This is a genomic window from Streptomyces sp. NPDC020379, assembly GCF_044387105.1.
Taxonomy (GTDB): Bacteria; Actinomycetota; Actinomycetes; order Streptomycetales; family Streptomycetaceae; genus Streptomyces.
In genome coordinates this window covers 114,327-171,997 of record NZ_JBIRVR010000014.1, presented here as the reverse complement: position 1 = coordinate 171,997, position 57,671 = coordinate 114,327, and the positions used below count along the sequence as shown (strand labels likewise).

The window sequence follows — 57,671 nt, the reverse complement described above, 5'->3', positions numbered from 1 at the left end:
GCACGGCGGCGAACTGCCGCTCCGGGTCCTGCTGGTAGCAGCAGAAGAGCAGCCCCATGTCGAGGTTGCCGTTGCGGTCCGTCCCCCGGTCGTAGTTGTAGGAGCGGCGCAGGATGCGCCGGGACTCCGCCTCGGGGGTGCGCGGGCCGGCCAGCCGGATGTGGCTGTCCAGCGGGATCACCTCGCCCTTGGGGTCGAGGGCGTAGCGCGGCGCGTCCGACTCCCTGTCGCCGTCCAGCGGAGCGCCGGTGTCGCGGTCGCGGCCGAGGATCCGCTGCTGCTCGGTGAGGGAGACGCGGTCCCAGAACTCGACCAGCATCCGGATCAGGCGCACCACCTGATAGCTGCCGCCGGTCGCCCAGCGGGGCTCGCCGCTGTGCGCACCGGTCCACACGAGCCGGTCCATCAGGCGGGTGTCGCGTGGGTCGGGGTTGGCGGTGCCGTCCTTGAAGCCGAAGAGGTTGCGGGGGGTGCCGGAGGGGCGGGGCGGGGCGGTGAAGCCGTCGGTCCGCCAGCGGATCTGGAGGGCGCCGCGCGTGTGCCGGGTCAGGTCGCGCAGGGCGTGCAGCACGGTGTCGGTGCTGTCGGCGCAGAGCTGGACGCTGAGGTCGCCGTGGCACCAGGCCGGGTCGAGGTCGTCGTCCGGGAACGCCGGCATGGTCCGCAGCCGGCGCGGTGCGCTGCCGGACAGCCCGAAGCGGTCGTCGAAGAGCGAGGAGCCGACGGCCACGGTCACCCGGAGCCCGCCGTCGGCGGGCACGCTCGGGCCGAGGAGCCCGGAGTCGGAGGGCGGGCCGGTGATGCCGACCGGGGGCGGGGTGCCGCCGGCCGTCAGGAAGCGGGCGCGCGCGGTGAGCGTGCGCAGCAGGTCGGTGAGCTCGCCCCGGCCGTCGGCGGTGACGTCGAAGGCGACGAAGGCGGTGCTCCGGGCGGGCGGGGTGAGCACGGCCACCTGGTGGGTGCCGTGGAAGCCGGCGTACGGCTCGGGGGGCGCGGCACCGGTGGTGGCACCGGCCGGGAACCGCCTCGGGCCGCCGCCCCGTTCGAGCACGCTCCCGGCCATCGCCCCGCCGAGCCCCAGGGCGGCTCCCCGCAGGAGGCCGCGCCGCGGTGGCCACGTCATGGTGCCCTCCGGGGTTCGCAGAGGGTCGCGACGGGGGCCAGGCGTTCCACGAGGTCGGCGACGGCGGCGTCGACGCGTTCGCGGTCGGCGCGGGAGAGCCGGGCGAGCGGGGTCCAGCGGGGGTGGCCGGGACGGGGGCCCTGGCGGTCCAGCAGGGCGGCGGTGCGGGCCAGGTGCCGGTCCAGACCGGCGAGGCCGGGGTGGCGGCCGCGCAGGAGCGGCCGGAGGCGGTCGAGGACGGCGCGGGTGCCGTCGAGGCCGGCGCGCGCGGTGGCGAGGTTCGTGCCGCTGCCGTGGTCGGTGCGGCCGGTCAGCTCGTGCTCCAGGGTGTCCTCCAGGATCTCGTGGGCGCGCAGGCCGAGTTCGGCGGGGTCCAGGCGCGTCCGGTCCCAGGTGTCGCGCAGCGCGCGGACGTCGGTGGCGAGGCGGCGCGCGGCGCGGCGCAGGGCGGGTCCGCGCTCGCCGTGCCACAGGCCGTGCTCGACGCGGTGAAAGCCGGTGAACTCCGGGTCGCGCACGCCGCCCGGGAGTCCGGCGGCGGTGCGGTCGACCGCGCGGCCCGCGTCACCGAAGGCGCCGTACGCGCCGCCCAGCCGCGCGTAGTCGAGGTGGGCCGGCAGCCAGGCCGCGCGGGCGGCGGCCCGGTCGCCGCGCTCGACGGCCGCCCGCAGGGTGTCCGTCGCGGTCACGAGCCCGGCCATCCGCTCGCTCACCCACCGCTGGTAGTCCTGGGCGGCCGGGATCAGGTCCTCGCTCGTGACGGGGACGGCCGCGGGCCCGCCGCCGCTCCCCCGGGCGGGCCCGGCGATCCGCACGGTGGGGCCGGTGACGGCGTCCGCGTCGTCGGGCAGGCAGACGAAGGCGTACGCACCGGGGCCGAGCCGGGCGCGCAACGCCCTGTGCGTACCGGGCGCGAGGTCCTCGGCCTCGGCGTGGACGGCGCCGGTACGGTCCACGAGGCGGGCCTCGGTCGCGGTGCCGGAGATGTTGTGCAGGACGAAGGTCTGGGCGCCGGGGCGGGGCCGGGGCCAGGCGGTGCCGCAGGCGCCGGGCGAGATCTCGATGAGGACGGGGGGCCGCGGCGGACGGGCGACCGACGGCGCGGCGACGGCGAGCACGGCGACGGCGGCGAAGGCCAGGCCGGTCAGGCGCCGCTTCCTGGACTTCCGCGGCGGGGCACCGGGGGCGGGGGTGACGGCTGGGCAACTCCCGGGGAAGGGTGCGGACTTGAGAGCCGGGCTCCCGGCGGCGGGAGGCGGCAGGCCCGCGTCGCGCCCGGCGGCGCTCACCTCTGGCGGCGCCACCCCGACACCAGCGGCGGGCCTGACGGCCAGGCACCCGGTCGCGAGAGACGGCGGGCCCACGGCGCAGCCGGCGGATCTCGTCGCCGGCTGCCCGGAGGGCGGCATCGCTCCCGCGTCAGCGCCGCGCCCAGCCACTGGACGCGGCAGGCCCGCGTCACCCCGTCTCACCCCCCGCAGCGCCACCCCCGCCTCACCGCCACCGCGTCCGTCGGGCGTTCGAGGATGGTCCGGGCCCGGTTCTGGCACTGCGACGGCTCCCTACGGCAGGCGGACGGTTCGAGCGCGCACGTCCTGGCCATGCTGGCACCGGGGCGCCCGCCGACGGCGGGTCACCGCACCGCGCGCCCCGAAAGAGGCCGAGGATTCACCCGGGCGGTGACTCTCACGCCCACAGCCAGACGCGGCGGTTGCGGGCCACCGTGTGGACGCGGTCGGCGCGGCGGGGGTGCAGCACCCCGCCGCCGGCGCCGAGCGTGGCCGCCGCCGGGTCCTCCAGCACCAGCACGTCCTCCAGCGACGGGTCCACCTCCACGCGCTCGGCTCCCACGAACACCAGGACCGGCCGCACCTGGACGAGGAAGCCGCAGCCCTTCGTCAGGACGAGCGAGGCCCGTGCGCAGTCGTGCCGGATCTCGCGGACGTACGGGAGCGGGCGGCGTTCGCGGGACATGCGGACCGAGGTCTCGCCGACTTGGACGCGGGCCCTGGGCGCGGCCTTGGAGGCGACGCCGAAGACCCCGCCGGGGCCGATGAGGAGGTGCGCTATGACGGCGTCGCCGGGCAGGACGATCGAGTGGACCACGTCCCAGCCGCCCGCCGTCAGCTCGTCCAGGGCCGTGCCCACGGTCTGTTCGGCCGCGAGCGCGCGCCGCCAGCCGTCCTCGGCCGGGCGCCGGCCGAGGCAGCGGGCGAGCGCCAGGGCCACGCGGCCGGTGCCGGAGGCGTCGAGCCGGGCGCGGAGCGTCTCGCCGGGCCGGTTGGGGGCGAGGTCGTCGTCCGGGGGCAGGAACAGCCGCTCCGGGTCGTATGCCTTCCCGTTGGCGCTCGCCTTCCTGCCAGAGTTCCCGCCCGGCCGCTCACGCACGACCACCACCCCCCACCCGCCATATTGCCGCAGATGCGGGGGAACCAACCCGATCGGCCGTCCGTTTGAAGCGGTGAGGCCCCGCGACATCCCCCCGATCGCGGGGCCTCACCAGTGCCCGGGGCCGCGTGCGAGCAGGGCGCGGAACAGGTCAACGTACCAACGGCCCCACCCGCCACGGGCAGCCTCGCCCCCGCAGTGACGCAGACCACATATGCGGCCCGGATCCGGGGAAGCGGGTGAAGGCGCAGGCCAGACCCCGGTTCGGGGGCGGCTCCCGGCGGCCGGGCTCGCGGAAGTCCCTTGCCGATCAGCGCGCAGGGCCTACGGTGCGGTGCCGCACGAGGAGGCATCATGCGATCGTTCACCGGCACCGGCCTGGTCGTCACCGCGCTCACCGCGACCCTCGCCGCGCTGCTCTTCCCGCTCTGGTCCTACCGCGACCGCACCGGCACCGGGGCCGTCGACCTCACCGCGGGGTCCGTGGCCACGCCGTACGGGCCGCTGTCCGCGCTCGACCGCGACTTCGTCGACCGCGTCCGGCAGGCCGGTCTCTGGGAGCTGCCCGCCGGGCAGCAGGCCGAGGAGCGCGGCACCACGGACGCCGTGCGGCGGGCGGGCGAGCACCTCGTCGAGGGCCACACCGCGCTCGACCGGCACGTCCGCGACGTCGCGGCCCGGCTGGGCCTGGACCTGCCGAGCCAGCCCAGCGCCCAGCAGCGGCAGTGGCTGACCCGGCTCGGCGCGGCGCGGGGCGGCCGTTACGACCGGGAGTTCACCAACATCCTGCGGCTCGCGCACGGCACGGTCTTCACGGTCGTCGCCCAGGTGCGGGCCACCACCCGCAACGCGGCGGTGCGGGAGCTCGCCGACGACGCGAACACCACGGTCCTCGACCACATGAAGGTGCTGGAGGACACGGGCCTGGTCGACTTCGACGGCATCGCGGCCGGCACAAAGCTCCGGCAGCCGCCCCCGCCGACCGCCGTCCCGTCGGGCATCCGCGCGCCGAGCGCCTTCCCGCTCCCTCCGGCCGCCACCCGGTCCGAGCCGTCCCCGGGCGCCACCACGCCCTCCGCGACCCCCTCATCCCCCCAGCCCCCGGAGAAATGAGTTCCCATGCCCGTACGTCACCGGCGCCGGCTCGGCGCCAAGCACCTCGTCCTCATCGCGTTACTCGCGCTGCTCGGCTCGGCCGGCACCTTCGTCGCCGTCACGGGCAGCGCCTCCGCCCACCCCGACCCCTCGTCCGGCGCGGCGTCGCCCGACGGCGGTCACGCCCACGCGGGCCCGTCCGCCGCGGACTTCGCCGACATCCGCGCCGCGCGGCCCGGCCCCCGCGACCCGCGGAGCGGGCCGGACGCCTCCACCGGCTCCTTCACCACCCGCTGCGGGCGCAACGAGAACGGCCACCGCAACCCCGACAACTTCATCGTCACCCCGGGCGTCACCAACGGCGCCCACCACCTGCACGACTACGTCGGCAACCGCTCGACCGACGCCTTCTCCACCGACGACTCGCTGCGCGCGGCGGGCACCACGTGCTCGCAGGGCGACAAGTCGGCGTACTTCTGGCCAGTCCTGCGCGTCCTTTCCCGGCGCGCCGAGGGGCACGGGGCGGCCGACCGGGCCAACCCCGGCCGCGTCCTCACCGCCGACAGCGTCGCGCTCACCTTCCGTGGCAATCCGGCCGCCCGCGTCACCGCGATGCCCGACGCGCTGCGGGTGATCACCGGCGACGCGAAGGCCCTCACGAACGGGACGGCGAACGCCCGTGCGCGGTGGACGTGCACGGGCTTCACCGACCGCGCCTTCACGGACCGGTATCCGCTGTGCCCGTCCGGCAGCCGGGTCATGCGGCTGCTGGACTTCCCCAGCTGCTGGGACGGCCAGAACACCGACAGCGCCGACCACCGCTCGCACATCGGCTTCCCGGACGCCGCGACGGGCCGCTGCCCGCGCGGCCGCACGCCCGTGCCGCAGCTGCGGATGACGCTGACCTACAGCGTGCCGCCGGGCCCGGTCTTCGCGGTCGACAGCTTCCCCGAGGAGCTGCGCGAACCGGTCACGGACCACGCCGACTTCGAGAACGTGATGCCGCGCGCCCTCATGGCGGCCGCCGTGCGGTGCATCAACACCGGCCGCCGCTGCGGCTGAGCGGCTCGGCGGCGGTGCCGGCCGTATCCGGACGGAACAGCTGTCCGGATGCCGGTCCGACCGATGGCGGGATCACGGGACGGTCGAGTACACATCCTGTATGTGGGTCCTCCTCCTGCTCGTCGCCTGGGCCGCGGCCCTGCTCACCTGCGGCCGTCTCTGTCTGGCCGCGGCCGCCGCCGGGCAGGCCCCGGAGCCCGCCCCGGGCGGCGTCCGGCTCCGGACGCTGACGCTCTACGAGGCGGCGTTCCTTGCCGGCGGCCCGGGCCGGGTCACCGACCTCGCGCTGGTCACGATGGGCCGGCAGCGCCGGCTGCTGCTGGCCCGCACCGGCTGGGCGACGGTCGTCGACCCGGTGGGCCGTGACGAGCTGGAGCGCTCGGTGATCACCGCCATAGGGCCGGAGGGCCAGTCGCCGGTGCCCGAGGTGCGCGTCGCGCACGCCGCCGCCGACGCCGTGCGGGCGCTGGCCGACCGGCTGACCGCCGCCGGGCTCGCGGTGCCCGCCCCGGCCCGTACGCACATGTCCGCGGCGGTGCGGCAGGTCCGCGGGGCCTGCCTGCTGATCCTGGTGACCGGCGCGACGGCGGTGCTGCTGGCCGCGCCGGGGGCGGACCAGGGGCAGGTGGCGGCCTGGTTCTCGCTCCCGCTGCTGCTCACGGGCACCTGCCTCGCGATCGCCCGGATCGAGATCCACCCCTGTACGAGCTGGGCCTCGCCCGCGGGGCAGGAGCTGCTGGGCCACCTCTCCGGCGGGCTGCCCCGCCGGAGGCTGCTCCCCTCCCGCGCGGCGGCCGGTGCCGCGGGCGACGACACGGGCCTGCTCACCGCGCTCGCCATCAAGGGCCGCAAGACGCTCACCGACCCCGAGCTGCGCGCCGCCCTCGCCGAAACCCTGCGCGACCACCGTTACTGACGGACCGTCGGACCGACGGCCGCCGCTGAGCCCATCGTGCCCAATGCGCCCGACACCGGGCGTGGGTGCTGTACTTCACCCACCACCGAATCAATTATCCCTTTTGTCGGATTAGCACCGCGAAGGGATGGCCAGTGAGATCAGCAGCCTTGTACGGAGCCCTCGGATCCCTGGTCCTCACCGCGCTCACCGCGGCCCCCGCACCGGCCCACGGCCCCGGCGAGGCGTGGCCGCCGGGCGGCCGCGCCGAGGCCCGCGGGGTGGAGCTCGCCGCCCGGCAGGCCGCCGCGCGGGGCATCCGCTTCGGCGCCTGCCCCGCCTCCGAGCAGCTGCCCGCGCCCGTGCAGTGCGGCATCGTCTCCGTCCCCCTGGACTACGCCCGCCCCGGCGGCAAGCACATCGGCATCACCGTCAGCCGCGCCCGCTCGCTGGGCACCCGCTCCCAGCACCAGGGCGCGCTCCTCTACAACCCCGGCGGACCGGGCGGGTCCGGCATGTTCTTCCCACTGCTCACCGCCGTCAAGCAGTGGCAGAGCACGGCCAGGGCCTACGACTTCGTGGGCTACGCGCCCCGCGGCGTCGCCCGCTCGGCACCGCTGTCCTGTGCCGACCCGGCGAGCTTCACCAAGGCCCCCAGCCCGGCCGAGGAGCATCCCACGGCCGCGTTCAAACGACAGCGGATCGCCGAGGCCAGGGCGTACGCGCAGGGCTGCGCGCGCAGGGCCGGGCAGGACCTGCCGTACTACAACAGCCTCAACAACGCCCGCGACCTGGACGTCCTGCGCGCGGCACTCGGCGAGAAGAAGCTCAACTACATGGGGGCGTCGTACGGCACGTATTTCGGCGCGCTCTACGCCACGCTCTTCCCCGGTCACGCGCGCCGGATGGTCTTCGACAGCGTGGTCGACCCCACCCGGAGCAAGATCTGGTACGACAGCAACCTCACCCAGTCCGCCGCCTTCGAGCGGCGCTGGGGCGACTGGCGCCGCTGGGTGGCCAAGCACGACGCGGTCTATCACCTGGGGCGCACGCCGCAGCAGGTGGCCGCGGCCTACGAGCGGGCCCGGCAGCGGCTCACCCGGCGGGCCGCCGGCGGCAAGGTCGGCCCCGGCGAGCTGCACGCGGCCTTCCTCCAGGTCGGCTACAGCGACAGTCACTGGGCCCGGAGCGCGGACGCGCTGTCGGCGTATCTGCGCGGTGACGACCGGGCGTTGCGCACCCTCGCGACGCCCGACCCGGCGGCCGCGCGGGCGAGCGAGAACTCCAACGCCGTCTACACCGCCGTCGAGTGCAACGACGCGGCCTGGCCGCGCTCCTGGTCGGTGTGGGACCGGGACAACACCCGGCTCGCCCGCCGGGCGCCGTTCGAGACCTGGCAGAACGCCTGGATGAACCTGCCGTGCGCCTTCTGGACCGCGCACCAGCAGCGCGCCCTCGACGTCGGGGCGGCACCGCGCGCGCTGCCGCCGACGCTGCTGCTGGCCGCCGAGCGGGACGCCGCGACGCCGTACGAGGGCGCGGTGGAGCTGCACCGGAGGCTGCCGGGCTCGTCCCTGGTGACCGAGCGGGGCGCGGGCACGCACGGGATCGCGTACGGGCCGAACGCGTGCGTCAACCGGCACGTGGAGCGCTACCTGCTCACCGGCCAGGTGCCGGGCCGGCACGCCTACTGCGGACCCCGCCAGGAGCCGGCGGCGACGACGGGCGCGAAGACGGCGCCCGGCCTGGCCGGCTAGCTCCGGGAACCGGGCGGGCCGCGAGGCCCGCCCGGCCCGCGCTACGCCAGGTCGGCGACGAGCTCCGCGACCGCCTTGCGGCGGCCCGTGTAGAACGGGACCTCTTCGCGGACGTGCATGCGGGCCTCGGAGGCGCGCAGGTGGCGCATGAGGTCGACGATGCGGTAGAGGTCGTTCGCCTCGAAGGCGAGGATCCACTCGTAGTCGCCCAGCGAGAAGGACGCCACCGTGTTGGCCCGGACGTCGGGGTAGCCGCGCGCCATCTTGCCGTGGTCCGCGAGCATGCGGCGGCGGTCCTCGTCGGGCAGCAGGTACCAGTCGTAGCTGCGGACGAAGGGGTAGACGCTGACGTAGTCGCGCGGCGTCTCGTCGGCGAGGAACGCCGGGATGTGCGACTTGTTGAACTCCGCCGGGCGGTGCAGCGCCATGTTCGACCACACCGGCTCCAGGGTGCGGCCGAACTTCGTGCGACGGAAGCGGTTGTACGCGTCCTGGAGGGCGTCCGAGGTCTCGGAGTGCCACCAGATCATCACGTCGGCGTCGGCCCGCAGGCCCGAGAGGTCGTACGTGCCACGGACGGTGACGTCCTTCTCGGCGAGCTGCGCGAACAGCTCCTCCACCTCGTCGGCGTAGCCGGAGCGGTCCTGGGGCAGGACGTCGCGGAGCTTGAACACGGACCAGAGGGTGTAGCGGATGACCTCGTTGAGGTCCTTCGCCTTCTTGCCGGCGTTCTGGATCTTCTCGGGGGCGTCAGTCATGTCCCTATTGTCACTCGCCGCTTCCGGCGCCCGGGACCAGGGGGGTCAGGGCCGCCAGGATCTCGTCGGCGGCCCGGTGCGCGCTGGACACGCAGGCCGGGATGCCGACCCCGTCGTAGGCGGCGCCGCACACCCGCAGGCCCGGCACGGCACCCACGTGATCACGGATCCGGGCGACGCGGCCGAGGTGCCCGACGGGGTACTGCGGCAGGCCACCGGTCCACCGGTCGACGCGGGTCTCCAGCGGGGCCGCCGCCAGGCCGACCGCGTCCTTGAGGTCCTTCAGCGACATCGCGACCAGCTCGGAGTCCTCGCGCTCCAGGTCCGCCTCGTCCCCGAACCGCCCGATCGAGGTGCGCAGCACGAACGTGTCCGGGCCGGCGTCCGCGATCCAGCCCCACTTGTTGCTCGCGAAGGTGGACGCCTTGATCTTCCGGCCGTCGACCGGCGGCACGAGGAAGCCGCTGCCCTGGGGCAGCCCGGCGGTGTCGGAGCGGCGGAAGGCCATGGTGACCAGGGCCATCGAGGCGTACTCCACGGTCGCGAGCTCCGCCGCCGCGGCCCCCGCCGTGCCGTCCAGGAGGCGGGCCGCGGCGCCCGCCGGGGTGGCGACGACGACCGCGTCGGCCGTCAGCCGCCCGGCGCCCAAGGCGACCCACCAGCCGTCGGCGTCGCGGCCGATCGCGGTCACGGGGGCGTCCGTGCGGATCTCGCCGCCCGCCGCGCGCACCGCGTCGGCGACCGCGAGCGGCAGCCGCCCGATGCCGCCGTCGATGCCCATGAAGACCGGCCCGGTCCGCTGCCGCGCGGCGCCCCGCTGCTGGGCGTCGCGCACGCCGTCGGTCAACGACCGGTGGGTACGGGCGAGTTCGAAGAGCTGCGGCACGGCGGCGCGCATCGAGATGCGGTACGGGTCGCCCGCGTAGACGCCGCCGAGCAGCGGCTCCACCAGCCGGTCGACGACCTCGCGGCCCATGCGGTCCGCGACGTACGCGCCGATGGCGACGTCCTCGCCGACCTCGGTGGGCGGCAGTTCGGCGTCGCGGGCCACCCGGGCGAGGCCCTCCTCGGAGAGGACCCCGGAGGCGGCGAGCGGGGCGAGGTCGCCGGGCACGCCCATCATGTGGCCCTTGGGCATCGGCCGCAGGCTGCCGCGCGTCCAGATGCCCGCGGTGGCGGTGGCCGGTGGCTGGAGGCGCTCCGCGAGACCGACCGCGCGGGCCAGTCCGACCGCCTCCGGCCGCCGGGCCAGCATCGACTCGGCACCCAGGTCCACCGGCACCCCGGCGATCTCACCGGCGTGGAGCTTGCCGCCGAGCCGCCCGGACGCCTCCAGCAGCGTGACCCGCGCGCCGCCGGTCACCAGCCGGTGGGCCGCCGCCAGCCCGGAGATCCCGCCGCCGATGACCACCACGTGACGACCGGGGCGCTGCCTGGGAATGTCGCTCATGCCCCCACTCTCTCAAACGCTCCCCGGGCGCCGGGGGGCCGGTCGGCGGAGCCGGTGCGCCGGCCTGCGGCACAGCGGTCCCGTGCGGCGTCCGCCGGGGCACCGGGTTCGCCGGAGGAGCGCCCGCCGCGGGCGCGAGGGCGACGCCTCACCCGGCGCTGACAGCCGTTGACAGCACAACTGCCGCCCCCGAGACTCGTCGCGGGTTCGATGATGAACGGGAGTTCGCCGGGCGAACGCCCCTGGGAGCGACGCCGAGGAGCAGCCATGAACGACCGGGTCCGGGATGTGTTCGTCGTGGACGCCGTGCGCACCCCGGTGGGCAAGTACGGCGGCGCGCTGTCCGCCGTGCGCCCCGACGATCTCGCGGCGCACGTCGTCGGGGCCGTGGTCGGCCGGTCGCCCGGCCTGGACCCGGCCCGGATCGACGACGTGGTGCTCGGCAACGCCAACGGCGCCGGTGAGGAGAACCGCGACGTGGCCCGCATGGCGGTGCTGCTGGCCAGGCTGCCGGTCTCGGTGCCCGGCGTGACGGTCAACCGGCTGTGCGCCTCCGGCCTCGAGGCGGTGGTGCAGGCGTACCGCGCGATCGCGCTCGGGGACGCTTCGGTGGTGGTCGCGGGCGGCGTCGAGTCGATGAGCCGGGCCCCCTACGTCCTGCCGAAGCCCGAACGGGCCTTTCCCGCGGCCCACCAGGAGATGTTCTCCACGACGCTGGGCTGGCGGATGACCAATCCGGCCATGCCGCGGCGGTGGACGACGCCGCTGGGCGAGGGCGCCGAGCTGATCGCCGACAAGCACGGCATCAGCCGGGAGCGGCAGGACGCCTTCGCGCTCGCCAGCCACCGGAAGGCGGCGCGGGCGTGGAAGGAGGGCGCGTACGACGCCGAGGTCGTGCCGCTGCCGGAGGTCGTGCTGCCGCGTGACGAGACCATCCGGGACAACACCTCCGCCGAGGCCCTCGCCCGGCTCAAGCCGGCCTTCCGCAAGGAGAACGGCACGGTCACCGCGGGCAACTCCTCGCCGCTGAACGACGGCGCGGCCGCGCTGCTGCTGTGCGACGAGGAGGGGCTGCGGGCGACGGGCCGGGAGCCGCTGGCGCGGGTGCGGGCCTCGGCCGTCACCGGCATCGAGCCGGATCTGTACGGCCTCGGTCCGGTCGAGGCGGTGCGGCGCGTCCTGGCCAAGGCCGGCCGCACGTTCGCCGACGTCACGCACTTCGAGCTGAACGAGGCGTACGCGGCACAGGTGCTGGGCTGCTTCGCCGAGTGGCCGGAGCTCGATCCGGGGGTGGTCAACCCGCGCGGCGGGGCGATCGCGATCGGCCATCCTCTGGGGTGCTCGGGGGCCCGGCTGGTGGGGTCGGTCGCGCATCAGCTGGCTGCGGCGGGTACGGGCGTGGGGCTGGCGGCGCTGTGCATCGGGGTGGGGCAGGGGCAGGCGCTGGTCCTCGAACGCTGAGCCGGGCCCTGGCCGGGAATCACGCACCGACGGCCCGCGCCGGGCGGCCGGGGATCACCCGTGGGGGCACCGGGGTAGGGGTCGCCCATGGCATCGGAACCCCTCCAGGAACAGCTGAGCCGTCGCATCTCCGCCCTCCCCGCCGTGGACCGCGCGACCGGCGCGCCCGCGGGCGGCTTCGTCCCCTACCGGGGCATGCCGGCACGGCAGCCCGCCCGGCCTCCCGTGCCCGTCGTCGCGCCCGGCGCCGTCGAGCTGACCGGCCCCGTCTTCGGGCGGGCCGACGTCGGCCCGCTGGATCGCGACCTGACCCGGCAGCATCGCGGCGAGCCGCTCGGCGAGCGCATCACCCTCTCCGGCCGGGTCCTGGACCGCGACGGCCGTCCGGTGCGCGGCCAGTTGGTGGAGGTGTGGCAGGCCAACTCGGCGGGCCGCTACGCCCACCGGACCGATCAGCACGCCGCGCCCCTCGACCCGAACTTCACCGGCGCGGGCCGCTGCCTCACCGACGACGACGGCCGCTACCACTTCACCACCGTGCGCCCCGGCGCCTATCCCTGGAACCTCCACACCAACGCCTGGCGCCCGCCGCACGTGCACTTCTCCCTCTTCGGCACGGCGTTCACCCAGCGCCTCGTGACGCAGATGTACTTCCCCGGCGACCCGCTGACGCCGCACGACGCGATCTGGCGCGCCGTCGGCGACCCCGCGGCGAGGGCCCGTCTGGTCGCCGCCTACGACCCCGCCCTCAACGTGCCCGAGTGGTCGCTCGGCTACCACTGGGACATCGTCCTGGACGGCCCCGCCGCCACCCCGGCCGAAGGGAGCCGGTGAATGTCCCTCCCCGTCACGCCCTCACAGACCATCGGCCCGTTCTTCGGCGACGCGCTGCCGGTGCCGGGCGGCGGTGAACTCGCGCCCGCCGGGCACCCGGACACCGTCACCGTGCACGGGTACGTCCACGACGGCGAGGGCGCGCCCGTGCCGAACGCGCTGCTGGAGTTCTGGCAGGCGGCCCCGGACGGCTCGCTCACGGGCGCGCCCGGCAGCCTGCACCGCGACGGCGTCACCTTCACCGGCTTCGCCCGGGTGCCCACCCGCGCGGACGGCCGTTACGTCCTGCGGACGCTGCCGCCCGGCGGCGCGCCCTTCCTCTCCCTGTGCGTCTTCGCGCCCGGTGTGAGCCGCGCTCTGTTCACCCGGGTCTACCTCGCCTTCCCGCCGGACGACGAGCTGCTCCTGGGCCTGCCCGCCGAGCGCCGGGCGACGCTCCTCGCGGCGAGGGATCCGGCGACGCACCGGGGGTACCGCTTCGACGTGCGCCTGAGCGGCGAGCGGGAGACGGTCTTCCTGACGTTCGCGGGCGCCGGCCCCGCGGAAGAAGCGGGCCCGTCCGGCGGTTGAGGGCACATCGGCGCAGCCGCGTCCAGGCACGGCGAGAGGGGACAATCGTGGTCGCATCAGAGCGCATGGTGGTCATCGGGGGCGACGCAGCGGGGATGTCCGCCGCCTCGCGGGCCCGGCGGCACCGGGAGGCCGGCTCGCTGGAGATCACCGCCTTCGAGCGCGGTCACTTCACCTCCTACTCCGCCTGCGGCATCCCCTACTGGGCGGGCGGTGAGGTCGACGGGCCGGACGCGCTGATCGCGCGTACGGCCGAGGAGCACCGCGAGCGCGGTATCGACCTGCGGATGCGCACCGAGGTGACCGAGATCGACGTGGCGCGGCAGCGCGTGCGGGCCCGCGACCTGGAGGGCGGCACGGACCGCTGGCACCACTTCGACCACCTCGTCGTGGCGACGGGCGCCCGGCCAGTGCGGCCGCGCCTGGAGGGGATCGACGCCCCCGGGGTGTACGGGGTGCAGACCTTGGACGACGGCCGGGCCCTGATCGACGGGCTCACCCGGACGGAGGGCCGCCGGGCCGTGGTCGTGGGCGCGGGGTACATCGGCGTGGAGATGGCGGAGGCGCTCGTGCGCCGCGGCTTCGAGGTGACCGTCGTCGACCGGTCCGCGCAGCCGATGGCCACGCTCGATCCGGACATGGGCGCGCTGGTGCACGAGGCGATGTGCGGGATGGGCATCGAGGTGGTGACGGAGGCCGAGGTCACCGGGATCGTCACCGGCCCGGACGGCCGGGTGGCCGCGGTCGCGACGGCGGCGAAGGAGTATCCGGCGGACGTGGTCGTGCTCGGCCTGGGCGTACGCCCCGAGACGGCGCTGGCCGAGGCGGCCGGGCTGCCGCTCGGGGAGTCCGGCGGGCTGCTGACGGACCTGGCGATGCGGGTGCGGGGCCACGGGAACGTCTGGGCGGGCGGCGACTGCGTGGAGGTGCTCGACCTGGTCTCCGGCCGCACCCGGCACATCGCCCTGGGCACCCACGCGAACAAGCACGGACAGGTCATCGGCACCAACATCGGCGGCGGCTACGCCACGTTCCCCGGGGTGGTGGGCACGGCCGTCAGCAAGGTGTGCGACCTGGAGATCGCCCGCACGGGCCTGCTGGAGGCCGGGGCGCGGGCGGTGGGCCTGCGCTTCGTGACGGCGACGATCGAGTCGACGAGCCGCGCCGGCTACTACCCGGGGGCCCGGCCCATGCGCGTGAAGATGCTGGCCGAGCGCGGCACGGGGCGGCTGCTCGGCACGCAGATCGTGGGCCGGGAGGGCGCCGCGAAGCGGGTGGACGTGGCGGCGGTGGCCCTGACCGCCCGGATGACGGTGGATCAGATGACGGCGCTGGACCTGGGCTACGCGCCGCCGTTCTCGCCGGTGTGGGACCCGGTGCTGGTCGCGGCGCGCAAGGCGGCCGCCGCGGTCCGGGAAGCGGGAGCGTAGCCCGCCGGGCCGGGGCGGCACGGCCCCGGCCCGTACAGTGCCGCTGAGCGGGCCGGGTGGAGTCCACTGCGGCCCGGCGGCGCCGGGAGGCGCCGATGTGCGGCTCCGCCGTGTGGGCGCGACCGGCCACGACGGCGCCGCGGACGGCCGGCGGCACCTCGCGGCATGTCCGGCGGAGCGCTCAGCGCGCCGTCCGCTCGTGGACGAACTCCACGAGGCGGGTCAGCGCGTCCGGGTCCGTCGTCGGGAGGACGCCGTGGCCCAGGTTGAAGACATGGCCTTCCAGGCCGCGCGCGGCCTGGAGGACCTCGCGGGTCTTCGTCTCGACCGCCTCGCGGCCGGCGAAGAGGACGGCCGGGTCCAGGTTGCCCTGGAGCGCCTTGCCGGGGCCGACACGGCGGACGGCCTCGTCCAGCGGGATCCGCCAGTCGACGCCGACGACGTCCGCGCCCGCCTCGCCCATGAGGCCGAGCAGCTCGCCCGTGCCGACACCGAAGTGGATGCGCGGCACGCCGAGGCCGGCGACGGCGTCGAAGACCTTGGTGGAAGCGGGCATGACGGAGCGGCGGTAGTCCGCGGGGGCGAGCGCGCCGACCCAGGAGTCGAAGAGCTGCACGGCCGAGGCCCCGGCCGCGATCTGCACCTTCAGGAAGGAGGCGGTGATGTCCGCGAGCCGGTCCAGGAGGTCGGCCCACAGCTCGGGGTCGCCGTACATGAGCGCCTTGGTGTGCTCGTGGTTGCGCGAGGGGCCGCCCTCGACCAGATAGCTGGCCAGGGTGAAGGGCGCCCCGGCGAAGCCGATGAGCGGCGTGGCGCCGAGCTCGGCGGTGAGCATGCCGATGGCCTCGGTGACGTACGGCACGTCAGAGGCGTCGAGCGGGCGGAGCCGGTCCAGGTCGGCGCGGGTGCGGATCGGCTCGGCGACGACCGGGCCGACGCCGGGCTTGATGTCCAGGTCGATCCCGATGGCCTTCAGCGGGACGACGATGTCGCTGAAGAAGATCGCGGCGTCGACGCCGTGCCGCCGGACCGGCTGGAGGGTGATCTCGGTGACGAGGTCGGGCCGCATGCAGGAGTCCAGCATGGGGATGCCCTCGCGGAGCTTGCGGTACTCCGGCAGCGAGCGGCCCGCCTGACGCATGAACCACACCGGTGTGTGCGGCACCGGCTCGCGTCGGCACGCCCTCAGGAACGCCGAGTCGTACGCCGCGGTGCGGCCGGTCTGTCGCTGGCTGGCGGGCTGGCTGGGCTCCCTGCGCTCACTCATGCCCCAAATCTTCGCACGGGCCGAACGAGTGACCCGCCCATGTGGGTGTCCTACCCGGAACGGGGCCACCTTCCGCCTAGTCTTCCGGGCATGGCTGCGGCGCAGGGACACCTCTCGGACGGTCCGGACGACGCGGATGGGGAGGACTCCCCGTCCGTCTTCCGGCAAGCGGTCGCGGGACTGCAAGGAGTGCGCCTGCGGCCCGAGATCGAGCTGGACGCGACACCGCCGCCCCAGCGGCTCGCCCCCTTCTCGTACGCACTGGAGGCCGCGGTCGTCGTCGACGACGAGGAGCTGGCGGACGGCCGGCTGATCCTGCTGCACGACCCGGCGGGCCACGAGGCGTGGGGCGGTACGTTCCGGCTGGTCACGCTGGTGCACGCCGACCTGGAGCCGGAGATGGCGGCGGATCCGCTGCTGCCGGAGGTGTGCTGGTCCTGGCTGACGGGCGCGCTGGAGGCACGGCGGGTGCCCTACGGGGCGCCGAGCGGGACGGTGACCCGGGCGAGCTCGCACTACTTCGGGGGGCTGCGGGAGCGGGAGCCGTCGACACGCATCGAGATCCGGGCCTCGTGGTCGCCCGCGGAGCCGCCCGCGGGCCCGGCGGGGCAGGCCGCGGCGGGGGCGGGCGGCGGCGTGCCGGACACGGCGGCGCACCTCGCCGCCTGGTGCGACCTGCTGTGTCAGATCGCGGGGCTGCCGCCGGGCGGGGGCCCGGAGGCCGGGGTGGTGACGCTCCCCCAGCGCCGCGATCCGCAGAGTCGTTGACCGGCGTCGTCGACCAGCGCCGTTGATCGACCAACCGTCCGAATTGCCCGAATTGTTACTCATCAATTCGTGATCATTCCCTAAAGCCGGGACGCTTCGCTGCCGAAGAGGCTTGTGACCCTTCCCATACGGATCGCCCCGGCACACCCCCCACGCCGGCACCGTCCCCCCGCCACTCCCCCCTGGAGGCTTGGTGTCCGTTCTCCTCGAGCAACCTGCGAGCCTCGCCTACCGCCCGAACAAACCGACGGCCATGGTCGTCGTCGCCGACCCCCGCGTCCGCTCCACCGTCACCCGCCACCTCTGGGCGCTCGGCGTGCGAGATGTGATCGAGGCGTCGTCCATCGCGGAGGCGCGCCCCCGCGTCGGCAACCCGCGCGACATCTGCGTGGCCGACGTCCACCTTCCCGACGGCTCGGGGCTCACCCTGCTGTCCGAGACCCGCGCCGCGGGCTGGCCCAATGGCCTGGCCCTGTCCGCCGCCGACGACATCGGCGCCGTGCGCAACGCCCTCGCTGGAGGCGTCAAGGGCTATGTCGTCACCGGCACCCGCACCAACCTGGGCCTGCCCGGCCGCCCCGGCGCCGCGCCCATCGGCTCCGCCGCCGCGGCCCGCATGCACCGCCGCCCGCCCGGCGCCCCCGGCCACCCCGGCGGCTACCGCGAGCTCTCCGGCCGGGAGGTCGAGGTGCTGCGGCTGGTCGCGGAGGGCCAGTCCAACAAGGCCATCGGCGTCTCGATGGGCCTGTCCGCGCTCACCGTCAAGAGCCACCTCGCCCGCATCGCACGCAAGCTCGGCACCGGCGACCGCGCCGGAATGGTCGCCGTCGCGCTGCGCACCGGCATCATCCACTGACCGCTCCCGGCGGGCGCCGCACGCCCCTGGAATCGGCACCGCGCCCGCCGAGGGGACGTACCGTCGGCGGGCGCTTGCCATACACAGATACCCTTGACCGGTGACCGACGCCCAAGAGACCGCAGAAGACACGACACTGCGAACCACCGGGGGCGCTCCCCCGGACGACGTCGATTCGGCGCCGATCCCCCTGCTGGAACCACGCGAAGGCATCCCGCCGGTCGTCGCTGACAACGATGCCCTGGCCGCCGTCGTCGCGGCGTTCGCAGCGGGCACCGGCCCCGTCGCCGTCGACGCGGAGCGCGCCTCCGGCTACCGCTACGGCCAGCGCGCCTACCTCGTGCAGCTCCGCCGCGAAGGCGCGGGCTCCACCCTGATCGACCCCGTCGGCTGCCCCGACCTGTCCACGCTCGGCGCGGCCATCGGCGACGCCGAGTGGGTGCTGCACGCCGCCACGCAGGACCTGCCGTGCCTGCGCGAGATAGGGATGACACCGTCGCGGCTCTTCGACACGGAGCTGGCGGGACGGCTCGCCGGATTCGCCCGCGTCGGCCTCGGCGCCATGGTCGAGAACGTCCTCGGCTACGCCCTGGAGAAGGGCCACTCCGCCGTCGACTGGTCCACCCGCCCGCTGCCCGACCCCTGGCTGCGCTACGCCGCGCTCGACGTGGAACTGCTCGTCGACCTGCGCGACGCCCTGGAGGCCGAGCTGAACCGGCAGGGCAAGCTGGAGTGGGCCCGCGAGGAGTTCGCGGCCATCGCCGCCGCCCCGCCCGCGCCGCCGCGCAAGGACCCGTGGCGCCGCACGTCCGGCATGCACAAGGTCCGGCGGCGCCGGCAGATGGCCGTGGTCCGCGAGCTGTGGACGGCGCGCGACCTGATCGCGCAGCGGCGCGACGTCTCGCCGGGCAAGGTGCTCGGCGACGCCGCGATCATCGAGGCCGCCCTGAACCTGCCCCCGAACGCGCACGCGCTGGCGGCGCTCCCCGGCTTCGGGCACCGCATGAGCCGCAAGCAGCTCGAAGGCTGGCAGGCCGCGGTCGACCGTGCCCGCGCGATCCCCGACGCCGAGCTGCCGCAGCCCGGTCAGCCGCTGACCGGCCCGCCGCCGCCCCGCGCCTGGGCGGACAAGGACCCCGCGGCCGCGGCCCGCCTCTCGGCCGCCCGCACGGCGGTCACCGCGCTGGCGGAGGAGCTGAACATGCCGCAGGAGAACCTGATCGCCCCGGACACGGTGCGCCGCCTGTGCTGGGAGCCGCCGTCGGAGCCGACCCCGGAGAAGGTCACGGAGATCCTCTCGGCGCACGGCGCGCGCAACTGGCAGATCGAGCAGGTGACGCCGCCGCTGGTGGCGGCGCTGAGGAGCGCGACGGGCTGAGGTCTCCTTCCTTCGCGTTCCTTCGGATTCCTCCACATCGCCGGGACGGGCCGGATTCACGGACCGAGGTCCGCGCGATCCGGCCCGTCCGGCGTTTGCGGACGCGCCCGCGGGGCGCTCCCGCCGCGGGCCACCACGGCGGGAGCGCCGGGATCCGGCACCCGCCCGAATGTGACGTTCACCGCGCGGTGAAGGGACTGGGCAGGCATGGTTACCCGCAAGTAGCATGACGGCATGAGTCCGCGTCGCGGCGGAGCCGTACCGGCATGCCCGCGCGCAGCGATCCGCACCTGGAGGAGAGCCAACGTGCCTCGTACCGCTAGGGACGTCGTTTTCGTCGACGGCGTCCGCACCCCGTTCGGCAAAGCGGGCCCGAAGGGCATCTACCACGAGACCCGCGCGGACGACCTCGTCGTCAAGTGCATCCGTGAGCTGCTGCGCCGCAACCCGGCCCTGGATCCCGCCAAGATCGACGAGGTCGCGGTCGCCGCGACGACGCAGATCGGCGACCAGGGCCTGACCCTGGGCCGCACGGCCGGCATCCTCGCGGGGCTGCCGCAGTCCGTGCCGGGCCTGTCCATCGACCGCATGTGCGCCGGTGCGATGACGGCCGTGACGACCGTCGCCGGTGGCGTCGCGTTCGGCGCGTACGACATCGCGGTCGCGGGCGGCGTCGAGCACATGGGCCGCCACCCGATGGGCGAGGGCGTGGACCCCAACCCGCGCTTCGTGTCGGAGAAGCTGGTCGACGAGTCGGCCCTCTTCATGGGCATGACCGCGGAGAACCTGCACGACCGGTTCCCGCAGCTCACCAAGGAGCGCTCGGACGCCTACGCGGTCCGCAGCCAGGAGAAGGCCGCCAAGGCGTACGCCGACGGCAAGATCCAGCCCGACCTGGTGCCCATCTCGGTCCGCCGCACCTCCCCCGAGGGCGGCGAGCTCGGCTGGGGCCTGGCCACGGCCGACGAGCCGATGCGCCCGGGCACCACGATGGAGGGCATCGCCAACCTCAAGACGCCCTTCCGCCCGCACGGCCGGGTGACCGCTGCCAACTCCTCCGGCCTCAACGACGGCGCGACCGCCTCGCTGATCGCCGCCGAGGACGTGGCGCGCGAGCTGGGCCTGCCGGTCCGGATGCGCCTGGTGTCGTACGCCTTCGTCGGCGTCGAGCCCGAGGTGATGGGCTACGGCCCGATCCCGGCGACCGAGAAGGCGCTGGCCAAGGCGGGCCTGTCGATCGACGACATCGGCCTGTTCGAGATGAACGAGGCGTACGCGGTGCAGGTGCTCGCGTTCCTCGACCACTACGGCATCGCGGACGACGACCCGCGGGTCAACCAGTACGGCGGCGCGATCGCCTTCGGCCACCCCCTCGCCTCCTCCGGCGTGCGTCTGATGACGCAGCTGGCCCGGCAGTTCGAGGAGCAGCCGCACGTCCGCTACGGCATCACCTCGATGTGTGTCGGCTTCGGCATGGGCGGAACGGTCATCTGGGAGAACCCGCACTTCGAGGGGGACAAGTGAGCAACACCGCTGAGCTGTTGAAGGGTGCGGCAGAGCTGTTCCCCGACGAGGTCGTGACCCAGGCGCACGTGCGCCACCTCGACCTCCCCCTGGGCGCGGGCAGCTTCGCGCTCATCACGCTGGACAACGGCCTGGACCACACCAAGCCGACCACCTTCGGCCCGCAGTCGCTGGCCAACCTGGACGCCGCCCTCGACCAGGTCGAGGCGGAGGCCAGGGACGGGAAGATCGTCGGCGTCGGTGTCACCGGCAAGCCGTTCATCTTCGCCGTGGGCGCGGACCTCAAGGGCGTGGAGCTGCTCAAGCGCCACGAGGACGCGGTGGCCATCGGCAAGGGCGGCCACGACGTCTTCAAGCGCCTGTCGGCGCTGGCGGTCCCGACGTTCGCGTACTACAACGGCGCGGCGATGGGCGGTGGCGTCGAGGTCGGTCTGCACTGCTCCTACCGCACGGTGTCCAAGGCGATCCCCGCCTTCTCGCTGCCCGAGGTCTTCCTCGGTCTGGTCCCGGGCTGGGGCGGCTGCGCGCTGCTGCCGAACCTCATCGGCGCGGACCGCGCGATCTCGGTCGTCATCGAGAACTCGCTCAGCCAGAACCGGCAGCTGAAGGGCAAGCAGGTCTTCGAGCTCGGCATCGCCGACGCGATCTTCGAGGGCGCCGACTTCCTGGAGCAGTCGCTGCTGTGGACCGCGTCCGTCCTCAAGGGCGAGACCGAGGTCGTGCGGCAGGAGATCGACCGCGGCGAGGCATGGGACCAGGCCGTCGAGCGCGGGCGGGCGATCGCCGACTCCAAGGTGCACGGCGCGGCCCCGGCCGCGTACCGCGCGCTGGACATCATCGCCGCGGCCAAGAACGGCGACCTGCGCCACGGCTTCGAGGCCGAGACCCAGGCCCTCGCCGACCTGATCATGGGCGGCGAGCTGCGCAGCGGCATCTACGCCTTCAACCTGGTGCAGAAGCGCGCCAAGCGCCCGGCCGGCGCGCCGGACAAGTCGCTGGCCCGCCCGGTCACCAAGGTGGGCGTCGTCGGCGCCGGCCTGATGGCCTCTCAGCTCGCGCTGCTCTTCGCGCGCCGCCTGGAGGTGCCGGTCGTGCTGACCGACATCGACCAGGAGCGGATCGACAAGGGCGTGGGCTATGTCCACGGCGAGATCGACAAGCTGCTCGCCAAGGGCCGGATCAACCGGGACAAGGCGAACCGCCTGAAGGCCGCGGTCACGGGCTCCCTCGACAAGGCCACGGCCTTCGGCGACGCGGACTTCGTCATCGAGGCCGTCTTCGAGGAGATGGGCGTCAAGCAGCAGGTGTTCGCCGAGGTCGAGGCGGTCGTCCCGGCCCACACGATCCTGGCGACCAACACCTCCTCGCTGTCGGTCAGCGAGATGGCGTCGAAGCTGAAGCACCCCGAGCGGGTCGTCGGTTTCCACTTCTTCAACCCCGTCGCGATCCTGCCGCTGCTGGAGATCGTGCGCGGCGAGCGGACCGACGACGCGGCGCTGGCCACGGCCTTCGGTGTGGCGAAGAAGCTGAAGAAGACCGCGGTGCTGGTGAAGGACGCCCCGGCGTTCGTCGTCAACCGCATCCTCACCCGCTTCATGGGCGAGATCCAGAACGTCATCGACGAGGGCACCCCGGTCGAGACCGCCGAGAAGGCCGTCGAGCCGCTGGGCCTGCCGATGTCGCCGCTGGTGCTCCTGGAGCTGGTCGGTCCGGCGATCGGTCTGCACGTCTCCGAGACGCTGGCCGGTGCCTTCCCCGACCGCTTCAAGGTGTCGTCCAACCTGGCCGCCGTGGTCAAGGCCGGCAAGCGCGGCTTCTACGTCCACGACTCCGGCAAGCCGGAGCTGGACCCCGAGGTGGCCGCCCTCCTGGTGCAGGGCGACTCCGTCCTCACCGAGGAGCAGGTGCGGGAGCGGGTCCTGGACGCCGTCGCGCAGGAGATCGGCATCATGCTGGACGAGGGCGTCGTCGCCGAGGCACAGGACATCGACCTGTGCCTGATCACGGGCGCGGGCTGGCCGTTCCACCTGGGCGGCATCACGCCGTACCTGGACCGCGCGGGCGTCTCCGAGCGTGCCGTCGGCAAGCGGTTCCTCGCCGAGGGGATCGCCAGCGTTCCGGCGTGACCCAGCGGGTGTGCGAAGGGCCGCGCGGCGGGGAAACCCGCCGCGCGGCCCTTCGGCGCCGCCTGCCGGCTACGGCACGGCCCGGCCAGCCTCCAGGCGGCGGAGCGCCGCGCGGGTGGCCGCGGTGAAGTTCCAGAACTCCTCCGTGGTGCTGGTCCTGCGGCCGGCCCGCGTGTTGACCGTGAACATCGCCGCGCGCAGTGCGGTGGTCATCTCCAGCTGCGCGCCCATGCCGAGCGCGGTGCGGTTGACGATGTTCTCCGGCTGGACGCCACCGAGGGAGGCATGGCCAGAGGCATCGACGGCCCGGATGCCCGCCGCCTGGTACTCGGCGAGCAGAAGCTGCCGCAGAGCCGCGTCCCGCCCGCCGACCAGCACCGCCGCGGCCTTGTCCTCCAGGCCCGCCTGGGAGGGCGTGCACCCGTGCAGGCTCAGGGCGTTGAGGCTGCCCGCGCACAGCGCACGGGCGACGCCGTCGTCACAGTGGGTCGAGGTGACATGGAGGTCACCGTTGTCCGCCGGGCGCAGCCCCTCGAACATCCAGTAGTCGTGGAGCGGGCCCCCGGCCGGGGCGGGAGTGAGATCGGCGGGGTGGTATCCGGCGATGGCCAGGCACAGTTCGGAGGTGCCGACCTCGATCCCGCCACCGTGCGGGGCGAGGATCGTCGTGGCGGCGTAGTCGGACCGCGCCGCGAGGTCGTCGTCGAACCTGGCGTGACGCCGGTAGCGGCGCCCGTAGTCCTTGCCCTCCGCAAGGGAGGAATCGGCGTACAGGGCGCTGTTCGAGGGGTACCTGTCGGACGCCCCGGCGGAGGTCCTCGCGCTTGCCCCGGCGGCGGTGCCGAATCCGAGCAGGACCGGGGAGGCCACGGCGGTGGAGGCCAGGAAGGCCCGCCTGCCGAAGCGGGACATGGCGACGTCCTTCACCGGCATGCCTCGGCCGACAGCTCCGTGGCGGCGAATTCGCGGAGCCACGTGCGGAACTCCGGTCCGAGGTCGTCGCGTTCGCAGGCGAGCCGGACCGTGGCGCGCAGGTACTCGCCGCGGTCCCCGGTGTCGTAGCGGCGCCCGCGGAAGACGACTCCGTGCACCGGGCCGCCCGCTCCCGTGGTGGCCAGCGTGTGCAGTGCGTCGGTGAGCTGGATCTCTCCGCCCCGGCCCGGAGCGGTGCGCCGCAGGACGTCGAAGACGGCGGGGTCGAGCACATAGCGGCCGATGACCGCGTAGTTGCTCGGGGCCGTGCCGGGCGCGGGCTTCTCCACCAGTCCCGTGATCCTCAGTGCCTCGCCGTCGCCCGCCGACGGCTCCACCACCGCGCAGCCGTAGAGGTGGATACGGTCCGCGGGCACCTCGGTGAGGGCGATCACACTGCCGCCCAGCTGCTCCCGCACGGCGATCATGCGCGACAGGAGCGGGTCGCGGGGGTCGATGAGGTCGTCACCGAGCAGGACCGCGAAGGGGCTCTGCCCGACATGGGCCTCGGCGGCCAGCACCGCGTGCCCCAGGCCCAGCGGGTCGCCCTGGCGGGCGTAGTGCAGGGTGGCCAGGGTGCTGGACTCCCGTACGAGCGAGAGGCGTTCGCGGTCGCCCTTGGCCTCCAGCACGGTCTCCAGCTCGTGGGCCCGGTCGAAGTGGTCCTCCAGAGCACGCTTGTTGCGTCCGGTGATCATGAGGACGTCCGTGAGCCCCGCCGTCGCCGCTTCCTCCACGACGTACTGGATGGCCGGCTTGTCGACGACGGGCAGCATCTCCTTGGGCGTGGCCTTGGTGGCCGGCAGGAAACGCGTGCCCATGCCCGCGGCGGGGATGACGGCCTTGACCACGGGGGTGGTGGGTGTCTGCATGACGGGGCGTGGCCGAGGCCACTCCTCTCTCGTGTGGGTTTCGCGCGGTGTCGGCGCCGCGGGTGCCGGGGTGCGTCCGGCGGACGGCCGCGGGTTCGCGGCACCGGTCACGGGGTGGCCTCGAACGCGCCGGAGGCGCGGCCCAGGGCGTGGAAGTCCCAGCCGGCGGCGGTCCAGGCGGCGGCGTCCAGGGCGCCGCGGCCGTCCACGATCCGCGGGTGGCGTGCCAGCGGCGCCAGCGCCGCGGGGTCCAGTTCCCGGAATTCCCGCCACTCGGTCAGGTGCAGGACGACATCCGCTCCGCGCACGGCGTCCTCGGCCGACAGCGCGTAGCTCAGCGGCGGGTGGGTCTTACGGGCGTTGTCCATGGCCTTCGGGTCGTACACGCTCACGTCCGCGCCGCCGAGCTGGAGGCGGGCGGCGACGTTCAGGGCCGGGGAGTCGCGGATGTCGTCGGACTCCGGCTTGAACGCGGCGCCGAGCACCGCGACGCGCCTGCCGGGGAGCGAGCCGCCGCACAGCTCGCGGGCCAGCTCGACGACGCGGTCGCGCCGGCGCAGGTTGATCGCGTCGACCTCGCGGAGGAAGGCCAGCGAACGGCCGGTGCCCAGCTCCTCGGCGCGCGCCATGAAGGCGCGGATGTCCTTGGGCAGGCAGCCGCCGCCGAAGCCGACCCCGGCGCGGAGGAAGCGGGCGCCGATGCGCTCGTCGTGGCCGATGGCCCTCGCCAGCACGGACACGTCCGCGTCCGCCGCCTCGCACAGCTCCGCCATGGCGTTGATGAAGGAGATCTTGGTGGCGAGGAACGCGTTGGCGGCGGTCTTGACCAGCTCGGCCGTGGGGAAGTCGGTGGTGACCACGGGGGTCCCGGCGGCGATGACCGGCGCGTAGACCTCGCGCAGCAGCGCCTCGGCGGTGGCGGAACGCACCCCGAGGACCAGCCGGTCGGGACGGAGCGTGTCCCGCACGGCGAATCCCTCGCGCAGGAACTCGGGATTCCACGCCAGCTCCGCGCGGGAGCCGGCCGGAGCGAGCTCCGCGAGCCGCCGGGCCAGCCGGGCCGCGGTGCCCACCGGCACGGTGGACTTCCCGGCCACCAGCGCGGGCCGGGTCAGGTGCGGACCGAGGGCCTCGACCACCGCGTCCACATAGGTGAGGTCGGCGGCGTCGGAGCCCTCGCGCTGCGGGGTGCCGACGCACAGGAAGTGCACCTGCCCGAACTCCGCCGCCTCCTCGTAGGAGGTGGTGAAGCGCAGCCGGCCCGACGCCGTGTGTTCGGCCAGCAGCTCTGCCAGCTCCGGCTCGTAGAAGGGGACCCGTCCCGCGCGCAGCGCGCCGATCTTCTCCGGATCGACGTCGACCCCGAGCACCTCGTGCCCGAGCTCCGCCATGCAGACGGCGTGGGTGGCACCGAGATAGCCGGTGCCGATGACAGTGAGCCGCAAAGACACGGCTTCTCCTTGTGACGTTTTCCTGGGAGCGGACAGCCCCGGGAGGCGGACGGTTCGCTAGCGCTTGACCCACACGCGGTAGGCCCCGGTGCCGGAGGAGTTCTCGAAGGGGACGGTGGCCAGCAGCCGGTAGCGCGGGTTCGCCTTGAGGTTGTCGGCGATGACGGCGTCGGTGCCGCCGGCGGAGAGCCCGTCGAGCACGACGAGGTCGAACCACCCGTCACCGAGCGCCTTCCTGTAGCCGTCCTCGCCGGTGTGCGTGGCGCCGCGGGAGTCCTGATAGCTGATGTTGTCGGTCGGGGTCCACTGCCGCTGGCCGGTCTGCCCACGGAGGTAGTACACGGCCACTTCGTGCGTGTCGCCGAGGTAGCGGCCCTTGCCGTTCACGTACGGGCGGAGCACGTCGACCAGTTGCGTGGAGTTCGGCCAGACACCGAAGCGCCAGGTCGACTGGGCCAGCCCCACGCAGAGCATCACGACCCAGAGGAGGATGCCCAGTTGGGGGTAGCGGAAGTGCGCGCCGACCAGGCGGCTCACGCCGATTCCCGCCATGGGGGCCGCGAAGAGCAGCCCGAACCCGATGTGCTTGAACAGCGACACCCCGGTGCCCAGATACATCTGGTAGGCGGGCGCCAGCAGGGCCGTGCCGCAGAGCACGAGGCCGATCACGAGCCGCCGGCGCCGGCCGGGCCCGCTCATGCTCAAGGACCGGGGGGACTCGTTCATGCGGCCGCGGCGCGCGTAGGAGAACGCCCCGACGCACGCTGTCGCGAACAGCAGCCCGCCCCAGCCGGCCGACCTCTTCAGGAGGTCGAAGGCGCTCTCCGTGCCGTGTTCACGGCCGGTCGTGGTCTTCTGGATGCCCGCGAGCACATCGGAGGCGAGCAGGGCGACGCCGAGCAGCGCCGCGATGCCGGCGGCCAGGGCCAGGCCCCGCCACAAGGACCGCTTGCCCCGGTGCGGCCAGGCGGTGAGCACGGCGAGCACGAGGATCGTCGGAAGGTAGAGGGCGGCGGCGTATTTCACTCCGACGGCCAGGGCGGCGACCGGGGCCGCGAGCAGCACGGCGGCGACGGGTGCCCGGTCGGTGCGCACGACGATCCAGGTGGCCAGCGTGAGCAGGAAGAGCGCCGCGGCGTCGTACGTCGCGAAGTTGCCCAGCACGATCGTGGACTGGGTGACGGCGAACAGGGCCGCCGCCGCCAGTGCCACCCGTTCGTTGAACATCCGCCGGGTGAAGGAGTAGAGCAGCGCCGTGGTGCCCAGCATGCAGGCGAGGCTGAGGGCGCGCGCCCCGGCCAGCCCGAACGCGGAGTCGGCGAGGGCGGCCAGCACGGGGTACAGCGACGACGAGCCGGAGAAGTAGGCGTTGTAGTCGACCGGCAGGTCGGCGCCGTGGAGCAGGTGGTCGAGCTCCATGTGACCGGCGTAGAGGTAGAGCGCCTCGTCCTGGAAGGCGGTGTTGCTCAGCCGCAGGGAGAGCACCGCCTGGATGGCCAGGACGCACAGCAGCACGGCGCGGCTGACCCACCCGCGGCGCCTGCTCTGGGCCATGTCCCAGCCCGCGTCGGGAGTCTCCGGAATGCGGTACGCCGGCTCGGGGTCGGCAGGGTGCTGCTCGTGCTCGGCGGGCGGGGCGTCCTGCTGCCACTGGGGCACCTGCGCCGTCTGCTGCTCCTGGTGCGGGGCGGGGTACTGCGCGTACGGCGCGGCGGCCGCCGCCTGGGCCGCGGGCAGGGGCTCGGCGTACCGCGCCGCCGGGTACGGGTCGGTGGTGTACGGGTCGTACGTCTGCTGCTCAGGCCCGGTGACCTGCCCGCCGGCCCAGCCCATGTCGTAGTACGGGTCGTTGTCGTCAGCCGTACGGCCGTCCCGCTGCCCCGGCACCCGGTACCCGCGTCCCCTGGGGTCGTCGATCGAAGGTTCCATCACGGCTTCCGCACGTCGAAGCCGAAGGAGTCATCGGCTGCCAGTCGTTTGAACTCGGCCAGCGCCAGCGGGCTGACCTCCAGCCGCCAGTCGGCGCGCTTGTTGTGGTCGAACCAGACGAAGCCGATGATGTCGTCCCGGTCGGTGACGCCCTTGAAGAGGTTCTGCACGTCGGCCCGGCGGCGGGCGCCCGGCTCGGCCGCGGTTTCGAGAATGAGCAGGGGCTTGTCGCTGAAGGTGCGGACCTTCTTGATGGTCGGGCCGAAGACGTGGTCGAAGGCGTTGTCCTCGTACTTGGTGAAGTAGCCGATCAGGCCCACCCAGTCGACGTAGGCGTCACCGGGGTAGTACTTCTCGATGTCGACGCTCTTGACCGAGTTGACGATGTTCGGCGACCAGGCCCAGATGACGTTGGTGGCGCCGGCCTCGTCGAAGACCTCGCGGAGGTGCTTCCAGGCCCGGACGTAGTCGGCGGGCTTGACGTGCTTGGTGCCCCACGTCTCCCAGTGGCCGTTCATCTCGTCCGCGAAGCTGACGGCGAGGGGCAGGCCGAGCTTCCGCACGTCCCCGGCGTACTTCTTGAGGTAGGCGTCGGTCTTGCCGTCGGCGATGTCGGCGATGGTGGTGTCGGCGGGCTCCCAGGACACCACGGTCAGGGCGCCGGCGTCCCAGGCGTTGCGCACGCCCGCGGCGTTGAAGTCGTCGCCCCAGGCCGCGTAGTACTCCAGCAGGTTCGGCTTCTTGCCCACCATCCCGGTGTACTTGTCGACCGCGGCCATGGAGGTCGGCGCCTTCTCCACCGCGGCGCCGAAGTACTTCTTGCGGGGCTGGATCAGGGGCCGGAGGTCATGGGGCTTGACGAACTCCTCGGTCGCCTTGGCCGCGGGCCGCGCCTCCGCGGTGGACTCCGCCGGGGAACAGGCGGCCAGGGGGGCGACCACGGCGGCGGCCAGGGCGACGGCCGTCGCGGTACGGGCTATGTGCGAGGTCATGCGGCACTCTCCGCTCGGGGCTGGACCAGGACCCGGCCGACGACCAGGGCGTAGAACAGGCCGGAAGAAAGGATCAGGGCGAAGTCGGGGGCGTACATGGTGAACATGCGCCAGACGGCGGCGCCCACCCAGAGCAGCGCGGTGCCGCCGCTCCACACCCACATCCCGATCCAGAAGCGCCGGGTCTTGTTCTTCTTCGCCCCGGAGGAGCCGGTCGGCTGCCACCCCATGCGGTTCTTGCGGAGGATGTCCCAGATGGCGAAGACGTGTGCCCAGCCGTACATCATGCGGGCCGACCACGCCTCCAGCCGGTAGGGCGCCTTGTGCCAGAGGGGGAAGATGATCGTGGTGTACACGATGCTGGGCAGGACGAGCAGCAGGTGCTCGACCTTCAGCTTTTCCGGCATGGTCAGCAGCAGCACGAGCGGGATGACCGGGGCCGCGAAGGTGAACAGCGCCGTGTGGATGTAGTAGAAGAATCCGGAGAGATAGCAGAGCCGGCTGGAGAGCCGGATCTTCGCCTGCCAGAACTTCCGGCTGGACATCAGGCTCATCGACCCGGAGCACCAGCGGTACTGCTGGTTGAAGAACGCTCCGGCGGTGTCCGGGCACACCCCGGTCGACACCGCGATCGGCACATAGCGAAGGTCCCAGCCCAGGCCCCGGAGATCGAAGCCGGTGTGCACGTCCTCGGAGTGCTCGATCAGCGTGGTGCCGCCGTTGGTGTCGAGCGCCGCCCGCCGGTAGACCGCGCAGCTGCCCACGCAGATGGCGCCGTCGCTGCCCTGTCGCGAGACCTGGACCGACCGGTAGAAGAGCTCCTGAACGGCTCCCGCGCCGCGCTCGATCCAGTTCTGCGAATCGAGCACCCGGAAGTACTGCGGCGACTGGACGATTCCGATCCGGTCGTCGTCCTCCATGTACGGGAGCAATTCCTCCAGGAGGTCCGAGCGCGGCGCGAAGTCGGCATCGAGGATGAGGATGTACTTTCCGTCGGACTGCCCGTAGCCGAAATGCATGTTCCCGGCCTTCTTGAACCAGCCGCGGTTCGGCCGGGTGCCGTAGCGGAAGCCGAAGTCGGCGGCCATGGCGGCCAGTTCGGGATTGGCGGCGTCATCCATGACGAACGGCACACAGGCGCCCGGATAGCGGTCGGCCAGGGCGCGCACATGCGTCCATGTGTTGTGGAGCACCTCGATGGGCTCGCCGCACACGGGGAGAAAGACGTCGACCGACGGATATTCGGCGGGCTTCCAGTTCCGGACCAGGCGCTTATGGTGCTTGATGTCGAAATCACGGGTGACAGCGTTCACCCGGAGCGAAATCAAGTAGTAGACGACGGTAAACACCAGCAGCGGCACATAGACCCACAGAAGGGGAGTCGACGCCGCCAGCTTGAACTGGCTCAGCACAAGACAGACGAAGCTGATCAGTGAGCTCAGAGTCAGCACCCACAGATGGCGCTTCACGTACGCGTACTTCTCGCGATCCGTGGGCGGCTGCGGCAACAACCCGCCGTGCGCGGCTCCTCCGTGCGCGGCGCGCCGCCGGCCCCCACCGGAACGCGCCCGATGCCCGCCCGCGCGGGCAGGCCGAACTGAACTCATCTGAACCCCTCCGGGCCGTCCGGCCCGACTCGTCCCCACCCCGACACCAAAAGGTCCACCAGCCTGAACCAATGGACGATGAAAGTATATAACCCGTAAAGGGATGTCAAAGTCGCCATAGCGGAGCAATCCATTCCACCAGGCGGGAATCCAAGATCGTCGCTCATGGCGGACATGGCAGACTTGTCGGGTTCACGAAATCGGCAAGGGGAGTTGGCCACGGTGCCGGACCAGGCAGGGCCCTCGGCGACGAGGGAGTCGACGCGAAGCACGGCCGGGCAGCGGGCCCGCCGGAGGATCGGGCGGCTGGCGGGAGGCGCCGGGGCGCGGCTGTGGTCCACACGCAGGCGCCGGCTGGCGACAGTGGGAACGTCCGGCGGTCTGCTCGTGGCCGTGACCGCCGGATGTCTTTACCTATGGTTCCAGGACCCCGGCGCCCAGCCCGGCGGCAAGGGTGCGCGCAAGCTGGTCATCGCGTACATCGACGCGCTGGCCGACGGCGACATGAAGGAGGCGTGTCACCTGATGCACCCCCGGGTCACCGCGTCCATGGACCGGGCGGACGGCGGGTGCCCGGGGGCGATGCGCGCCCAGGTCGGCGACCGGCTGAGCGGCAAGGACCGCGGCCGGGTCGGCGCCATCGACGTCGGCCCGGCCCAGGTCGACGGCAGGACCGCACGCGTCGAGGTGCGCTCCGGGGCGGACGGCACGAGGAAGAGCACGGTCGTCGTGGAGCGTGTCGACGATCACTGGCGGGTCCTGGAGGACTGAGTGGGAGGGGTGGGCGGCGGGCACGCACCGCGCCCACCCCTCCCATGCGCACCGTCGCGTCTCACTCACGGCGTCGTGCGAGCGCTACGGCATCACCATCGGTCCGCTCACCACCGGGTCCGCGCGGATGGCTACTTGGCGGCTTCCACGGAAGGCTTGCCCGCGCCCTTCTTCGCCGTGGGACCACCGGAGAACAGCGACTCGGGCTGGACGCTGCGCTTCGTCCTCCCGCCCGGGGCCGCCAGGGCCGGCGAGCCGTTGGCCGCCGAGAGCCAGTACATGCGCTCCACGCCCTCGGTGTCGAGGAAGAAGACGCCCCAGCCACCGTCGCCCATCTGCACGATCGACGGATCGGTCGCCGCCTTCCCGGACCAGACCAGGGACCAGCCGCCGAAGGACCCGTCCGGGCGCTGCGCGGAGTAGCGGACGTAGCCCTTGTCGTCGCGGACGAGAACGCCGAGCGTCTTGTCCTTGTTGACGACGACCACGGGGGACCCCTCGGTCTTCACGCCCGGGATCACCGCCCCGTCGCCGAAGAAGCCGTTGAGCGTCTTGCCGCCGGCCGGGCGCGCGGACTCGGTCGCGGCCCAGATCTCCCCGTCCTTGTTCCGGGCGAAGGCCGTCATCTTCCCGTCCGCTCCACGGGCCGCGACGGGGGTGCCGGTGAGCCCGGTGACATCGGAGACGCCCCACACCCACCAGCCGTTGCGCTGGTCGTCGGCTCGGTTCACACCGAGGCGGCCCTGCTTGTCGAGACCCAGGACGAACGGGCGGTCGCTCTCCCCGTCCACCACGGTCGCCTGGCTCGCCCCGGCGAAGGTCGCGTGCTCGTAGCCGGCGGCCACGGGGGAATAGGCGTCCTGGGTCCGCCACGGGATGAAGTCCTCGGTGTTGGCGGCGCGCTGGTTCAGGTACCAGAGCTTGCCGTCGCGGCCGAAGGCGTGCACCGACACGACGCCCTTGGAGTCACGGAGGACGGTCGGGGCGCCGACGAAGTTTCCCCCGAGGTCCGTGAGCGAGGACCAGGTCGCGCCCGGCTTGCGCTTGGTCATGTAGACGTGGCCGTCCTTGCCCAGGACGAAGGCCATCGGGGTGCCGTCGGCCTGCTCGGTGACGACGGGCTGGTCGACCATGTTCTGTGCGCCGGGCACGACGCTGTAGACCACGGTGCCGATGTCGTTGATCTCGCGCTGCGCGCCCTGGATGAGCCAGCCGCGTTCGTCGACGTAGAACTGCTGGATGAGCTGGTCCCTGCCCTGGCGCAGGGCGGCGGGGATGCGGGGGCGCGGGGTGACGGGAGCCGGCTCCGGCTGTGCGGGAGCGTGGCAGGCGTCCGTGCGCATGGCGATGCCCTGGAACACCTGGAAACCCCAGCCGGCCTTGCGGCGGGTGCCGTCCACCCAGGCGCCGGCGTTCTGGTCCCAGCGGTACCAGAAGAGCGTGCCGTCCTGGTGCAGGGCGTAGAGGGTGCCGCCACCGGCCGAGCGGATCTCCCGCAGGTTCTGCCAGCCGACCGCCCACGCCGGGACCTTCATGTCCAGCCACTGCTGCCGGTCGACGTCGAAGCGGTAGCGGTAGAGGTCACCGCCCTTGCGGGCGAAGATCAGGCCGTCGCCCGCGGCGACGATGAGGTCGTACTCGCCCCATCCGACCGGGTCGATGACGCGGCCCCGGCCGGGCAGGACCGCTCCCGTCTTCTGGTCGTACTGGTAGAAGCGCAGGGAGCCGTCGTCGAAGACGGCGAAGATGTTGCCGCGGTCGTCGACGGTGACGCGGTTGCGCCGGGCGGGGACGATGAAGGCCCCCCAGCCGTCATCGATCTTCTCGCCCCGGTCGCGCTCCCAGCTGTTGGCGTCCGGGTCGTAGCGATAGCGGAAGAGGTTGCCCTCGGAGTTGATGCTGTAGAACCAGCCACCCGCCCCGCCGAGGGTGAGGCGGGGAGCCTGCCAACCGCCGCTCCCGATCTGCTTGTTGATCACGGGCCAGTTGAACGAGCCGTTGGCCGGATCGGCGTGCGCGTAGTACTTCAGCGGGCCGTCGGTGGCCGCTCCGTACAGCTCGGTCTGGGGGCGGCAGCTCACCTGCGCGGATGGCGCCGCGGTGGCGGGTGTCGAGTCCGCCGAGGCCGTGGGCGCGCACACCAGCCCCATGGGCAGGGCCGTGACGGCGGCGAGAGTGAGGGCTGCCGCACGGGAGGCGGACGGGCGGAAACGGCTCTTCGGCATGCGGGAGCGCTTTCATGACGGGGAGACAGGGGCCGGTCAGGACCCGAGGCCCGGCCGAGAACGGGGCCGGGCGACATGCATGGTAACCACACCCTTTACCTCCAATTGGCAGGGCAATTACGCTCGATCACTGGAATCCATGACAAATACCCCATGGCACCCCATTTATGAGCGCGGAGCGTAATCGTTCACCATAGATCGACTTATTGACTCGTAACGAACACCCCATCACCTTGCAATGTCGATCTTTATTCGGATAGAACATCAACCTATGCCCGCCATCTCATGGTTGTGGCTTTCTGTGGCAACCCCTGCCGTTTGGCAGGGGTTGGTCGCATTTTGAGACGACGCTTGGGGTGGAGTACTTCGTGATTCCTGGCAGTCGGCGCACCGGACCCGGTGCGCGTCGCCGCCGCGGTGGTTTCAGACACCGCTCGTTCCTCAGTCGACGGCCCGGCCTGAGCCGGGCCGTCGCGCTGACCGCCGCGATGCTGGTCTTCGCCGGCGCCGCACCCTCCGAGGCGGTGGGCCGGGCCGAGTCCGGGCCCGGGCTTCCCGGCGTCAAGGGGCATACGAAACGCCCCGACGGCCAGCGCTGGGGAAGCGCGGCCGGGCAGGACCATCTCGACGGCACGGCGAAGCCCGTCAAGGCCACCGGGCCGCAGACGCTGCACGGCAAGTACGCCGTGGAGCACCCCGACATCCCCACCCCGTCGGCCCGCAACGAGGTCAAGGTCGAGCAGGCACCGGCCAGGGACGTCAAGGGCTACGACCCCAAGAGCAGCACCGAATCGGCCGACAAGCGGGGCGAGTTCGAGCGCACCTTCACCAACAAGGACGGCTCGCAGACCACCCAGTTCTCCAAGGAACGGCTCAACTACCGGCGGTCCGACGGCAGCTGGCAGCCCATCGACGCCCGTCTGGTACCCCAGGACAAGGGCACCGGCGGCTGGCGCAACGCCGCGGACAGCCTCGGCATCGATCTCGCGGCACGGGCCGACAGCGAGAGCCTGGCCCGGCTCGTCGTCGACGCCGATCACGAGGTCGCGTTCGGCCTGCGAGGCGCCCAGCGCTCGGCCGGCCGTGTCGACGGGAAGAACCCCTTCTCCGTCACCTACCCCGATGTCCTCAAGGACGCCGACCTGGAGCTGATATCCAAGCCCGGCGGCCTCAAGGAGGTCATGGTCCTGCGTTCGGCGAACGCGCCGCGCAGCTGGACCTTCCCGCTGCGGACCAAGGGGCTGACGGCCTCCGTCGACAACGGCGACGTGGTCCTGAAGGACGCGGACGGCAAGGAGCGCGTCCGCATCCCGCACGGGTACATGGAGGACTCCAAGGCCGGCCCGGAGTCCGGTGACGGCGCGATATCCACCAAGGTCGACTACCGGATCGTCGAGCAGGACGGCGGAGTGGCCCTGCGCGTGGAGCTCGACAGCGCCTGGCTCGCCGCCCCGGAGCGGTCGTTCCCCGTCCGCGTCGACCCGCCCATGGTGGAGCCCGTCGGCGCCTCCTCGAGCATGTACGTGGAGAAGTCCGGCGGGAACAACTGGAGTTCGGCGTCCGAGGACACCCTGAAGCTGGGCTCGGTCACCGACGGCGGTACCACCAGCCAGGCCGCCAGCTATCTGGCCTTCCCCGGCGTCGCGTCCAAGCTGCGCAACCACAAGATCTTCGGCGCCTCGCTCACCGTGCTGAACTACTGGTCGGCCTCCTGCCGCCCGCGCGAGGTGAACGTCCACCCGGTCACCGAGGCGTGGACCGCGGGCAAGGGACACTCCTACCCCGGGCCCAGGTACGGCCCGAAGATAGCCGGCTCCTCCTTCGCGCACGGCTTCATCGCCGAGGGCCAGTCCAGCTCCGACTGCCCGGCGGCCTGGGAGGCCATCGACCTCGGCACCAAGGGCCGCGACCTGATCGAGGGCTGGGCCGACGGAAGCCGTCCCAACTACGGTCTGACACTGCGCGGCGCGGACTCCGAGCCGGCGAACTGGAAGAAGTTCTCCAGCACCAGCAGCTCCAACCCGCCGTCGCTGTACGTGACGCACACGCCGTACAACGCGAAGTACTCCGTCGAGCGCTCGACGCCACAGCCGCCGGTCAGCCGCGGCACGGACGGCAAGGTCAAGATCAAGGTCACCAACCTCGGTGCCGAGACCTGGACCCCCGCCACCTATGAACTGGGCTACCGCGCCTACAAGGACGGCCGGCTGGTCAAGCAGGCGGTCGCCGCTCAGCTGCCCAAGGACGTGCCCCGGGGCGCGAGCGTCTCCCTCGACGCCGTCGTCCACAAGGCCGACGCGGGCCAGTACCTCTTCGACTTCTCCATGGTCCGCAAGGGCAAGGCCGTCTTCACCGACGAGGGCATACCTCCGGTCCGCCTCGCCCTGAACGTGGTGGCCATCCCGCCGGTGGTCGACGCCTTCCACCCGGCCAACGGCTACCAGTCCCCCACGCTCTCCCCCGAGCTGTGGGCCAACGCGCGGGACATGGACAAGACCGGCCAGAAGCTGCAGTACCGCTACGAGGTCTGCGAGGCCGGCAAGGACAACAAGCCCAAGGACTGCTTCTTCTCCGACTGGTCCCCCGACCGCAGCTGGGTCGTGCCCACCGGCAAGCTCTCCTGGTCCAAGACGTATCTGTGGCGCCCCTGGAGCAAGGACAACGCCGCCACCAGCCCCGAGCTGCCCTACACCACGTTCCTCACCTCGGTCCCCCAGCCGGTCGTCACCTCGCACCTGGCGGGTTCGCCGTACGGCTCTTCCGACAAGCCCTTCGACCCGCAGGTCGGCAACTTCGCCAGCTCGGCCGTCGACGCCTCGGTACCGACCGTCGGCCCGGACCTCACCGTCACCCGGACCTACAACAGCCTCGACCCCGGCACGGACCACATCTTCGGCGCCGGCTGGGCCTCACGCCTCGACATGCGCGTGACCCCCGACGACGACGGCACCGGCAATGTGGTCGTCACCTATCCCGACGGCCAGCAGGTCCGCTTCGGCCGCAACGCAAGCGGCTCCTTCGCCCCGCCGCAGGGCCGTGACGCCGTATTCACGTCGGCCAAGGACGGCGGCTGGCAGCTGACCGACAAGAACGGTGTGCGGTACGGCTTCCGCGGCGACGGCCGGCTCGGCACGGTCACGGACGCCAGCGGGCTCACGCAGACCCTCACGTACACGGACGGCAAGCTCGTCCAGGTCGTCAACGACACCAGCAAGCGGAGCCTGTTCTTCCAGTGGTCGGGCGGCCACGTCACCGCCGTCGGTACCGATCCTCTCGGGACCAAGCCACTGACCTGGACGTACGACTACGACGGCGACAAGCTGACCAAGGTCTGCTCGCCCGAGAAGACCTGCACCACCTATGAGTACGCGGCCGGATCGCACTACCGCAGCGTGGCCCTGGACTCGGGCCCGTACGCCTACTGGCGGTTCGGCGAGGACTCCGGCGACGACGCCGTCAGCCAGGTCACCGTCAACCAGGGCAAGGACCAGGCCCAGTACGTGAACGTCGGCCACGACGCCACCGGGCCGCTCAGCGGCACGGAGGAGAACGCGGCCACCTTCAACGGCACCTCCTCGCGCGTCGACCTGCCCGAGAACCTGCTGAACCTGCAGCGCAACCTCGCGGTCAGCATGTGGTTCCGCACCACCGGCAGCGGTGTACTGCTGAACTACCGGTCCGACAAGCACTCCGACTCGGCCGCCGGTTCGAGCGCGCCCATCCTGTACATCGGCGCCGACGGAAAGCTCCGCGGCCAGTTCCGCACCGGCGGCATCACGCCCATCACCGCCTCCGCTCCCGTCAACGACGGCAACTGGCACCAGGTCGTCCTCAGTTCGGACGGAGGCCGCCAGACGCTCTTCCTCGACGGGAAGAACAACGGCAGTCTCGTCGCGCCGGTCGACCACAGCGCGCAGTGCTTCGCCGAGATCGGCACCGGCTGGGCCTCCTCCTGGCCCTCCGCTCCCTCCAAGGGCACCGCGTACTTCAAGGGTGACATCGACGAGGTCGCCGTCCACCACAAGCCGCTCGGCACCTCCGCGGCGCGGTCGCTCCACGCCGCGCGCGACCAGGCCGACCAGCTGACCAAGGTGACGACGCCCAACGGCCGTACGGCCGTCGAGGTCACCTACGACACCAACGTGGACCGCGTCAGCAAGCTGACCGACGTCAACGGCGGACAGTGGAAGCTCGGTGTCCCGGTCACCGGCCTGTACGGCAAGGAGCTCATCCGCACGGTCCAGGTGACGGACCCCAAGGACCGCCGCCACTTCTACGACTACGACCCGCTCGCGGGCCGCATCATCCGCTACGTCTCCCCCTTGCGCGACAACCCGAAGGAGACCGCGAAGCCCGGGCCCAGCGGCTCCCCGGAACCCGGCATCGCCGAGGGCGGCCTCTTCGAGGGCGGCCAGACCGGCACCGGTCAGCCCCCTGTCGACTACCCCGACCCCCAGTTCGTCGGCGGCGCCGTCAACGCCATGGGCGTGCGCGGCTTCGGCTACGACGACAAGGGCCTGCAGAACCGCGTCGTGGACGAGCTCGGCCATGCCGTGGACATGACCTACGACGGCCAGGGCAACGTCGCCACCCGGACGACCTGCCGCGGCGTGGGCCAGTGCCAGACGACCTACTACACCTACTACCTCAACGACCAGGACCCGGTCGACCCCCGCAACGGCAAGCTCACCGAGTCCCGTGACGCCCGGTCGAAGGACGCCTCGGACAACGCCTACCGGACGACGTACTCCTACGACTCCCAGGGCCAGCTGACCGAGCAGGCCGCCCCGGACGGCCGCAAGGCGATCCGGACGTTCACCACCGGCAGCGAGTCCGCCTTCGACGGCCAGGGCACCATGCCCGCCGGGCTGCTCGCGTCGATGACCGACGCGAAGGGCAAGACGGCCCGCTACCGCTACTTCGCGAACGGTGATCTCGCCGAGACCACCGACCCGGCGGGGCTGATCACGCGCTACACGTACGACCGGCTCGGCCGCAAGCTCACCGAGACCGACATCAGCGACTCCCAGCCCAAGGGGGTGACCGTCGGCTTCACCTACGACGGCGTCAACCGGGTGGTCACCACCACCAAGCCCGGGGTCAGGAACGAGGTCACCGGCGTCACGCACACCCAGCGCACGACCGTCGAGTACGACAAGGACGGTCTGCAGGTCCGCTCCGAGGTCACCGACCTCACCGGTGGCGACCCCGCGCGCGAGACCCGTACCGAGTACGACGACTCGGCGCGCCCGGTGCGGGTGACGGACGCAGAGGGCTCCGAGAGCAGCTACGGCTACGACGTGCTGGGCAACCGCGTCTGGGAGGTCGACCCGAACGGCACCCGCTCCGAGACCGTCTACACCCCGCGCAACAGCGTGGCCGAGGTGCGGGTACGCGACTGGCGCGGCGATCCGCAGGAGGCGCCCAAGGACTCCTCGGGTGACGAAAAGGTCCTGGTGACGGACTCCTACGCGTACGACATGGCCGGCCGGCTCACCCGCCACACCGATGCCATGGGCCGCACGCGCGAGTTCAGTTACTACGACGACGGTCTGCAGAAGGCCGTCCGCGCCCTCGACGTGCCGCAGCCGGACGGCTCCACCCGCGACATCGAACTGGAGCGGAACACCTACGACGCGCTCGGCAACGTGACGCGCAAGGTCACCGGCAACGGCACGGTCACCACCGACTACGCATACGACGTGTCGGGCCGTGCGCAGAGCATCACCACGGACCCGGGCAAGCTGGACCGCAAGGTCGCCTACACCTACGACGACGCGGACAACGTGACCCGTGTCGTCCACACCGGCCGGTCCTCCAACATCCCGTTCAGCAGCAGCAACTCCGAGGTCGTCGACTACACCTACGACGCCGTCGGCCGCGAGCTGAGCGAGACCACCCAGAACGGCAAGCAGCGCCTGACCACCACCTTCACGTGGGACCAGCGCGGTCTGCTGCTCGCCGAGACCGAGCCGCGCGGCAACGCCGAGGGCGCGAACGCCGAGGAGTTCACCACCACCCACGCCTACGACGCGCTCGGCCGCAAGATCTCGGTCACCGAGCCCGCCGCCGACGTGGAGACCGGCCAGGAGGGCGACACGGGCAAGCCCGCCAGGCTCCGCCCGACCACGCTCACCGGCTACAACACCTTCGACGAAGCGACCCAGACCAAGGATCCACAGGGCAGGCTGACCTCGGTCACCTTCGACAAGTCCGGCCGGCCCACGTCGAGCACCTCTCCCTCCTACACCCCGCCCGGCGCGACCGAGCCCATCACCCCTGTCAGCCGCAACGAGTACGACGCGGCGGGCCGGGTCACCGCGACCACGGACGCGCTCGGCAACACCAAGCGCTTCAGCTACGACCAGCTGGGCCGCATGGTCCAGCGGGAGGAGCCGCGCGCCTCGAAGCTGCTCGGACTCGTCACCGAGCCCGGCAAGAGCGTGCCCTCCGGCGCGGGCGCCGTGTGGTCGTACACCTACAGCCGCACCGGCGAGCAGCTCTCGGAGACCGACCCGACCGGGGCGCGCACCGAGAGCACGTACGACGGTCTCGGCCGGATCGCCACGGCGACCCAGGTGGAGCGGAAGTCCGGGCAGACCCGGTACTTCACGTCCACCTTCGCCTACGACGACGCCGACCGCATGGTCGCCCGGACCACGCCCGGCGGTGACACCACCCGCTACACCTACGACGCCCTCGGCCAGCTCACCGGCACCGAGGACCCGGCCGGGGTGAAGACCAGCACCGGCTACGACATGGCCGGGCGGATCATCAACAGCACCGACGCCCTGGGCCGTTCGGTGCGGCAGACCTACGACCAGGCCGGCCGGATGACCGGCCAGCTCTGGCTGGACAAGGACGACAACCCGCTGCGCGACCGCAGCTTCCGCTACGACTTCGCGGGCAACGTCGTCGCCTCCGACGACGCGAAGGGCAAGACCACCCGCTACTCCTTCGACGCGCAGAACCAGCTCGTCCAGCAGGTGGAGCCGGTCGGCTCCGGCAAGTCCATCACCACGACCTTCGGCTACGACGCGAACGGCAACCGCACGCGCTACACCGACGGCCGGGGCAACACCACCCGCTACACCTTCAACACCCTCGGTCTGCCCGAGTCGGTGATCGAGCCGGAGACCAAGGAGTTCCCGGCCGCCGCCGACCGCACATGGACCACGGGCTACGACGCCGTCGGCAACCCGGTCAGGCTGACCGAGCCCGGCAAGGTCGAGCGCCTGCGCACGTACGACCCGAGCGGTCTGCTGCTGCGCGAGACCGGCACCGGTGCGGAGGTCTCGACCCCGGACCGCGCCTACGAGTACGACGCCAACGGCCGGGTCGTCTCGGCCAGCGCGCCGAAGGGTGCCAACACCTACGAGTACAACGACCGCGGCCTGCTCACCGCCGCCCACGGCCGCTCCGGCGAGGCCAGCTTCGGCTACGACGAGGACGGGCGGCTGCTCACCCGCGTCGACGGCGCCGGCACGGCGGTGTTCGGCTACGAGAAGGGCCGGCTGAAGTCGGTCAAGGACGCCCAGTCGCAGCAGCTGTTCAGCTACCGCTACGACAGGACGGGCGCCCTGGAGGGCATCGACTCGCCCGGCGTCAGCCGCAGCTTCGGCTATGACTCGCTGGGCCGGCAGACCTCCGACGTCACCAAGTCGTCCGCCTCGGGGACAGTGCTGGCCACCGCCGAGTACCGCTTCGACGACAACGACCGCCTGATATCGAAGAAGACGACCGGCACGGCGGACTCGGGCGAGCAGAAGTACGCCTACGACGACGCCGGGCGTCTGACCTCATGGACCGACAAGGGAGGCAAGACCACCGGCTACACCTGGGACGACGCCGGCAACCGCGTCCAGTCCGGCGAGCGCAAGGCGTCGTACGACGCGCGCAACCGACTGCAGTCGGACGGCGATTCGACCTACACCTACAGCGCGCGGGGCACCCGGAAGACCTCGTCGAGCTCCGGCCTCGCCGAGGAGAGCCGCTTCGACGCCTTCGGCCAGCTGGCCAAGCAGGGCGACATCTCCTACGCGTACGACGCGTTCGGCCGCCTGGTCGACCGTGACGGCACGGAGCACACGTACTCGGGCCTGGGCGACGACGTCGTCGCGGACGGGCGCGGTGTCTACAGCCGCGGCCTGACGGGCGAACTGATCTCCGTCACCCAGGGCGGCACGACGCGCATCGCCATGGACGACCGCCACGGCGACGTCGTCGGCACGGTGGACGCGAAGGACGCCGACCCGAAGCAGCTCGCTTCGTCGGCGGGCTTCGACCCGTTCGGCAAGGCGACGGACACGGCCGGCGAGCAGATCGCCATCGGTTACCAGGGCGACTGGACGGACCCGTCGTCCAAGCAGGTCAACATGGCCGCGCGGTGGTACGACGCGGGGACCGGGGCGTTCACGTCACGCGACTCCATGACGCTGGACGCGAACCCGTCCGTGCAGGCGAACCGCTACACGTACGCGAACGCGGATCCGATGGACAACACGGATCCGACGGGGCACTGGCCCAAGTGGCTCAAGAAGGCCGCGAACAAGGTCAAGCACGTGGCCACCTCGACCTACCACTACGTGGAGAAGAAGGTCGTCTCGGCCTACCACTATGTGGAGAGGAAGGTCACCTCTGCCTACCACTACGTGGAGAACAAGGTCCGCTCAGCCGTCAACTGGGTGTCCGAGAAGGTGTCGTCCGGAGCCAGATGGCTGGGCAACAAGGTCTCGTCGGCCGGCCGGTACCTGAGGAACCAGTCCACCAGGATCTACAAATCCGCGGCGCAGATCTACCGCGAGAGCAAGAGGTACATCAGCGACAAGGCCCGCTCCGCGAAGAAGTACATCGCGACGCACAACCCGCTGCCGGTCCTGGCCAAGGCGCTTCGTCCGGTGTACGCGGGGATGAAGACGGTGGTCTCCGCGGCGGTCAATCTGCCGGCGATGATCGTCCAGGAAACCAAGCAGGTCGTCCAGGACGTGGCCAAGGTGGCCACCGAGGTCACGAAGATCGTCGTCGACGTCAGCGCCAAGATGGTCTCCGCGGTCGACACCGCGATCACGGCGGTGTCCGAGTTCGCCCAGACCGCGGCGCCGTATCTGAAGGCGGCGTGGGACTTCACCGCTGAGGTCACCGGCATCAACGACGCCGTCGCGTGTGCGACCAAGGGCGACGTCGAGGCGTGTCTGTGGACGGCGGTGACGGTCGCGAGCGTCTTCGTCCCGGGTTCCACCGGAGCGGTGCGCGGGGCGAAGGCCGTGCGGATGGCCGGCAAGGTCGAGCATGCCGCCGCCGGAGGCTCGAAGACGGTCAAGAAGGCCGAGAAGGTCGTCGAGGAGGTTTCCGGCGGGACGTGCCCCGTCCCGAACAGCTTCACCCCGGAAACCCTGGTGGTGATGGCCGACGGGTCCACCAAGCCGATCAGGGACATCCAGGCCGGTGAAAAGGTCCTCGCGACCGACCCGACGACGGGCAGGACCGAAGCCCGCCCGGTCGACGACGTCATCGTCGGCAACGGCGAGAAGCACCTGGTGAAGCTCACCGTCGACACGGACGGCGACAAGGGCGACGCCACCGACACCATCACGGCCACCGAAGGCCACCCCTTCTGGCTGGAGGACCAGCACACCTGGGCCAAGGCCGCCGACATCAAGCCGGGCTCCCTGCTCCGCACCTCGACGGGCACCTGGGTCAAGGTCACGGCCACGCGCGCGTGGACCGCGGTCCAGAAGGTGTTCAACCTGTCGGTGAGCGGGATCCATACGTACTATGTCCAGGCGGGCGCGGCGCCGGTGCTGGTGCACAACGCTCGACCGCCACGCCAGCGGCCTCACCCGGACGCGGAAGGCCCGCATACGACCTTCATGCGGGACAACGCCACCGGCGAGATCAAGAAATACGCGGAATGGACACCCAACACCAATCCCCGGGACCCGAGGTCGTTCGACCTCGCCAAGCGGTTCGACCGCTTCGGTCCTACTCACACCAATGCGGACGGATCAAAGATACCGACCCCGCACATCAACGAAGCGGACGGGAGCGCCAGGACCTTGCAGGACTGGGAGAAGCCGATGGGATGTCCGTGATCGCATGAACGACGCACTGCACTTCCTCCAGTCCTGGTACGAAGCTCAATGCGACGAGGACTGGGAGCATGAGTTCGGCGTCCGGATCGAGACTCTGGACAATCCGGGATGGACCATCGAGATCGACCTGATCGGCACCACGATCGAAGGACGCGAGCTTCGGAAGTCGAAGCACGAGTCGCAGGACGGCCGATGGATCTGGTCATGGTCCGACGGCGAGAAATACCATTCGTCCTGTGACCCGTTCTCCCTGGAGAGTGCCATTCTCCGGTTCAAGGAGTTCACCGAAAGAGGGACACAGGACGCATAGCGAGAAGGCAGGCAGCCCGCGACGGGCTGCCTGCCTTCTTCTTATGGAGCTGCCGCTCGGCGGGGGGGCGCGGCCGAGCGGGTAACTTCCGGGCCGGGCCCGGGATCGGGCTCCGCCGCGGACCGGTGGAGCCGCGGGTGACTACACCCGCACCCAGTCCCCCAGCGCAAGCCCAGGCTCGGACATCCGCTGGCGGGCGACGCGCAAGTGGCCGTCCGCGCCGAGCACCGCCAGGGTCACCCGGCCGAGGGCGTCCAGGGCCAGTGCGGGCGCGCCCGCGAAGTCCTCGCCCGTTTCCGACCATTGGCTCCCGGCCGGCTCGTCACCGGTGGGGAAGACGGCGACGGCGGGGACGCCGGAGGCGGCCCGCTGGGCGAGCACCGTGCAGTCGAGGCCGTCGAGAGGCGTGCGGAGCGCGGCGGCGGGCCCGGTGCCGACGGCGCCCAGGGAGGCGCTGACCGGCTCGTCGTCGGCCCCGCCGACCGCGGGGAGGACGGTGTGGAGCGCGGAGTCCGCGGCCTCGCGCCAGAAGTGGGTGATCCGGTCGTCGCCGGTCGCGACGGCCGTGGCGGTCGCGGGCGCCGGCTTCGCGGGGGTGTTGCGGACGCGCTCCAGCTGGCCTCCGGGCTCTCTCTGCCGCCAGCGCAGCACGAACTCGGCCGCCGGGGCGAGGAGTTCCACGCGGCCGGTGGAGGTCGCGGCCGCGGTCATCCCGTCGAGGACGTGACTGCCCTTCAGGTCGGTCCAGGGGCCCCAGATGCCGCGCGCGTCCATCTGGCGGCCGCACACGCCGCCGCCCGCGTTGCGCACGAAGACGTGCAGGCCGGCGGAGTCCACGACGGCCGTCGGGGCGCCGATCCGCGCCGCGCGGTCCCAGTCCTGGCCGTGGGGCGTACCGATCGACCGCCAGTTGGTGACGGGACGGCCCGACTGGAGCTGTGTGGCATAGACCACCTCGGTCGCGGTCCAGTCGCCGGCGTCGCCCGGGACGTTACGGCGGCGGACGCCGACCAGATACACATAGCCCTGCCCGGTGCGCGCTATGGACAGGTGCGGGTCCAGGCCGGGCGCGGGCAGGAGCTCCGGGCCGGTCCACTCGGGCCCGCCGGGCCGGGTCTCGGTCCAGCGTGCGACACCGCCCTCGGCCGGCGCGTAGGCGGTGAGACGGCCGTCACTGCCTCGCAGCAGCCAGCCGGTTACCGGGGTGGCGGTACGCACTGCCATGTCTCGCTGCCAGCCTTTCTCGCACTCGGGTCATTTCCGCACCCGGGCGCAATTGCGCGCCGCGCGGACCCCTTTTGTCGACCCTCGACAATAACATCGCGGGCGCCGCCGAATTCCGCCCGGAATTGGCGTGGGAGGCTGGTCGCATGACTGCTCTCCTCGTCGTGGACGGCGCGAATGTCGTCGGTTCGGTGCCCGACGGCTGGTGGCGCGACCGCCTCGGTGCGGCCCGGCGGCTGCGGGACAGGCTCGTCGCGTACTCGGCGGAGGGCGGCGGCGCGGCCCTGCCGCCGGGAGCCGTCGAGCCGGCGCTCACGCCCCCGCCGGAGATCGTACTGGTGGTGGAGGGCGCGGCACGCGGCGTCGAGCCGGTGCCCGGGGTGCGGGTGGAGCAGGCGGACGGCAGCGGTGACGACCGGATCGTGCGCGTGGTGGCGGAGCGGGCCCCGGGCCGGCGCTGCGTGGTCGTCACCGCGGACCGCGGGCTGCGCGAGCGCGTCAGGGCCCTCGGCGCCGAGGTCACCGGGCCCCGCGCGGTGTTCCCCCGGCGGCCAGGACGTCCGTGACGGCGCCCGCCGGGGCGTAGAGCACCGCGCCGTCGGCCGTGCCCACCCGCTCGTACCCCCGGTCCAGGACGGCCCGCAGCGACGGCAGCCGGGCCGGGCCGTACGGCTTGCCGCGTGAGTCGTCGACGATGAGCGCGGGCGGACGGCGGGTCAGCTCGCGGCGGAAGACGGGCCAGGAGCCCGGCACGCCGTACGCCTCGCCGACGTGCGAAGGGCCGCGTCCGCCGCTGTAGTTGGTGAGCAGCCCGGCGGTCAGGAAGCGGCCCGCGGGCGGGCGGTCCGCGAGCCAGTACGTCTCGGGGTGCATGCCCCAGCACAGCACCCGGGCGGTGGGCGCGGTGCGCTCGCGGACGGCGCGGGCCACCTTGAGCGTGTGCGGCAGGTCGGGCGGCTGGTCGGCGAGCCCCCAGGCCAGGAAGAACGCGCAGGAGAGGGCGGAGAGCGCGAGCGAGGTGCCCAGCAGCCGTCCGTCGAGCGCGGCCAGCGCCGAGGTGCCCAGCAGGGTGAGCGGCGGGATCAGCTGGAGGTAGTAGTGGCCGAAGAAGTGGAAGCCGGTGGCGACGGCCACGGCCGAGGCGGCGAGCCACAGCCACAGCTCGGGGGGCGCGGCGCGGCACCGGTCCAGCAGCCGCCGGGCGACCGGCAGCAGCAGTCCGGCGCAGCCCGCGGCGAGGGTGCTCGCGTTGGAGACCGCCTGGCCCGCGGCGAGCGCGACGGCACCGGCCGCCGAGGCGTACGTCCCGGAGCCGGTCACGGACCAGAACAGCAGCCGGGCGGGGCCGGTGGCGCAGGCGACGGCGGCGGTGGGCAGGAGCACGCCGAGGGCGAGGGCAGCGGCGCCGACGGCCCGGGGGCGCGCGGTCCACAGCAGCAGGAGGACGGGGGCGAGGACCGCTCCGCCGGTCTGCTTGGTGAGCATGGCGGCGGCGACGGCGAGCCCCGCGGCGCCCCAGCGGCGGCGGTCCGCGCACCACATGGCGGCGACGGTCCACGGCACCATGAACACCTCGAAGGCCGCGGCCTGGGTGTCCTCGGGGGCGAGGGCGATGGACGCGAGGAGATAGAGCGCGCCCGCCGCGCGACCGGCGCGTTCGCCCCAGCGGCGGCGGGCGAGCGAGGCGAGCAGCACGGCGGTGAGGAGCTGGGCGAGGACGGCGAGGGCCTTCAGCGGCAGCAGGGAGTGGTCGCCGAAGAGCGCGAAGCACAGTTCGTAGAGCCAGGGCAGCACGGGTGGCTTGCGGTCGACGACGGTGCCGTAGAGGACGGCGCCGTGGGCGAGCATGCGGGCCTCGGTGGCGAGGAAGCCCTCGTCGGGGTTCCACAGGGGACGCAGGAAGGACGGCAGCCGGGTGACGAGGGCGAGGGCCGCGAGGACGGGCAGCAGGCGCGGCCAGAAGGCGTCGCGGTTCCCCGGCGGGGCCGCGGGCCCGTGCGGGGCCCGGACGTGCGGTGCGGGGGCGGCGGCCGGGGCGGCCGCGCGCTGGGCGACGGGCATGCGGGTCAACCTAGGGGTAACGGCCTCGGGGGTGGCGCGGTCCGCGGGGGACGGGCGGGCGCGTGGTGGCGTCCGCCCGCCCCGGGTGGTCAGGGCACGCGGCTGTGGCGGCGCCCGTAGACGAAGTAGACGACGAAGCCCAGCACCATCCAGGCCGCGAACCTCAGCCAGGTCTCGGCCGTCAGGTTGAGCATGAGCCACAGCGAGGCCAGGACGGACAGCACCGGCACCAGGGGGACGAGCGGGGTGCGGAAGGCCCGGTGCAGGTCGGGGCGGCTGCGGCGGAGCAGGATGACGCCGAGGGCGACGACGACGAAGGCGAAGAGCGTGCCGATATTGACGAGTTCGGCGAGGACGTCGATGGAGGTGAAGCCGGCGAGCACGGCGACGACGACGCCGAGCAGGATCGTGGAGCGGTAGGGCGTGCCGTAGCGGGGGTGGACGCGGGAGAAGACCCTCGGCAGCAGCCCGTCCCGGCTCATCGCGAAGAAGACCCGGCTCTGGCCGAGCAGCAGGATCATGCAGACGGTGGTGAGCCCGACGGCCGCGCCGAAGCTGATCAGCCCGGCCCAGAAGGGGTGGCCCGTGGCCTTGAAGGCGTCGGCGAGGGGGGCGTCGGTGGAGAGCTCGCTGTAGCGCTGCATGCCGGTGACGACGATGGAGACGGCCACGTAGAGGACCGTGCAGATGGCGAGCGAGCCGAGGATGCCGCGGGGCACGTCGCGCTGCGGGTTGCGGGTCTCCTCGGCGGCGGTGGCGACGATGTCGAAGCCGATGAACGCGAAGAAGACGACGGCGGCGGCGGAGAAGATGCCCATGAGGCCGAAGTTCGACGGTGAGAAGCCGAACATCAGCTGCACCAGCGGGGCCTTGATGTCGCCCCCGGCCTCGGTGGGGACGGACGCGGGGACGAACGGGTGGTAGTTGGCGCCCGAGATGAAGAACGCCCCGACGACGATCACGATCAGGACGACGGTGACCTTGACGGCGACGACGACGGTCGTCACCCGGGAGGACAGCTTCATCCCGAGGACGAGGATCACGGTGAGCACGAGGACGAGCGCGCAGGCGAGGATGTCGAAGCCGAAGCGGCCCCCGTGGGTGCCCTGGAGGGCCGTCGGCAGGTGCCAGCCCGCGTTGTCCAGCAGCGAGCGGATGTAACCGGACCAGCCGACGGCGACGACCGCGCAGCCGAGGGCCAGCTCCAGGACCAGGTCCCAGCCGATGATCCAGGCGGGCAGCTCGCCGAGGGAGGCGTACGAGAAGGTGTACGCGGAGCCGGCCACCGGCACGGTGGAGGCGAACTCGGCGTAGCACAGCGCCGCGAGCCCGCAGACGACGCCCGCGAGGACGAAGGCGAGGGCCACCGAGGGGCCCGCGTTCTCCTTGGCGACCTTGCCGGTGAGCACGAAGATGCCGGTGCCGATGACGACGCCGACGCCGAAGACGGTGAGGTCGAGGGCGGTGAGGGACTTGCGGAGCGCGTGCTCGGGCTCCTCGGTGTCCCGGATGGACTGCTCCACCGTCTTGGTCCGGAAGACGCCGCGCCTTCCGGGGCTGTTTTTGAGGGGTTGTTCCGTGCTCATCGGCCCACCTCCTGCTCGACCCGTCGCTCATCCGTGAACTGAGCGAGTCTCCGCGATGTTCGGTCCCACGCGGGGTGGGGCCCGGCCACCGCTCCCAGGATTCACCCGATGGGACGCACCCCGCAGTATGCGGACGGGTCACGCTTCCACCCGGATAGGGGGCGCACGCGCGTCGGCCGGGCTCGAGGGAGCGAGCCCGGCCGACGTCGGAGCGAGGGGGAGGAACCGGTCAGTCGCGGGCCACCTCGGCGGCCGGCTCGGCCTCCTCGTAGCGGCCGTCGAGCTTCGAGACCAGACCTGTCACCTGGCGGGCGATGTCCGGCGCGGTCAGGCCGATCTCCGCCATGACCTCCTTGCGGGAGGCGTGGTCGAGGAAGCGCGGCGGGATGCCGAAGTCACGCAGCGGGAGGTCGACGTCCGCATCGCGCAGCGCCTGGGCGACGGCCGAACCGACGCCGCCCACACGGCTGTTGTCCTCGACGGTGACCACGACGCGGTGCCGTGCGGCGAGCGGCGGCAGCGCCTCGTCGACCGGCTTGACCCAGCGCGGGTCGACGACGGTCGAGGAGATGCCCTGCTGGTCGAGCAGGGCGGCGATCTCCAGGCACATGGGGGCGAGGGCGCCCACGGAGACGATCAGGACGTCAGGCCGGTCGGTACCGGCGGCGGGCTCGCGCAGGACGTCCATGCCGCCGATCCGGCCGACGGCCTCGACGGCCGGGCCGACCGCGCCCTTGGAGTAGCGCACGACGGTCGGCGCGTCCTTGACGTCGACGGCCTCGCGGAGCTGCGCGCGGACCTGGTCGGCGTCGCGGGGGGCGGCGATCCGCAGGCCGGGCACGACCTGGAGGATCGACATGTCCCACATGCCGTTGTGCGAGGCGCCGTCGGTGCCGGTGACCCCGGCCCGGTCCAGCACGAAGGTGACACCGCACTTGTGCAGCGCCACATCCATCAGCACCTGGTCGAAGGCCCGGTTGAGGAACGTCGCGTACACCGCGAAGACCGGGTGCAGCCCGCCCGTCGCCAGACCGGCCGCCGACGTCGCCGCGTGCTGCTCCGCGATCCCGACGTCGTAGACGCGGTCGGGGAACGCCTTGGCGAACTTCTCCAGGCCCACGGGCTGGAGCATGGCCGCGGTGATCGCGACGATGTCCTCCCGCTCGCGGCCGAGCTCGACCATCTCGTCACCGAAGACGGAGGTCCAGTCGGCGCCGCCCGAGGAGACCGGCAGGCCGGTGTCGGGGTGGATGACGCCGATGCCGTGGAAGCGGTCGCCCTCGTGCTGCTCGGCGGGCTTGTAGCCGCGGCCCTTCTGGGTGAGGCAGTGCACGATGACGGGCCCGCCGAAGCGCTTGGCGCGCTGGAGGGCGGATTCGAGGGCCTCGATGTCGTGGCCGTCGATCGGGCCGATGTACTTCAGGCCCAGGTCCTCGAACATGCCCTGCGGGGCGATGAAGTCCTTGAGGCCCTTCTTGGCGCCGTGCAGCGTCTCGTAGAGCGGCCTGCCGAGGACGGGGGTGCGCTCCAGCAGGTCCTTGCCGCGGGCCAGGAAGCGCTCGTAGCCGTCGGTGGTGCGGAGCGTGGCCAGGTGGTTGGCGAGGCCGCCGATGGTCGGGGCGTAGGAGCGCTCGTTGTCGTTGACGACGATGACCAGCGGGCGGTCCTTGGCGACCGCGATGTTGTTGAGCGCCTCCCAGGCCATGCCGCCGGTCAGCGCGCCGTCACCGATGACGGCGACGACGTGGTCACCGGCGCCGCGGACCTGGTTGGCCTTGGCGAGGCCGTCGGCCCAGCCGAGCACGGTGGAGGCGTGGCTGTTCTCGATGACGTCGTGCTCGGACTCGGCGCGCGAGGGGTAGCCGGACAGGCCGTCCTTGGCGCGCAGCTTCGAGAAGTCCTGGCGGCCGGTGAGCAGCTTGTGCACATAGCTCTGGTGGCCGGTGTCGAAGAGGACCTTGTCCTTCGGCGACTCGAAGACGCGGTGCAGGGCGATGGTGAGCTCGACCACGCCGAGGTTGGGGCCGAGGTGGCCGCCGGTCTTCGCCACGGCGTCGACGAGGAAGGAGCGGATCTCCGCGGCCAGCCGGTCGAGCTGCTCCGGACTCAGCCGGTCCAGATCGCGCGGTCCCCTGATGCGGGTCAGCAGCGCCACCCGTGCCTCCTTCATCGAGCTGTACGAGCCTGTCGGGCTTGCCGGTCTGTCGAGTCTAATGTTCCGCCCGCGATGGCGGTGAACGGGTGGTGCGAGGTATGTCACGCGATCGGCGTAGCAAGGTCACGGGCCGCGCGGAATGCCGGATGGGTTCCCCTTTGGGACCTCTGGCCGCCCGGCGTCACAGGGGCGCGCGGGGATACCGCCGATAGCAAGCCTTTGCTGTTCGCTCGGTTGTCCCTTGGGAACGGTCGTCGCTACGTTCGACGCATGCCACCGCCCACCGGGGTGGCACTTCCCGAGGGGGAATTTGTCATGCACTCGACATTTCCCTGCACTTCGGCGATCCGCCGGCACCCCCTCGGCCTTTCTCGTTCACGGGTGATATCCGACCCCCCATGGAGGGCTGTTCCGTGCAAGCCAAGAGACGGCAGACGAAGAGATCCTTCCGCTCCAGACGGCCGGCGGGCCGTGCCACCACCGCGCTGCTCTCGCTCGCGGCGCTCGTCACCGGCGGCCTGATAGCCGCCTCCCCCGCCGCCACCGCGGCCCCGCACACCGCCACCGCCACCACCGCCGCCGCCCACACCAAGCGGCTCTGCTCCCAGGCCACCCAGCCCGGCAGGATGTCCTGCCTCGCCCTGGCCCGTACGGACATCCAGCCGCACCTGGGCATCTCGGCGGGCATCATGCCCTCCGGCTACGGCCCGGCCGACCTCAGCAGCGCCTACGCCCTGCCGGCCGGGGCCGGCTCCGGCGCCACCGTGGCCATCGTCGACGCCAACGACGACCCCAACGCCGAATCGGACCTGGCCGCCTACCGCTCGCAGTACGGGCTGCCCGCCTGCACCACGGCCAACGGCTGCTTCCAGAAGGTCGACCAGAACGGCGGCACCTCCTATCCGGCGGCCGACTCCGGCTGGGCGGGCGAGATCTCGCTCGACGTCGACATGGTCAGCGCCGTCTGCCCGCAGTGCCACATCCTGCTGGTCGAGGCCAACAGCGCGAGCATGGAGGACCTCGGCGCCGCGGTGAACCGCGCCGTGACCATGGGCGCCAAATACGTCTCCAACAGCTACGGCGGCACCGAGGACGCGACCGATCCGACGTCCGACTCCTCCTACTTCGACCACCCCGGCGTCGCGATCACCGTCAGCTCCGGCGACAGCGGCTTCGGCGTCGAGTACCCGGCGGCCTCCCGCTTCGTGACGTCCGTGGGCGGCACCTCGCTCAGCCGGGCGGGCAACGCGCGCGGCTGGACCGAATCGGTCTGGGGTTCGAGCGCGGGCGGCCAGGGCGCCGGATCCGGCTGCTCCGCCTACGACGCCAAGCCGAACTGGCAGCACGACAGCGGCTGCGCGAAGCGGACCGTCGCGGACGTCTCGGCCGTCGCCGACCCCGCCACGGGCCTCGCGGTCTACGACACGTACCAGGCGGGCGGCTGGAACGTCTACGGCGGCACCAGCGCCTCCTCGCCCATCATCGCCGCGGTCTACGCCCTCGCGGGCACGCCCGCCGCGGGCGGCTACCCGGCCTCGTACCCGTACGCGCACCCCTCCGCGCTCAACGACGTCACCAGCGGCGCCAACGGCAGTTGCAGCCCGTCCTACCTGTGCACCGCGGGCACCGGCTACGACGGACCGACCGGGCTCGGCACCCCCAACGGCACCGGCGCCTTCACCTCCGGTTCCACCGGCGGCAACACCGTCTCGGTGACGAGCCCCGGCGACCAGAGCGGCACGGTCGGCACGGCCGTCTCCCTCTCCGTCAAGGCCACCGACTCCGACGCCGCCCAGTCGCTCACCTACAGCGCCACCGGGCTGCCCGCGGGGCTGGCCATCAACGCGAGCACCGGCGTCATCAGCGGCACGCCGACCACCGCCGGCACGTCGCACGTCACCGTGACCGCCCAGGACGCCACCAAGGCCAGCGGCAGCGCCTCCTTCACCTGGACCGTCAACGCGGCCGGCGGCAGCTGCACGGCGGCCCAGCTGCTGGGCAACGCGGGCTTCGAGAGCGGCACGGCCGCGCCCTGGACCGCCACCTCCGGCGTGATCGACAACAGCGCGTCCCAGCCCGCGCACTCCGGCTCCTGGAAGGCATGGCTCGACGGCTACGGCAGCGCCCACACCGACACGCTCGCGCAGACCGTGAGCATCCCGGCGGGCTGCCACGCGGCCCTGAGCTTCTGGCTGCACGTCGACACGAAGGAGACGGGGAGCACGGCCTACGACACCCTGACCCTCAAGGCGGGCACCACCCAGCTGGCCTCCTGGTCCAACGCCGACAGCAACAGCGGCTACGCGCAGAAGACGTACGACCTGTCGTCGTACGCGGGGAAGACGGTGACGCTGACCTTCACGGGCACCGAGGACTCCTCCCTGGCGACGGACTTCGTCATCGACGACACCGCGCTGAACGTGAGCTGAGGCAACGGGGCTCCGGCCCCTCCTCGGCCCCGATCGCCGGCCGGGCCCACAGCGGCCCGGCCGGTGATCCCGGCTGTCGCCGGGCGCTACGCGCGCCCCGCGCTCCGCTGCGTGCGGCGCGACAGCGAGTCGATGACCACGGCCGCCAGCAGCACCGCGCCCGTGATCATGTACTGGACCGCCGACGCGATCCCCAGCAGGGCCATGCCCGAGGCGATGGACTGGATGACGAGGACACCCAGCAGCGCGGACCACGTCTTGCCCCGGCCGCCGAAGAGGCTCGTACCGCCGATGACGGCCGCCGCGATGGCGTTCATCAGCAGGCTGCCCGACCCGGAGGACTGGTTCGCGGCGTTGATCTGCGAGGCCAGGAACATCCCGCCCAGCGCCGCCATCGTCCCGGAGAGCGCGAACACCGAGATCCGGATCGCCGGGACGTCGATGCCCGCCCGGCGGGCCGCCTCGACGCTGCCGCCGAGCGCGAAGACCTTGCGCCCGTACGGCGTGCGGCGCAGCACGAAGTCGAGGGCGACCACGACGCCGAGGAAGATCACCACGGCCAGCGGCAGCCCCTTGTACTGATTGAACAACCAGGCCACCACATAGGCCGGGACCGCCAGTGCCGCGGTGCGCAGGACGATCTCGCTGAGCGGCCGGCTGGGGACGCCCGCGGCCTCGCGGCGCCTGCTGTCGCGGAACGACAGCAGGAAGAACGCGGCCACGGCCAGGGTCGCCAGGCCGTAGGCCGCGGAGATGTCGGTGAAGTAGTGGTTGGTGAGGTCGGCGACGAGCCCCGTGTCGTCGAGGTTGATGGTGCCGTCGGAGCCGAGCACCTGGAGCATCAGGCCGTTCCAGCCGAGCAGACCGGCCAGGGTCACCACGAACGCGGGCACACCGATGCGGGCGAAGAAGAAGCCGTGCAGCGCGCCGATCACCGCGCCCGTCAGGAGCGCCAGCACCAAGGCGAGCCACTCCGGCATGCCGTGATGGACGTTGAGCACGGCGAAGACGGCCGCCGCCAGACCGCTCACGGAGCCCACGGACAGATCGATCTCGCCGAGGATGAGGACGAAGACGATGCCGACCGCGATCAGGCCCGTGCCGGCGGCGGTGACGAAGAGGTTGGAGAGGTTCTCCGCGCCCAGGAAGGCCGAGTCGCGCATCTGGAAGATGATGGCGATCATGATCAGGCCGACCACCACGGGGAGCGAGCCCAGCTCCCCGCTGCTCAGCTTGCGGCCGAATTCGCTCCAGTACCCGGCGAAGCCTTCCTGCCGGACCAGCAGCCGGGGGTCGACGGGGACGACGGTGCCTTCGGCGGGGGCCTGGCCGTTGCCGCCGGGAACCTCGCCGTTATGGGAATCTGACAGATTCGTGCTCACCGGTTCCCCTCCACCCTCTCGCTGCCGCCCTCGCCCAGCCGACGGGCCACACGGCGGGTGACAGCGTTGTCGGTGGCCCCGGTGATGGCGGAGATGATCTCTTCCTGGGAAGTGGCGCGCACCTCGAAGGTGCCGTTGTTGCGGCCGAGCCGGAGCACGGCGACGCGGTCGGCCACGGCCTTCACATCCGCCATGTTGTGGCTGACGAGGATCACCCCGAGGCCGCGCTCCCGCAGCCGTTCGACCAGGTCGAGGACCTGCGCGGTCTGCTCGACGCCCAGCGCCGCGGTGGGCTCGTCGAGGATGACGACCTTGGGCTCGCCGAGCAGCGAGCGGGCGATGGCGACGGTCTGCCGCTGCCCGCCCGAGAGCGCGGCGACGGGGATGCGGACACTGGGAATCCGGATGGACAGGGTGGCGAGCAGCTCGCGGGAGCGGCGCTCCATCTCGACCTCGTCGAGCACCCCGGCGCGGACGATCTCCCGGCCGAGGAAGAGATTGCCGACGACATCGAGGTTGTCGCACAGCGCGAGGTCCTGGTAGACGGTCGCGATGCCCAGCTCCTGGGCGATGTGCGGCCGGTCGACGGTGACCTTCCGGCCCTCCCACTCGATCACCCCGTCGTCGGCGGGGCCGACTCCGGCGATGGTCTTGACCAGGGTGGACTTACCGGCGCCGTTGTCGCCGACGAGGGCGACCACCTCGCCGGGCGAGATCTCCAACTCCACGTCGGTGAGCGCCTGGACGGCACCGAACCGCTTGGAGATCCCGCGCAACGCCAGCACGGGCGCAGCGGACACGTTCATCAACTCCTCCACCGCCTGAAGGCGGCACGCTGGGCGCTCACTTCAGACCGGCCTTGTCGCACTGCGCCTTGTATTTGGCGGTGCAGATCTCGTCCAGGGTGAAGAAGCCCTCCTTGCCGACGTACTGGGCGATGTCGGGCTTGGTGAGGGCGAAGGGGGTGACGATGACGGAGGGGATCTTCTTCTCGGAGCCGCTGTCCACGGTGGACTTGGCGATGCCGTCGGTCTTCTCGCCCTGCGCGAGGGCGACGGCCAGTTCGGCCGCGGCGTCGGCCTCGGGCTTGTAGGGCTTGTAGACGCTCATGAACTGCTCGTCGGAGAGGATGCGCTGGACCGCGGAGAGCTCGGCGTCCTGGCCGGTGACCGGCGGCAGCTTGGTGAAGCCGGCGCTCTTGAGGGCCGTGATGATGCCGCCCGCCATGCCGTCGTTGGCGGAGTAGACACCCACGATCCTGTCCTTGCCGAGCGAGGAGATGGCGCCCTTCATGTTCTCGTTGGCGTTCTCCGGCTTCCACTCCTTGGTGTCGTACTCCTTGCCGATGGTGACCTTCCCGTCGAGCACGGAGTGCGCGCCGTCCTTGTACATCTTGGCGTTGGGGTCGGTGACGGAACCGTTCATCATGACGATGTCGCCCTTTGCGGCATTGTCGCCGAGTTCCTTCAGCAGGGATTCGCCCTGAATCTTTCCCACGCGTTCGTTGTCGACGGAGGTGTACGCCTTGATGGGCCCCTCGGCCAGCCGGTCGTAGGCGACGACGGGAATTCCGTTGGCGTTGGCCTTCTTCACCGAGCTCGCTATCGACTTCGCGTCCACCGCGTCCACGATCAGCGCGTCGACCTTTTTGGTGACCATTGTGTCGACCTGCTGCTGCTGAACCGAAGCGTCCTGTTTGGCGTTCTCGTAGAGGACCGTCGTCCGCGTGCCCGCGAGTTCCTTGATCTTCTTCTCGATCAGCGGTTTGTCGAATCGCTCATAACGGGCGGTCTGGTTTTCCGGCAGAAGGAGGCCGATGGTCAGCGAGCCCTTCTTTTCCTTCTTGTCCCCGCCACCGGCTTGTTTGGCACTGCCGCAGGCCGCCAGGCCCGCCGCCATCGAGACGGCCGCCACGACCACTGCGGCACGCCGTATACGCGTGTTCACTTGCAGATACCTCCCTGACGAGGCCGCGTCGTCGCGGCCGAGGTGGCTGGAAGTCAACTCGGCCCCCAAGGGGGCGTCAAGAAGTAAATCCTTAACGAGATGGCAACGATGCCATTCGTTATCTGCGTGAACTCAAGATACGGCCGTGGCGGTCTGCCGGAAAACGCTGACGGCCGTCAGGAGGGCGCGGGAGCGTCCGCGGGACGGGAATCGTCCAGCAGCGTGGAATCGCCCATTTCACTCAGGACGAGCGCCAGCGCGCCCAGCACCTCGGCCCGGCCGCCCAGCGCGCCGGGGACGACCTCCAACTGGCGCGCGGCACTGGGAATGGCGTAGCGCGAGACGGATTCCCGGATCGGGCCGAGCACCAGCTCGCCGGAGTCCGCGAGATCGCCGCCGAGCACCACACGGCTGGGATTGAGGAGGTTGCAGAGATTGGCCACGCCGCTGCCGATGTGCCGGCCGACGTCGCCGATCACCCGGCGGCAGCCGGGGTCGCCCTCGCGCGCGAGCTCCACCATGCGGGCGACGGTCAGGTCGGTGCCGTGGGCCGAATGGAGCAGGGGCAGGACGTAGCGGGCCGCGGTGAAGGTCTCCAGGCAGCCGCGGTTGCCGCACCGGCAGACCGGTCCGGCCTCGTCGAGCGTGATGTGCCCGATCTCCCCCGCGGTGCCGCCCGGGCCCCGGTAGATCTGTCCGTTGATCACCAGGCCGGCGCCCACGCCGCTGGCGACCTTGATGTACGCGAGGTCGCCGGCGCCCCGGCCCGCGCCCCAGACCAGCTCGCCCAGCGCGCCGAGGTTGGCATCGTTGTCGACGTGGACGGGGACGCCGATACGGGCGGCGAGGTCGTCGCGGGGGTTGGTGCCCGCCCAGCCCGGCAGGATCGCGGTCGAGCCCAGCGTGCCGGAGGCGACGTCGATCG

At 72.3% G+C, this 57,671-nt stretch carries 39 protein-coding genes (2 of these 39 cut by a window edge); 18 read left to right on the top strand and 21 right to left on the bottom strand.

Annotated features, from left to right (window positions below; translation table 11 throughout):
• The 3 genes from efeB to ACH427_RS19910 all read right to left on the bottom strand — a co-directional run.
• Window positions 1-1,123 carry the 5' portion of an iron uptake transporter deferrochelatase/peroxidase subunit gene (efeB, locus tag ACH427_RS19920; protein ID WP_398870829.1) on the bottom strand. Its footprint begins 146 nt before the window's first position, so only the first 1,123 of its 1,269 coding nucleotides appear in the window; its start codon is at window positions 1,121-1,123; its stop codon lies beyond the left edge, outside the window.
• Window positions 1,120-2,427 (bottom strand): imelysin family protein, encoded by a 1,308-nt coding sequence (locus ACH427_RS19915; protein ID WP_398870827.1) that lies wholly within the window; start codon window positions 2,425-2,427, stop codon window positions 1,120-1,122. The genes efeB and ACH427_RS19915 overlap by 4 nt, the downstream gene beginning before the upstream one ends.
• 382 nt (window positions 2,428-2,809) lie before the next feature.
• Window positions 2,810-3,511 carry a nuclease-related domain-containing protein gene (locus ACH427_RS19910; RefSeq protein WP_398870825.1) on the bottom strand — a complete coding sequence of 234 codons (702 nt, stop codon included), beginning with the start codon at window positions 3,509-3,511 and terminating at the stop codon, window positions 2,810-2,812.
• A 354-nt stretch (window positions 3,512-3,865) separates the two neighbouring features.
• Here ACH427_RS19910 and ACH427_RS19905 point away from each other — a divergent pair, with 354 nt between their 5' ends.
• From ACH427_RS19905 to ACH427_RS19890, 4 genes are all read left to right on the top strand, one after another.
• Complete coding sequence (locus ACH427_RS19905) at window positions 3,866-4,624, top strand: DUF4142 domain-containing protein (RefSeq protein WP_398870824.1); 759 nt, start codon at window positions 3,866-3,868, stop codon at window positions 4,622-4,624.
• Window positions 4,625-4,630: 6 nt separating this feature from the next.
• Window positions 4,631-5,668 (top strand): DUF1996 domain-containing protein, encoded by a 1,038-nt coding sequence (locus tag ACH427_RS19900; RefSeq protein WP_398870823.1) that lies wholly within the window; start codon window positions 4,631-4,633, stop codon window positions 5,666-5,668.
• Window positions 5,669-5,768: 100 nt separating this feature from the next.
• On the top strand, window positions 5,769-6,584 hold the full coding sequence (locus ACH427_RS19895; RefSeq protein ID WP_398870822.1) for a TIGR04222 domain-containing membrane protein: 816 nt from the start codon (window positions 5,769-5,771) through the stop codon (window positions 6,582-6,584).
• 134 nt (window positions 6,585-6,718) lie between these two features.
• A complete protein-coding gene (locus ACH427_RS19890; protein ID WP_398870821.1) occupies window positions 6,719-8,320 on the top strand; it encodes an alpha/beta hydrolase in 1,602 nt (533 codons plus the stop codon).
• A 41-nt stretch (window positions 8,321-8,361) separates the two neighbouring features.
• On the opposite strand, the gene hemQ is transcribed toward ACH427_RS19890, so the two are convergent.
• Window positions 8,362-9,078, bottom strand: coding sequence for a hydrogen peroxide-dependent heme synthase (gene hemQ, locus ACH427_RS19885; protein ID WP_398870820.1), 717 nt, complete (start codon window positions 9,076-9,078; stop codon window positions 8,362-8,364).
• 10 nt (window positions 9,079-9,088) lie between these two features.
• Window positions 9,089-10,528 (bottom strand): protoporphyrinogen oxidase, encoded by a 1,440-nt coding sequence (gene hemG, locus ACH427_RS19880; RefSeq protein ID WP_398870819.1) that lies wholly within the window; start codon window positions 10,526-10,528, stop codon window positions 9,089-9,091.
• A 267-nt stretch (window positions 10,529-10,795) separates the two neighbouring features.
• Here hemG and ACH427_RS19875 point away from each other — a divergent pair, with 267 nt between their 5' ends.
• The 4 genes from ACH427_RS19875 (at window position 10,796) to ACH427_RS19860 (ending at window position 14,823) form a co-directional block, all read left to right on the top strand.
• Window positions 10,796-11,989: a thiolase family protein gene (locus ACH427_RS19875; RefSeq protein WP_398870818.1), complete on the top strand. Its 1,194-nt coding sequence runs from the start codon at window positions 10,796-10,798 to the stop codon at window positions 11,987-11,989.
• Between the two features lie 195 nt (window positions 11,990-12,184).
• Window positions 12,185-12,823 (top strand): protocatechuate 3,4-dioxygenase subunit beta, encoded by a 639-nt coding sequence (gene pcaH, locus ACH427_RS19870; RefSeq protein ID WP_398870874.1) that lies wholly within the window; start codon window positions 12,185-12,187, stop codon window positions 12,821-12,823.
• Window positions 12,824-13,393 carry a protocatechuate 3,4-dioxygenase subunit alpha gene (locus ACH427_RS19865; RefSeq protein WP_398870817.1) on the top strand — a complete coding sequence of 190 codons (570 nt, stop codon included), beginning with the start codon at window positions 12,824-12,826 and terminating at the stop codon, window positions 13,391-13,393. It abuts the gene before it with no gap.
• A 65-nt stretch (window positions 13,394-13,458) separates the two neighbouring features.
• Complete coding sequence (locus ACH427_RS19860) at window positions 13,459-14,823, top strand: FAD-dependent oxidoreductase (protein ID WP_398870873.1); 1,365 nt, start codon at window positions 13,459-13,461, stop codon at window positions 14,821-14,823.
• 181 nt (window positions 14,824-15,004) lie between these two features.
• Here the strand turns inward: ACH427_RS19860 and hemE are convergent, their stop codons facing one another.
• Window positions 15,005-16,090 (bottom strand): uroporphyrinogen decarboxylase, encoded by a 1,086-nt coding sequence (hemE, locus tag ACH427_RS19855; protein WP_398870816.1) that lies wholly within the window; start codon window positions 16,088-16,090, stop codon window positions 15,005-15,007.
• A gap of 90 nt (window positions 16,091-16,180) precedes the next feature.
• Between hemE and ACH427_RS19850 the strand changes: the two genes are divergently transcribed.
• The 5 genes from ACH427_RS19850 to ACH427_RS19830 all read left to right on the top strand — a co-directional run bounded on the left by ACH427_RS19850 (window position 16,181) and on the right by ACH427_RS19830 (window position 22,742).
• Complete coding sequence (locus tag ACH427_RS19850; protein WP_398870815.1) at window positions 16,181-16,858, top strand: DUF3000 domain-containing protein; 678 nt, start codon at window positions 16,181-16,183, stop codon at window positions 16,856-16,858.
• Between the two features lie 193 nt (window positions 16,859-17,051).
• Window positions 17,052-17,714 (top strand): response regulator transcription factor, encoded by a 663-nt coding sequence (locus ACH427_RS19845; RefSeq protein WP_116214433.1) that lies wholly within the window; start codon window positions 17,052-17,054, stop codon window positions 17,712-17,714.
• Window positions 17,715-17,814: 100 nt separating this feature from the next.
• Window positions 17,815-19,092, top strand: a complete 1,278-nt coding sequence (locus tag ACH427_RS19840) for an HRDC domain-containing protein (RefSeq protein ID WP_398870814.1) — start codon at window positions 17,815-17,817, stop codon at window positions 19,090-19,092.
• 306 nt (window positions 19,093-19,398) lie between these two features.
• The gene (locus tag ACH427_RS19835) at window positions 19,399-20,616 is read left to right on the top strand and encodes a thiolase family protein (protein ID WP_398870813.1); all 1,218 of its coding nucleotides are present in this window, start codon (window positions 19,399-19,401) and stop codon (window positions 20,614-20,616) included.
• The gene (locus ACH427_RS19830) at window positions 20,613-22,742 is read left to right on the top strand and encodes a 3-hydroxyacyl-CoA dehydrogenase NAD-binding domain-containing protein (protein ID WP_398870812.1); all 2,130 of its coding nucleotides are present in this window, start codon (window positions 20,613-20,615) and stop codon (window positions 22,740-22,742) included. Before ACH427_RS19835 ends, ACH427_RS19830 begins: the two co-directional genes overlap by 4 nt.
• A gap of 69 nt (window positions 22,743-22,811) precedes the next feature.
• Here ACH427_RS19830 and ACH427_RS19825 read toward each other — a convergent pair whose 3' ends face one another.
• From ACH427_RS19825 to ACH427_RS19800, 6 genes are all read right to left on the bottom strand, one after another.
• Window positions 22,812-23,675 (bottom strand): poly-gamma-glutamate hydrolase family protein, encoded by an 864-nt coding sequence (locus ACH427_RS19825; protein WP_398870811.1) that lies wholly within the window; start codon window positions 23,673-23,675, stop codon window positions 22,812-22,814.
• The gene (locus ACH427_RS19820; protein WP_398870810.1) at window positions 23,666-24,586 is read right to left on the bottom strand and encodes a UTP--glucose-1-phosphate uridylyltransferase; all 921 of its coding nucleotides are present in this window, start codon (window positions 24,584-24,586) and stop codon (window positions 23,666-23,668) included. The genes ACH427_RS19825 and ACH427_RS19820 overlap by 10 nt, the downstream gene beginning before the upstream one ends.
• A gap of 107 nt (window positions 24,587-24,693) precedes the next feature.
• Complete coding sequence (locus ACH427_RS19815; RefSeq protein WP_398870809.1) at window positions 24,694-26,037, bottom strand: UDP-glucose dehydrogenase family protein; 1,344 nt, start codon at window positions 26,035-26,037, stop codon at window positions 24,694-24,696.
• A 57-nt stretch (window positions 26,038-26,094) separates the two neighbouring features.
• Complete coding sequence (locus ACH427_RS19810) at window positions 26,095-27,966, bottom strand: glycosyltransferase family 39 protein (RefSeq protein WP_398870808.1); 1,872 nt, start codon at window positions 27,964-27,966, stop codon at window positions 26,095-26,097.
• Window positions 27,966-28,958 carry a glycoside hydrolase family 26 protein gene (locus tag ACH427_RS19805; RefSeq protein WP_398870807.1) on the bottom strand — a complete coding sequence of 331 codons (993 nt, stop codon included), beginning with the start codon at window positions 28,956-28,958 and terminating at the stop codon, window positions 27,966-27,968. Before ACH427_RS19805 ends, ACH427_RS19810 begins: the two co-directional genes overlap by 1 nt.
• Window positions 28,955-30,370 (bottom strand): glycosyltransferase family 2 protein, encoded by a 1,416-nt coding sequence (locus tag ACH427_RS19800; RefSeq protein WP_398870872.1) that lies wholly within the window; start codon window positions 30,368-30,370, stop codon window positions 28,955-28,957. Before ACH427_RS19800 ends, ACH427_RS19805 begins: the two co-directional genes overlap by 4 nt.
• Window positions 30,371-30,958: 588 nt before the next feature.
• Between ACH427_RS19800 and ACH427_RS19795 the strand changes: the two genes are divergently transcribed.
• On the top strand, window positions 30,959-31,336 hold the full coding sequence (locus tag ACH427_RS19795; protein ID WP_398870805.1) for a hypothetical protein: 378 nt from the start codon (window positions 30,959-30,961) through the stop codon (window positions 31,334-31,336).
• A gap of 131 nt (window positions 31,337-31,467) precedes the next feature.
• Here the strand turns inward: ACH427_RS19795 and ACH427_RS19790 are convergent, their stop codons facing one another.
• On the bottom strand, window positions 31,468-33,561 hold the full coding sequence (locus ACH427_RS19790) for a tachylectin-related carbohydrate-binding protein (RefSeq protein WP_398870804.1): 2,094 nt from the start codon (window positions 33,559-33,561) through the stop codon (window positions 31,468-31,470).
• 368 nt (window positions 33,562-33,929) lie between these two features.
• On the opposite strand from ACH427_RS19790, the gene ACH427_RS19785 reads away from it, so the two are divergent.
• Both ACH427_RS19785 and ACH427_RS19780 read left to right on the top strand, forming a co-directional pair.
• Window positions 33,930-43,652: a DNRLRE domain-containing protein gene (locus tag ACH427_RS19785; protein WP_398870803.1), complete on the top strand. Its 9,723-nt coding sequence runs from the start codon at window positions 33,930-33,932 to the stop codon at window positions 43,650-43,652.
• Window positions 43,653-43,656: 4 nt separating this feature from the next.
• Entirely contained in the window at window positions 43,657-43,962 is a 306-nt protein-coding gene (locus tag ACH427_RS19780; protein ID WP_398870802.1) for an Imm53 family immunity protein, read from the top strand.
• Window positions 43,963-44,103: 141 nt separating this feature from the next.
• On the opposite strand, the gene ACH427_RS19775 is transcribed toward ACH427_RS19780, so the two are convergent.
• Window positions 44,104-45,186: a hypothetical protein gene (locus ACH427_RS19775; protein WP_398870801.1), complete on the bottom strand. Its 1,083-nt coding sequence runs from the start codon at window positions 45,184-45,186 to the stop codon at window positions 44,104-44,106.
• A gap of 146 nt (window positions 45,187-45,332) precedes the next feature.
• On the opposite strand from ACH427_RS19775, the gene ACH427_RS19770 reads away from it, so the two are divergent.
• Complete coding sequence (locus ACH427_RS19770; RefSeq protein WP_398870800.1) at window positions 45,333-45,752, top strand: NTP pyrophosphohydrolase; 420 nt, start codon at window positions 45,333-45,335, stop codon at window positions 45,750-45,752.
• Here the strand turns inward: ACH427_RS19770 and ACH427_RS19765 are convergent.
• The 3 genes from ACH427_RS19765 to dxs all read right to left on the bottom strand — a co-directional run bounded on the left by ACH427_RS19765 (window position 45,706) and on the right by dxs (window position 51,003).
• Window positions 45,706-47,247, bottom strand: a complete 1,542-nt coding sequence (locus ACH427_RS19765; protein ID WP_398870799.1) for an ArnT family glycosyltransferase — start codon at window positions 47,245-47,247, stop codon at window positions 45,706-45,708. The two genes, ACH427_RS19770 and ACH427_RS19765, sit on opposite strands and share 47 nt — an antisense overlap.
• 89 nt (window positions 47,248-47,336) lie before the next feature.
• The gene (locus ACH427_RS19760) at window positions 47,337-48,833 is read right to left on the bottom strand and encodes an amino acid permease (RefSeq protein ID WP_398870798.1); all 1,497 of its coding nucleotides are present in this window, start codon (window positions 48,831-48,833) and stop codon (window positions 47,337-47,339) included.
• 229 nt (window positions 48,834-49,062) lie between these two features.
• Complete coding sequence (dxs, locus tag ACH427_RS19755; RefSeq protein ID WP_398870797.1) at window positions 49,063-51,003, bottom strand: 1-deoxy-D-xylulose-5-phosphate synthase; 1,941 nt, start codon at window positions 51,001-51,003, stop codon at window positions 49,063-49,065.
• Between the two features lie 398 nt (window positions 51,004-51,401).
• Here dxs and ACH427_RS19750 point away from each other — a divergent pair, with 398 nt between their 5' ends.
• Window positions 51,402-53,417, top strand: coding sequence for a putative Ig domain-containing protein (locus ACH427_RS19750; protein WP_398870796.1), 2,016 nt, complete (start codon window positions 51,402-51,404; stop codon window positions 53,415-53,417).
• Window positions 53,418-53,503: 86 nt separating this feature from the next.
• Here ACH427_RS19750 and ACH427_RS19745 read toward each other — a convergent pair whose 3' ends face one another.
• From ACH427_RS19745 to ACH427_RS19730, 4 genes are all read right to left on the bottom strand, one after another.
• On the bottom strand, window positions 53,504-54,799 hold the full coding sequence (locus tag ACH427_RS19745; protein WP_398870795.1) for a sugar ABC transporter permease: 1,296 nt from the start codon (window positions 54,797-54,799) through the stop codon (window positions 53,504-53,506).
• Window positions 54,796-55,608 (bottom strand): ATP-binding cassette domain-containing protein, encoded by an 813-nt coding sequence (locus ACH427_RS19740; protein ID WP_398870793.1) that lies wholly within the window; start codon window positions 55,606-55,608, stop codon window positions 54,796-54,798. Before ACH427_RS19740 ends, ACH427_RS19745 begins: the two co-directional genes overlap by 4 nt.
• Window positions 55,609-55,642: 34 nt before the next feature.
• Window positions 55,643-56,746, bottom strand: coding sequence for a substrate-binding domain-containing protein (locus ACH427_RS19735; RefSeq protein ID WP_398870792.1), 1,104 nt, complete (start codon window positions 56,744-56,746; stop codon window positions 55,643-55,645).
• 176 nt (window positions 56,747-56,922) lie between these two features.
• Window positions 56,923-57,671, bottom strand: the 3' portion of a protein-coding gene (locus tag ACH427_RS19730; protein WP_398870791.1) for an ROK family protein. Its footprint extends 451 nt past the window's final position; the window shows 749 of its 1,200 coding nt (coding positions 452-1,200); its start codon lies beyond the right edge, outside the window — the gene reads right to left on this strand; the stop codon is at window positions 56,923-56,925.

Bases quoted from the DNA above. Each gene is read 5' to 3' on its own strand.
- ACH427_RS19905 (WP_398870824.1), top strand. From the start codon at position 3,866: ATGCGATCGTTCACCGGCACCGGCCTGGTCGTCACCGCGCTCACCGCG.
- ACH427_RS19900 (WP_398870823.1), top strand. From the start codon at position 4,631: ATGCCCGTACGTCACCGGCGCCGGCTCGGCGCCAAGCACCTCGTCCTC.
- ACH427_RS19895 (WP_398870822.1), top strand. From the start codon at position 5,769: ATGTGGGTCCTCCTCCTGCTCGTCGCCTGGGCCGCGGCCCTGCTCACC.
- hemQ (WP_398870820.1), bottom strand. From the start codon at position 9,078: ATGACTGACGCCCCCGAGAAGATCCAGAACGCCGGCAAGAAGGCGAAG.
- hemG (WP_398870819.1), bottom strand. From the start codon at position 10,528: ATGAGCGACATTCCCAGGCAGCGCCCCGGTCGTCACGTGGTGGTCATC.
- ACH427_RS19875 (WP_398870818.1), top strand. From the start codon at position 10,796: ATGAACGACCGGGTCCGGGATGTGTTCGTCGTGGACGCCGTGCGCACC.
- pcaH (WP_398870874.1), top strand. From the start codon at position 12,185: ATGCCGGCACGGCAGCCCGCCCGGCCTCCCGTGCCCGTCGTCGCGCCC.
- ACH427_RS19865 (WP_398870817.1), top strand. From the start codon at position 12,824: ATGTCCCTCCCCGTCACGCCCTCACAGACCATCGGCCCGTTCTTCGGC.
- ACH427_RS19860 (WP_398870873.1), top strand. From the start codon at position 13,459: ATGGTGGTCATCGGGGGCGACGCAGCGGGGATGTCCGCCGCCTCGCGG.
- hemE (WP_398870816.1), bottom strand. From the start codon at position 16,090: ATGAGTGAGCGCAGGGAGCCCAGCCAGCCCGCCAGCCAGCGACAGACC.
- ACH427_RS19850 (WP_398870815.1), top strand. From the start codon at position 16,181: ATGGCTGCGGCGCAGGGACACCTCTCGGACGGTCCGGACGACGCGGAT.
- ACH427_RS19825 (WP_398870811.1), bottom strand. From the start codon at position 23,675: ATGCCGGTGAAGGACGTCGCCATGTCCCGCTTCGGCAGGCGGGCCTTC.
- ACH427_RS19820 (WP_398870810.1), bottom strand. From the start codon at position 24,586: ATGCAGACACCCACCACCCCCGTGGTCAAGGCCGTCATCCCCGCCGCG.
- ACH427_RS19810 (WP_398870808.1), bottom strand. From the start codon at position 27,966: ATGGAACCTTCGATCGACGACCCCAGGGGACGCGGGTACCGGGTGCCG.
- ACH427_RS19805 (WP_398870807.1), bottom strand. From the start codon at position 28,958: ATGACCTCGCACATAGCCCGTACCGCGACGGCCGTCGCCCTGGCCGCC.
- ACH427_RS19790 (WP_398870804.1), bottom strand. From the start codon at position 33,561: ATGCCGAAGAGCCGTTTCCGCCCGTCCGCCTCCCGTGCGGCAGCCCTC.
- ACH427_RS19780 (WP_398870802.1), top strand. From the start codon at position 43,657: ATGAACGACGCACTGCACTTCCTCCAGTCCTGGTACGAAGCTCAATGC.
- ACH427_RS19775 (WP_398870801.1), bottom strand. From the start codon at position 45,186: ATGGCAGTGCGTACCGCCACCCCGGTAACCGGCTGGCTGCTGCGAGGC.
- ACH427_RS19770 (WP_398870800.1), top strand. From the start codon at position 45,333: ATGACTGCTCTCCTCGTCGTGGACGGCGCGAATGTCGTCGGTTCGGTG.
- ACH427_RS19765 (WP_398870799.1), bottom strand. From the start codon at position 47,247: ATGCCCGTCGCCCAGCGCGCGGCCGCCCCGGCCGCCGCCCCCGCACCG.
- ACH427_RS19760 (WP_398870798.1), bottom strand. From the start codon at position 48,833: ATGAGCACGGAACAACCCCTCAAAAACAGCCCCGGAAGGCGCGGCGTC.
- dxs (WP_398870797.1), bottom strand. From the start codon at position 51,003: ATGAAGGAGGCACGGGTGGCGCTGCTGACCCGCATCAGGGGACCGCGC.